Below are 56632 nucleotides of genomic sequence, written 5' to 3'. Positions count from 1 at the left end.
TGGAATACGGCGTGCGCAGCAGCACGTACTATCAGCTGCCTATCGGCCCCAACAATCCCGTGGGCGTGATGTGGATCGGGTTGAACCGTCCGGGCATAGGCATTCATGGCACCAACTCTCCGCAGAGCATCGGCCGCAGCTCCAGCCACGGCTGCATGCGCACCGCCAACTGGGATGTGGTGCGGCTGGTGAAGCTGATCACGAAGGGCATGACGGTCATCATTGAAGGCCCGCCGCCTGCGCCGCGCCCGGTAGAGGTGGCCAAGGCTTTGCCTGTGGCACCACCTCCTGCGGCACTGCCAGTGCAGGAGCAAAAGCGCGGCTTTTTCACCCGCCTGTTTGGCAGGAAGTAAGAGTGTGCCGATCAGTTTAACCGCAAAGTGATGGAGCCTGAATCCCGAACCTTGCAGCCGTGTGGGGAGCGCGTCATCAGCTCAAACTGAGTGGCCCAGTAGTGCATGGTGTTCACGGCGTGGCCGTAGGGCTGGTAGTCGCGCACATTGATGAAGGTTAGCTTGTCGCTCTCGTTGTCAGCAAACTGAAAAAAGGTGCGCCCGGAAGCGGAGTCCACCACCTTGCCCTCAATGGCTATGTTGCCTTTGGTGAAGTAGGCGGCCAGCCCGGCCACCGGGGTAACCACAAACTTCAGCATGGTAAGCGCAGCATTGCCCTTGGGGCTGGTGGGATTGAGCTCAATAACGGCTAGCCGCAGCGTGAGCGTGTCTTTGCCTGGCTGGTTCGCCAGACGGTAGTAAGGCGAAGGTGAACGGCGGAAGGCGGACACAAATTCATCCCGCAGACGCATGGCAACCTCCATTTCCTGCCGTCTGACTCCGCCCCAGGCGACCTCTCCTGAGGCAAAGGCCCGATTCACATGGCGCAGGTAGCCCAGCGTGACGGGCGCGATGTAAAGCTTGCGCTTGGCGCGGCCAGCCGCCAGCACCCGGGAATCAGGCGTGGTCCACACCTTTTGAAACCCGAGCTGCGCGCTGGCATCCTGGGCAAGAGATGGCTGCTCAAAAAACGGCGACAGAGCCACCGGCCTGGCTTTGAGCATGCGGTTTGTCGAACTGCAGGCCGGCAGCAGGACCAGCAGCAGTGCGAAGATGGAGTGCAAAAAACGCATGAAAGACGAACTCCCAGATAAAGACATAAAACCCGCCTGCCCTGCAATGCCAGAACTCTGAAGTGATGCGAAAGATTCACGGCCACGGCGGTTTTAGCTTTCACCTCAGCATGTTTCTGCTGAACATCTACACCAGCCACTGCATGCCGTCAGCCACCGTTCATCTCGTGATCCCATGCTACCAGGAAAGCGGGCGCATCGGCCCCTTTCTGGCGGAGCTGTGCGAGGTGGTGCATGATCTGGGCGGCGTGACCATCCAGGTGGTGGAGGATGGATCAGATGCAGCGGAGGCAGCGCGCATGCGCGAGATCATCGCACCACTCTGCCTCGTCCATGAGCATCTGCATCCGCCGCTTTTTCTGCCGCAGAACCTTGGCAAGGGCGGTGCAGTCTATGCCGGATGGGACCAGGCACCGGAGGTGGACTGGCTGGCTTTTGTGGATGCAGACGGTTCCTGCTCCGCCACGGAGGTGGCGCATCTTATCCGCTTGGCACGCGAGCAGCCCAGACCCGAAACGGCCCTGTTTGCCTCGCGCTGGGACCAGACTAGCCCGCGTGTGCAGCGCCAGTGGAAGCGCCGGCTGATGGGACGCATCTTTGGCACGCTGGTGGCCACACTGCTGCGCATCCCCATCCACGACAGCCAGTGCGGGCTCAAGCTCATCCCCCGCACGGCTTACCAGCGCATCTCCCCCACGCTGCATATTCATGGCTTTGCCTTTGATGTGGAGCTGCTGGCCGCGCTGCATGACAGCGGCTGTGAGTTTGAGGAGGTTTCCATCGCCTGGCATGAGACACCAGGTGGGCATGTGCATCTGATCCGTGACTCCTTCCGCATGGCGCGGGATGTGCTGGCCATCCGCAAGCGCCGCCTGAGGCACGCGCCAGCCGGAGGCGTATAAAGACTCAAAAACATTTCGGTGATTCACGAAGTCGTGCTACAGCCACGGTCCATGAAAAACCCCGTTTCATTCCTGCGCACGGTCGCCCTGCTGGAAGCTGTTTCCTATATGATCCTGCTCTTCATCGCCATGCCGCTGAAGTACGCCATGGGCATGCCGATGGCGGTCAGGATCGCGGGCTCGGTGCATGGCGGCCTGTTCGTGGTGTTCTGCTTTGCGCTCTATCGTGTGCTGATGCACACAAGCTGGCCGTTCAAGCGTGCGGTGTTTGTCTTTATCGTCTCGCTGCTGCCCTTTGTGCCTTTCTTCATCGACCGCCGCATGCGTGAATGGTCGGCGGACTCCAACCAGACCGAGGCGTGAAGAAAATCGTCATTCACTCTGACGGTGGCTGCCATGGCAACCCCGGCCCGGGAGGCTGGGCTGCGGTGCTGGTGTATGGCAAGCATGTGCGCGAACTGAAAGGCGGCGTGCCCGCCACCACCAACAACCGCATGGAGCTGCAGGCCGCCATCGAGGCGCTGCGCATCCTCAAGGAGCCGTGCGAGATCGACTTCCACACCGACTCCCAGTACGTGCGCCAGGGCATCAGCCAGTGGATCGCGGGCTGGAAGCGCAATGGCTGGCTCACCAGCACCAGGCAGCCGGTGAAAAACGCCGACCTCTGGCGTGCGCTGGACACCGCCACCGCCCGTCATACCATCCGCTGGCACTGGGTGAAAGGCCACGCCGGTCACGCCGACAACGAACGCTGCGACACCCTGGCCAACGAGGCTATAGCCGCTGTCAAAGCCGCCCATACACCGCAGCAACTGCATGCGCTGCTGGAGCAGTTTAAGGCACAGGCGGATGAGTAAGCGCTGAGTTGTTCACGGCATCAAAGCATCGCCCGAAACTCCGCCTCGTTGACGATCTTCACGCCCAGCTTGGTGGCTTTGTCGAGTTTGCTGCCTGCATCTTCACCAGCGAGGAGATAGGTCGTCTTGCCGCTGACGCTGCCGCTCACCTTGCCACCGTTGGCACGGATGGTGTCGGCGATGGTTTCACGATCCTGGCTCAAGGTGCCGGTGATGACCCAGGTGGTGCCGTTGAGTTTGTCGGAAGCGGCTTCGACGGCTTTCTGCGTGAAATTGAGCCCCCCAGCGCGCAGGCGGTCCAGCAGCGTGATGTTGTTTGCCTCACGGAACCAGGCGTGGATGCTGACAGCCACGATCTCGCCGATGTCAGGACACTGCATGAGCTCCTCGACGCTGGCCTTGGCGATGGCGTCGATGCCGCCAAAGTGCTCGATGAGCTTGCGCGCGCCACCTGCGCCAACATGCAGAATGCCGAGACCGAAGACGAGACGCCACGGATCCTGCTGTTTGCTAGAGGAGATGGCCTTGAGGTAGTTGTCGATGCTCTTGGTGCCGACGCGGTCCAGCCGTGCCAGGGACAGCTCATCCATATCATAGATATCAGCCACATCGGCCACCAGCCTCGAACCATCTGCTTTCTTAAAATCCACCAGTTGCGCGATAACAGCCTCTCCCAGCCCGCTGATGTCCATGGCGCCACGGCTGACGAAGTGCTCGATGCGGCGCTTCACCACCTCGGGGCAGTGCGGATTGGGGCAGCGGATGACCACCTGCTCTTCATCCTTGTGCACGGCAGTGCCGCACACCGGACAATGCGTGGGTGCGGCCACCGTGCTTTCATCGCCACTGCGCAGTTCCTTCTTCACGGAGACGACGGCAGGAATGATCTCGCCGGCCTTTTCAATGATGACCGTGTCGCCCACGCGGATGTCCTTGCGCTCGATCTCCTCATAGTTGTGCAGTGTGGCATTGCTGACGGTGCTGCCGCTGACCAGTACGGGCACCAGCCGCGCCACGGGTGTAAGTGCACCCGTGCGGCCCACCTGGATGTCGATGGCCAGGAGCTTGGTCTCCGCCTGCTCGGGCTGGTACTTGTAGGCGATGGCCCAGCGCGGCGCCTTGCTGGTGACGCCGAGCTCGCGCTGATCCACAAAGCTGTTCACTTTGATCACGGCACCGTCAGTTTCATAGGGGAGTGATTTGCGCTTTTCATCCAGTTCACGAATGGCCTGCAGCAGACCTTCCGCGCTGTCGGCTTGCCAGATGAGGTCGGCCTTGCGCAGCCCGGCGGCGTCCAGCAGGGCATAGACCTCGTTTTGAGACTCCACGTCGCTTGCCTCGGCCAGACCGTAGAAGACGATGTCGAGAGGGCGCTTGGCCACGATCTTGGGGTCCAGCAGCTTCAACGTTCCCGCAGTGGAGTTGCGCGGATTGGCAAAGGTGGCCTCACCTGCCTCTTCGCGCTCCTGGTTTAGCTTGGCAAAACCGGCCTTGGACATGAACACCTCGCCACGCACTTCAAAGGTCTGGGGACCATCCTTTGGGAGACGCAGCGGCAGGCGCTTGATGGTTTTGAGGTTGTTCGTCACGTCATCACCCGTCTGGCCATCGCCACGGGTGGCACCGTATTTGAGCACGCCGTTTTCATAGCGTACGGTGATGGCCACGCCGTCCACCTTGGGCTCGATCACGCATTCCACCTTCTCACGCCCCAAGCCCTTCTGCACACGTGCAAAGAACGCGCTCAACTCCTCTTCGGAGTAGGTGTTGTCCAGGCTCATCATGCGCACTGTGTGCGTGATCTGTGTGAATCCCTCCAGCGGTGCGCCGCCGACACGCAGCGTGGGTGAGTCCGGTGTCTGCAGGTCTGGAAACTTCGCCTCGATCTCCTGCAACTCCTTCAGCAGCAAATCAAACTGCTGGTCGCTGATCTCAGGGCGCGCCTCCACGTAGTAAAGGCGGTTGTGGCGGTGGAGTTCGGAGCTGAGAAAGGCGGCGCGGCTGGCGGCTTCGGCGTGGGTCATGGCGGGTGCTTTGAATAGCTGCAAAGAGGCGCGGGGAAACGAAAAAGAGTCACTCGTTCTGCGGCACCCACGGCGTGTCGCGCATGAGATACTTCAGCAGGAAGGAGAGGCCGAGCATCAACAGCGCCTCCAGCATGAGATAAAGAGGGAAATGCCCGATGTGCCACATCCAACTGGCCAGCCCGCCGATGATGCCTGCGGCCGCCATGGAGACGGCCATCATCGCACATCCGGTCGTGGAGTTTTTGACCTCTTCGGAAGGCTTTGAAAGCGGTAGCCACTGGCCAATGATCCCGGTCACGAGGGAGAAGGCGGGCAGAAAGAACACCGCTGGCAGGCTGAGCAGAAACGGCAGCCAGGAATGCTGCAGCCCGGCCAGCAGCGTGGTCTGCAGCAGCAGCACGGGAAAGCTGAGCCAGCAGAGCACGGCCTTGCGTGCGCCATGAAAGAGCGGTGTCCAGTGCCGCAGCGGTGTCACGTAAAAGAAAGCAGAGGCGCGCCAGTGCTCCGAGCAGCCCAGAAAGAGCATGGCCTGCAGGGAGATCATGCCTAGAAAGCAGGTGGCAAAGCCCTGCATCACCATCGCAGTCTCTGCTCCGCCCTTCACCCCGGAAAACAGCATCACCAGCGGCATGATGAGCATGGGTGCGATGCCGGGATAGAGCCGCAGCTTGATTTCCCGGTCGCGAAACAGGTAAGCTGTGGTGAGCTTGAACGACTCGCGCTCCACGGGATCCCTCAGCCACCAGCAGAGCGGCGGCAGTTTGACGATGGCGGCCAGCCACACGCCGCGCGGCTTGGTGCTCTCTTTGGACGAGCCTGCGGATTCATTCAGGTTCATCAGCCCCTGGCCGTAGGCACCACCCAGCTTTTCCAGCGCCAGCCAGCTGGTGAGAACCGTGACTCCCACGGCCAGACCTGCCGGAAACCACAAAGCGGACTGATCCAAGACACTGCCACCGATCAACGCATCCAGCGCGCCAAACCACACCGGAGGCAGCGCCAGCAGCCAGCCGCCTACATGATCCAGATTCTTGATCGCATCCATCTGCAGCAGGCGCGGCATGACCTGCCCGCTGAGCACCATGACCACCGTGAGCAGCGACTGCACCGAGGCCAGCAGGTTGTCCAGCCGCGAGCGGCCAAACCACCGCAGGCAGGCATTGTACACAAGCACAATGGCCGCTGCGGAGAAGACCATGAGCAGCGTCATGGAGAGCAGATGTGCAGGAATAAAGCGCCATGTGGCCCCCTTGCTGCCCAGCCCGGTAATGAGTCCGGCCAGATTCAGCGCCAGCGCGAGCAGGAGTGCAAAGCCCGCAAGCACGGCGCATTTGGCACGGAGCATCTGCTGAGGAGTTACTGGCCGATGCAACAGGATCTCCGCCTCCTCCTTCATGAAGAGCATGGTGCCTGCGCTGGAGGCCAGCGTGAGCGAGGCAAACATGAAAGTGAAGCCATGGAGCGCCGTGGCAAAGACAAAGCTGTCCGATGTCCGCGCATATAAGGCGGGTATGATGCCGACGCCTGCGTAGATCAACAGAGTGAAGCCGAGCCCGACCTGCCGCCGTGTCCTGTGCGCCCCGGCCTGCTGCGTGGTGCGGCCACGAAAGAGCAGTGTCCAGAAAAGTCTGCGCAGCACCTTGTCAGGCGCAGGCAGTGCAGGAGGAGTCTCTGCGGCGGCGCTCATGACAGCATGTTTTTGGCAAAGGACTCCGCGCGTGCCTCCAGCCCGCTGAGGCCGGTGAGCCGGGTGAAGAGCTGCTCCAGCGTGTCCGCACCATGCTGGTGCTGCAGTTCCTTCGGCGAACCCTCCACCAGCAGCCTGCCCTGCGCCATGATGGCCACGCTGTCGCACACACGCTCCACCACATCCAGCACGTGGGAGCTGTACACGATGGTCTTGCCCTCACGCGCCAGGGTTTCCAGCAGCGCTTTGAAGCCGACGGCGGCATTGGCGTCCAGCCCGTCCAGCGGCTCGTCCAGCAGCACCACCTTGGGATTGTGCAGCAGCGCGGCGGTGATGACGACCTTGCGCCGCATCCCCTTGGAATAGGCCCCGAGAAATTTGGAGGAGAGCGTCTGCTCATCGAGCTCGAAGAAATCGAGAAACTGCCGAATGCGCGGCCGGGCCTCCTCCTCGCAGATGCCGTAGAGCGCGCCGATCATGAGGAGAAACTCCAGCCCGGTGAGGGACTCATACACTGCGCCGGAGTCAGGGACGAAACCGAGCAGGCGCTTGGCCTCCATAGGGTGGGTGGCCACATTCACCCCGCAGACGAGGGCGGTGCCTTCATCTGACTGGAGCATGCCAGTGACCATTTTGAGGGTGGTGGTCTTCCCTGCCCCGTTCGGCCCCAGCAGTCCCACGATTTTCCCCGGAGGCACCTCCCATGTCAGGTGATCGACGGCAGTCTGAGCGCCAAAGCGCTTGGTGAGACCCTGAATGGAGATCATGCGCCCGATCATCCATGAGGCGGGAGGTCTTGCAAGACCCATTCAGGCGCGTCCAGAAAGCATGAATTTTAATAGATATTAACCAAATCTCTTGCCGCTAAGTCTAAATTCAATATAATGACCGTAATTTTAATAATATGTCCCACCACCCTTCTCAACTGCCAGCCAGGCTGCGCACTGCCATGCTGCTGGTGCTCCTGATCCTGGGCATGCGCCAGGCGAGCAAGGCCCAGACTCCAGGCGCCGTTCCCACCGCGCCACTGCCAGCGGCCCAGCCTGGGAACGGAGGCTACGTGCCGGTGGGAGAGGGGGCCACCATTAAGGTGAACTTCCCCAGCGCCCCCATCCAGGCCATCATCCCTTTTTATACCCAGCTCACGGGCAAAAAGCTCATCCTCGACTCCGCCCTGCAGGGGGAAATGCTGCGCATCATCTCCCCGCAGATGCTCACCAAGAAGGATGCGGTCGCCTTCATCGAAGCTACTCTGTTGCTCAACGGCTACGCCATCATCAACGTGGACGCCACCACAGCCAAGCTGATCAACCACGCCGGAGGCAAAAGCCCCACGGCCGACGGGCTCAAAGTCTATAACGTTCTGCACGACCTGCCACTGAGCGAGGAGATCTGCCACTACGTGCTGCCCCTGCAGCATCTCTCCGCTGAGGAGGCGTCCAAGGCGTTTCAGCAGGTCATCAAACTGCACTCCTATGGCGCAATGACACCGGTTTCCAACGACACCGCGCTCATCATCACGGAAAACAGCGCCACCATCCGCAGCATCTGCGACATCGCCCAGATCATCGACGTCCCCCCCACGGAAACCTCCAATGAAATGATCAAGCTAGAGCGCTCGGATGTGGAGCAGGTGGCCGAGATCGTGAACGAGATCTTTGAGCAGGAGGAGAAATCGAAGATGGCCAAGTCTGCGGCATCCAACGCCACGCCGAATGCCGCTGCAGTGCCCAATCCCACTGCACGCCCTGGCGCCCCCGCAGTGCCCGCCAGTCCGGCTGGCAGCACCGCCGCCACCAATCCGGCTGGTGCACGCGTGAAGGTCTTCCCCTACCGCCGCACCAATGAGCTGCTGGTCATCGGCCGCCCGGTGGACATCGCCTACATCAAGGGGCTGGTGCAGAAGCTCGATAAGCAGAGCGACGGCTCCAACTTCCTCAAACGCCGCCTGAAGTACCTGGACGTACTGGACTTCCTGCCCGTGGCCTACAATGCCCTGGCCAAGGACACCGACATCCAGGGCAACAACGACGGTGCTGTGGCAGGCGCCCCCGGAGGCAGTGGTGGTGGCCGCCGCCGCACCAGTGCCAGCTCAAACTCCCCCTCCACAGACGCCAACCGCAGCAGCGCCAGCAACAGCAATAACGGCAGCGGTTTCAACAGCTCAGGCTTCGGATCGGGCAACGGGCTGGGTGGCATCTTTGGAAATAGCGGTGGTCAGGGCGGGTCCAATCCCAATCGTTCCCTGCTGGACAATCCCGAGGATGTCGGTGCGCCGGAATCCATGGTGGTGGGAAAAACACTCCTAATCGCCGATCCGCAGTCCAACAGTCTCATCGTTTCCGGCTCTCCAGAGCATATCGACCGCATCGACCAGCTGCTGCAGGAAATGGATGTGCGCCCGCAGCAGATCTACATCTCCGCCATCATCGGCCAGCTGAGCCTGGGCAAGAACCTCAACTACGGCATGGATTTCCTCCAGCTGCTCAATGACTTCAGCGTCAACCGCAACGGCGCCGTGACCACCTCCACCGGCGGCACCACCACGACGACCAACAACAACATCATCCAGTTCCCTGCCAAGTTTGGTCAGCTCAACTTCTACGGCCAGCTGGGATCGCTGAGCAACTACATCAAGGTCATCAACAACAACAACAACTTCAAGGTGCTGGCCACGCCAAGCATCTATGCCAAGAACGCCGCCAAGTCCGTCATCTCCTCCGGCCAGCGCATCGCGGTGCCGGCCAATATCCTGACCAATGGAGGCTTCTCCGCCGGTGTGGCCAATACCAGCGTGAGCGTGACCTACCGCGATGTAGTGCTGAAGCTGGAAGTCATCCCGCTGATCAACTCCGACCACGAGGTGACGCTGCGAATCGCCCAGATCAATGACAACATCGTCGGCTCACAGACCATCGGCGGCAACACCGTGCCCACCATCGGCACCCAGGAGCTGGTGACGGAGGTGGCGGTAAAAAACGGCGCCACCGTCGTGCTCGGCGGCCTGATCACAGAGAAGACCACCAAGAATAAAAACGGCGTGATCGGCCTGAGCCGCATCCCCGTTCTGGGTCATCTTTTTGGCACTACGCAGGATCAGACCACGCGCGATGAGCTGCTGGTCTTCATCCAGCCCCGCATCGTGCGCTCAGACGATCCTCTCGATGCCTCCAACGAGGTCGAAAGCACCCGCAGCCGAATTTACGATGAGGCGATGCAGTTCTCCGGCCCAGATCTGCAAAACGTCCCTCGTGCGCTTCCTGCACGAGATTGATTAGGCGTATCTGCCAGGCACGTGTTCCTCTTTGCAAAAAGAGGGCCGCCTACAACAGGCATCCTACGAAACCTGTAGCAACTCAACAGCCCCAGGATTTGCTACAGACCAAACGAAAAGCGGCCCATGCTTTGAAGGCACGAGCCGCTTTGAACTGGGAGCACCAGACTCCGTTTGAGTCTGGAATCAGCAGAGAGGGCTACTTCTTGGCCGCTTCATCGCGGTTCTGAGCATAGGCGCTGCGCGCGGAGAGGTAGGGATCCACCGCATCCTTGGTGATCGTGTCATACCTGTCGATCTGTGTCGGGATGGTGCGGAGCGTGTTGGCAGACGGTGGAGCAATGGTCCAATCGTGCTTGGACCTGCTGCCATACCAGTAGAGATAGGGCCAGTTCACAGGATTGAGGGCGTAGTCTCCTGCAAGGCCGACGGCGTCTCGCACACTGCACGGCCCTAGAACAGGCAAGACGATGTAGGCACCGTGCGGGATACCCCACTTGGCCAGCGTCTGGCCGGTGTCCTCGTCAGGCAGATTGGCCAGAGAGGGGATCTTTTCTGCAGGACGGAAGATGCCCACCACACCACCCACAGTGTTGACGGCAAACTTGGCAGTCTCCTGACCGGCACGCTTAAACTTGCCCTGCAGCGTGCAGTTCACCACACGCACGGGATATTTGGCGTTCTCAAAGGCATTGTCGATCCCCTTACGCACCGGGCGGGGCAGAATGAAATTATAGCCTTTGGCGATGGGGCGCAGGACCAGGGTGTAAAGTTTGTCGTTTAGGAAGAAGAACGCACGATTGACGCCTTGGAGCGGGTCATAGATGTCCGCTTTGGTGGCATATTCGTCCACCTCCTCGTCTCCCGGTTTGGCTGGCGCTGCTTTGGCAGGAGCACCTTTGCCCTTTGGGGCTATCGTGGAGGTCTCTGCCAGAGCCATGGGCTGCGCAGCTTTCTTGTCCGCAGTCATGCTGCAATCAGTGAGCAGCGGGGAGACGGCCAGCAACAGCAGCCGGAGTGTGGATGTGTGGTATTTCATTGTGGACGGGAGACAGATTGCGAAAGTGAACTGATTACGGCGTTGGCTCCGCCTTTTTGAAACTGGGCATCAAGCTGGCTGCGATAGTTGGCGATCAGGCTGACGCCTTCGATGACCACGTCCGTGATACGCCAGCCCTGCACCTGCTCCATGCGGTACACGACGTTGTAGTGGCTGCCTTTGTAAACCATGTTGGTGGGCACATCCACACGCCCCTCTGCCGGCTGCAACGCCTGCTGATAGGTGATGTCCGGGTGCTCTCCAGGGGTGAATTTGCTGCTGTAGCTGCGGATGATGAGGGTGGAGAAGAGCTCGGTGGCCTGCTGCTGCTGGGCTGGGCTGAACTGCCGCCAGCCTGGGCCCACAGCGCGCTTGGTCATCGTCTCAAAGCTCACGTGCTTCTGCAGCACAGGACGCAGGCTGTTGGGCAGTGCGCTGCGATTGCCGGTGCGGTCGGCCACGGAAAGCACTTCCGCCACGGCAGACTTGAGCTTGGACTGCGCATCAGCCAGCTGCGCACTGGCAGTAAAGGGTGCTGCTAAAAGCAGGACTGGGAGCAGGAAACGCAGGGTCATGGAGCTGGAGGGGGAGATTCTTTGCCTTTTTCAACACTACCGAAAGCCATCTTGCCAATCAACGATTCCAAATCGACCGAGGACTCGGTCATTGTGATCCGCGAACCAGCTTTAAGATAAGTTTCGTCTGCGCCGGGCGCAAGTGCCACATATTTGTCACCGATCAGGCCGGTGGTTTTGATCGAGGCCATGGTGTCTGTGGGCAGTTTCAGGCCCGATTGCACCCGCAGGGTGACCATGGCGCTATAGTCGGCGGGATCCACTCGGATACCCTCCACCCGTCCCACCGGCACGCCCGCCACCAGCACGCTGCTGCCGGTATTGAGCCCTCCAGCATTGGAAAAGCGCGCCTCCATTACATAGGTATCTCCGCTTAGCATATGGCCCGCGCCGAGTTTGACCGTGAGGTAAACGACAGCGGCGAGCCCCAGCAGCACAAAGAGGCCTACATAGAGTTCCAGTTTGGATTGTTTCATGAGTCTTCGGGTTGGAGAGCCTCGCCACGGCGGATGGAAGCAAGTGTACGGCCAAGTGCGGCTGCGCTATCTCGAAAATCCCCCACCACAGTGGAGGTGGAGGCGGAGAATTCGTCCGGCGTACCTTCAAAGCACATCCGGCCTTTGTCCAGCAGCGCCACGCGGTCGCTGGCCAGCAGCGCCTCGGTGAGGTCGTGCGTGACAACCAGGGCGGTAAAGCCAAACTGGCGCTGGTATTTGGCGATCATGGCAAAGACGGCATTCCTCCGCAGCGGGTCCAGCCCGGCGGTGGGTTCATCAAAGAGCACCAGCTCCGGCCGGGTGACGATGGCACGTGCCAGGGCCAGGCGCTTCTGCATGCCGCCGGAGAGCTGGCTGGGGTAGTGGTCCTTGTAAGCCTCAAGCTCCAGCTGCCGCAGGGCCTCAAGGCTGCGCTCGCGAATTTCCTTGTCGGGCACAGAGGTGGTCTGCTCCAGAGGCAATTCCACGTTTTCCAGCGCGGTCAGAGAGTCAAAGAGTGCATTGCTCTGAAACAGAAAGCTGCAGCGCCTGCGGAAGTCCGCCCGGGCGGCGGCATCTCCTGTAGCGAGCGGTTTGCCGTCAAAGAAAATGCTGCCGGAATCTGGCTGCACCACATCGGCTAGGCACTTGAGCAACACCGACTTCCCTGCCCCGCTGCGGCCCAGCACCGTGACCAGACTGCCACGCGGCACGTCGAGAGATGCGCCGTCCAGCACCACATTGCCACCGAAGCCTTTTTGCAGGCCTTCGATCTTGAGCAGGAGTGGTGTGGTGTCAGCGCCCATGTGATTCAGACCAGGAAGGAAGTGATGACGTAATCCGCCGCCAGCACGATGATGCTGGATTGGACCACTGCCCTCGTGGTGGAGGCGCTGACCGCACGTGCTCCGGTGGCCGTGCTGCAGAGGTGGGCATTGAAGCCATGATACGCGCATAGCGCGATGGTCAGAAGCCCAAAGGTGGCCGCCTTGGTGAAGCATTCGCGCACATCCGGAGCCTCCACGGCGCGCTCCACGGCCGACCAATAGATGCCTGGCTCCAGCCCCAGGAGCATCGAGCCCGAAAGGCTGCCACCCCAGAGACCTATGGTGATGAAGAGAGCTGTCTGCATGGGGTAGACCACCAGCGCGGCCAGCAGGCGTGGCGTGACGAGGTAGGCATGGCTGCTGGCACCCATGGTTTCCAGTGCGGCGATCTGCTCGGTATTCCGCTGCATGCCCAGCTCTGCTGCCAGGGCGGATCCGGCCTGCCCCACCAGCATGAGAGCTGCCAGCACCGGCCCCAGCTCACGGATGAGGCTGAGAGAAACCAGCGTGCCCAGCAGGCCCTCGGAGCCAAAGCGGTTCAGCACATAATACCCCTGCAGGCCGAGCACCAGCCCGGTGAACATGCCCACGATCAGGATGACCGGCAGGCAGCGCACGCCCTGCTCAAAACCAGCACGCACCACACGCCGCCAGAGCCGCCGGGCACCAGCTGCGGCACGAAAGGACTGCCCTGTGAAGAGGGCAAAGTCTCCCAGCTCATGGAGTATGGAGAGTGTGTATCGACCTACGGCGCGCAACATTCGATGCGCGCAGATTGGCCCACGCACCGGAGTTGCGCAATGTCTCAGAACAGGCACCCGTGATTATTATTCGCGGGCTGGTGACGGATCAAAGATCCCCCACCGGCAGCCATTTGCGCTGTTCCCAGCTCTGCAGGCCCAGTTCGGCGAGCTGCACTCCCTTGGCACCCTCGCGCAGCGTCCATGGGAAGGGTGTGTCCAGCACCACGTGCTTGAGAAACTCCTCCCACTGGATCTTGAAGGCATTATCATAGGTGGTGGTGTCTGGCACCTCCTGCCAGCCATTGAAGAAATTGATCGGCTGGTCAATGTCCGGATTCCACGTCGGGCGCGGCGTGGTGCCGATGCTCTGCACCCAGCATTTGCGCAGGCCCACGATGGCGCTGCCGTGCGTGCCGTCCACCTGCATGGTCAGCAGGTCGTCTCGACGCACGCGCACCGTCCAGGAGCTGTTGAACTGGCAGATGACTCCGCCCTCGCACTCAAAGGTGGCGTAGCAGGCGTCGTCGCTGGTGCAGGCGTAGGGCTTGCCGCGCTCGTCCAGACGCTGGGGGATATGCGTTGCACCCAGGCAGCTCACGGCCTTGACCTTGCCAAAGAGATTATCCACCACATAACGCCAGTGGCAGAGCATATCGACGATGATGCCGCCGCCGTCTTCCTTGCGGTAATTCCAAGAGGGGCGCTGCACGGGCTGGTCGGCATCTTCTCCGGTGAAGACCCAGTAGCCAAACTCACCGCGCACGCTGAGGATACGGCCGAAGAAGCCCTGATCCCGCAGGGTGCGGAATTTGCGTATGCCACTGAGCCAGAGCTTGTCCTGCACCACGCCGTTTTTCACACCGGCGTCTTCGCAGAGCTTGGCCAGACGTAACGCCTCGCTCGTTTCCACGGCGGTGGGTTTTTCACAGTAGATGGCCTTGCCTGCCTTGACTGCCTTTTCCACAAAACCCGCACGCTGCAGCGTGCCGGAGGCGTCGAAGAAGATCTCATCTTCCTTGTTGGCCAGAGCGGCGTCGATGTCGGTGGTGTAGCGCGTCACGCCCGTGCGCTCCGCCAGGGCCTTGAGCTTATCATGATTGCGGCCGGTGAGGATGGGGTCGGGCATGATGACGAGGTCGTCGCTGACCTTGAGTCCGCCTTGGTCGCGAATGGCTTTGATCGAGCGGATCAGGTGCTGGTTCGTACCCATGCGTCCGGTGACGCCGTTCATGATGATGCCGATTCTGCGTGTGTTCATAGTTAGAAAGGGGGATTGGGTCAAAGAGAGGAAGCCTCTGCCGAGGCGGCTGCGGCTGGAGTTACGATCACGTTCCGAAACGCGCCGAGATCATCAAAGGAACCGAGACCGATGCGGCCTTTGCCAAAGGTCTTGTCACTGGCTTCGAGCACCAGCTTTCCATCAAACCAAACCTGGATGCTGCCAGATGCGGCATCGCGCACCAGCTTGATGGCATGCCAGTGGCCGGGCTGCCATGGCAGAGTCTCGGCGCGCTTTTTGGTGATGGCTTTGCGGTCGGCGTTGTTCACCACATGCAGCTGCAGGTGCACACCATCTGCTTTTTCGCCCAGATGCGCGTAGTAGAACTCAGAGTCGCTCACGCACCCAAAGGCGATGCAGACGTCGTTGTTGCCTTTGTTGAAGACGTCGAGCCGCGCTTCACAGGTGAGTGTAAAGGAGTACCACTCAGCACCGTCAAACCAGGCAAGATTGAAGGGCCTGCGAAACTTCGGTTTGTACTGCGAAGGCTTCTTGAGCACGAGCGCCGTCTCCGCTCCATCCCCCTCCCACCCCCATGCGGCTGGGTCTTCAAACCGCCACTGGTCACGCAGTAGGAGCGGACTCAGCGCGGTGTCTGCAGTGGTTGCGGACAGACACACCCCAAGGGCGAGCTGGATGAGCAAAAAGTGAATGCAGGCTTTCATGCGTAAAGTTGTGCATAGCTCGCAGCGATCTTCTCGAGAAACTCGCGCTGATCTCCGCTCCAGAGTCGATTGGAAAAGATCTCCACCTCGCGGTGCCCGGTGAAACCGGTGGCATCCACCCAGTCGCTGATCTCGCGGATGTTGATGCAGCCTTCGCCCATGAGACCGCGGTCATTGAGGAGATCGATGGTGGGCGTCCTCCAGTCGCAGATGTGAAAGGCATGCAGGCGGCCGGTTTTGCCAGCGTGGTCAATCTGCTCCTTCAGCTCGGGATCCCACCACACGTGGTACACATCCACCGCGATGCCGACACTTTTCGGCGAGCCCAGTGCATCGCAGATCTCATGCGCCTGACGCATGGTGTTCACCGCGCTGCGATCATCGGCATACATCGGGTGCAGAGGCTCGATGGCGAGCTTCACCCCCGCCTTCTCCGCAGCAGGCAGCACGGCAGCGATGCCATCGGTGATCTGTTTGCGCGACTCAACAAGCGGCTGGCCGGGCACCGCCCCGCATACCAGCACGATGAGTGGCGCGCCGATGGCGTGCGCCTGCTCGATGGCTTTCAGATTGTCATCAATGGCCGCCTGTCTGCCCGTCGCTGTGGCCGCCGGGAAAAAGCCGCCGCGACAGAGGCTGACGACGTCCAGCCCAGCCTCGCGCGTCTGCCGCGCCACCGCCCCCAGATCACGGCCCTCCAGCGCCTGCCGCCAGATGGTGATGCCGCTGACTCCACGCTTGGGGAATTCGACAAGGCATTCCTCAAGGCTCAGCGGCTTGGTGGTGATGGTGTGGACGCAAAGGCGGCGCATGGGCAGGATACTGCACGGCAGCGCAGCATCAGGAAAAGATTTCTTTCCGATCTTCACGATTGGAAATGCTGATGAATGAGGCTGCGCATGAATCGTGAGCGCCATGATGAAACCGAGAGCACTGCACGTGCTTGAAACAGTATAGGCGAATGCCTCATACCACGGTCCTTCATCGTACATCTTCGCAGATGACATTCGTCATTCCGGTGCTTCGTTTGGCGCGAGTTCGTCATGAACACCACCCACGTTTTGCGAATCCTCGGATCGCTGAGCCTGATCCTCTGCGCACAGCTGGCACCCTATGCCGCTGGCCAGGAGGTGCCCACATTGCAGGATGAGGCCTTCCCTTTCAAAACCCTCGTCGCCCCAACGGTGTACCTGAACCCTGCCCATGTGGGATCCACACTCCCGGCCAAAGTCATACCTGCCGAGCCGATGCCACCCGCCACGCTGCGAAAACGGGCGGAGGAAGGAGATGCCTCCGCGCAGTACGCCCTCGGCCAGGCCTATGCTGAGGGCAATGGAGTACGACGGGATCTGGCCGAGGCCGCAAGGCGGTTTCGACTGGCCGCTGATCAGGGCCTGCCTGCAGCACAGCTGGCGTTGGGTGAAGCCTGCCTGCAAGGCAAAGGGGTGGCCAAGGACCCGGCTCAGGGAATGCAGTGGCTGCGCAAAGCCGCCGACCAGGAATATGCCAGAGCACAGCATGCCATGGGTCGTGCCTACCTGCTGGGCACGGGTGTGGCACCGGATGCAGCGGAGGCTGTGCGTTGGTTTCAACTGGCCGCTGCACAAAGAAACGCGGACGCTCTCTACCAGCTGGGCAGATGCAGCGCCCGAGGCATCGGCATGCCCAAGGATGCATCAGCTGCAGTAAAGTGGTATCTCGAAGCCGCAGCCAAGGGAGACCCGCGCGCTCAGGTGGAGCTGGGACACGCCTACATGCATGGCAAAGGCGTTTCCAAGAACGTGACAGAGGCCCTGCAGTGGTACTTCACCGCTGCCGACCAGGGAGACTCAGACGCGAAAGAGGCTGTGGCGCACGCCTACCTCAAAGGCGTGGGCCTGGAGCAGAATGAATTGCAGGCTCTCTACTGGCACCGCCAGGCCATGCACCGCAGCAAGCTCATCGAGGAAGATCCGGTGGCAGCTGCAAAGTGGGATCTCAGAGCTGCCGAACGTGGCGATGTGTACGCACAGATCGAGCTTGGACGTGCCTACTTTGCCGGTGAAGGCGTGACGCGGAATGAAGAAGAAGGCATGAAGTGGTACCGCAGAGCCGCCGAGAACGGCGCCCCCAGCGCACAGGTGGCGCTGGCCTATGCCTGCATGCGTGGCCGGGGCGTGCCACTGGATCCAGTGGAGGGCGTAAGCTGGTACCGCAAGGCCGCCGCCCAGGGCAATGCCAACGCCCAGTACGCCCTGGCCATAGCCTATTATCAGGGCGAAGGCGTGCGCAGAGATCCGGTGGAGGCGCTGAAATGGTTTACCCTGTCATCAGGGAGCGGCTCGGAGAGAACACACAACGCGTCGGGCGCGCACTCCTGGCATCTGGCCACAGCGGACAAAGGACACACCGTGCGGCGGAGTCCCGCCACCATGGGGCCCCGCGCGCCGGGCGAAGACATAATCTGGCTGCGGAAGGCAGCCGAAAACGGCGATGCCGCAGCGCAGCTTGAGCTGGCCAGCAGGTACTTCCTGGGAGAAGGCGTGGCAAAAGACGAAACTGAAGCCGTGAGGTGGACCCGCAGTGCCGCAGAACTGGGCAATGCCGCAGCTCAGAATGAAATGGGCAATCTGCAGATGCAGGGGCTCGGCATGCCCAAAGATCCAACTTCTGCTGTTACATGGTATTTGAAAGCAGCGGAGCATAATGATGTGGAAGGACAGTACAATCTCGGAACCTGCCACCGCGACGGCATAGGTGCGCCAGCAAACGCCACCAAGGCTGCAGAGCTGTTTCAGAAAGCCGCTGCCCAGGATCATACCGCAGCACAATACAGCCTCGGCATGTGCTACCTGGAGGGAGCAGGTGTCATCAAAGACCCCGTGGAGGCCCTGCAGTGGCTGCAGCTGGCTGCTGGCCATGGAGACGAGAAGGCACGTGCTGAAGCGGAAAAGCTCAGCCCCGGGCTGAGCGCCAACGCACGCTCTGCTGTCGAGTTTCGAGTGAAAAAGTTCCAGGAAGCCCACCAATGACGCAAAAGAGGCTGGAGGTCTAAAGTCGCGATTTTCGGATGGCCTTCACCGCCGCTGTGTTCAACGCCACCAAGAGCGGCTGAAGCGGCACCTCACGCTCCACCGTCCTGGCATTGCGGTAGGTGGAGCCGGAACCCTCCAGCTCCACATACGTGTCCGAAGACTCCACCTCGGCCCGCCAGATGATTTTGCAGGTCTGATGGTCTGACAAAGTGTATTCAGCCTTCAGAGTGCGTTTGGTCACCTCTCTGTAGGGAAAGCTGTAGTCGCCGGTGAATCCCCGCCAGCCGCCGAAAGCATTGAACCCCGGATCACGCCGGTTGGTCATCCTTTTGCTATTGATCCCGCCACTCCACCGGCTGACGCCATGAGTGACGGAGTCCTCCCTGAGCATGATTTTGAATACGTAGTCCAGCTGATCCGAGCCCGGCCGTGAGGGGCCCGCCTCCTGCATTACGGCCCCAGCCTCGTCGATGACGCAAAAGCGAGCCCCTTTGAGACGATGCTGCAATCCTTTCTCCGCCGCAAAAAGCACCGGCCCATCCAGATACCTGCCTGGCCAGCACGCAGCTGTGATCACCATCCCCTCCACCCCGACCGTTTTTCCCTCAAGCTGCCCGGGTTTGAGTTGATTGAAGACGATCTTCACCTTGGGCCCCTGACAGCTGCTCAGCACGAGAGAGAGCAGTGCAACCGCTAGAGACAAGGATCTCATGGTCTTGGATGAATGGGTTTCCTGCGGCACCAAACAAGCCGTTTCGTGCTTGGAAACGACAGGCAATGCTCCAATCTAACCGCAGCATCATGGAATTCTACCAACTCGGCTACTTCCTCGAGATCGCACGTCAGCGGAGCTTCACGCGGGCGGCGGGCCGGTTGCACATGGCGCAGCCGGCCCTGAGCCAGCAGATGAAAAACCTGGAGGCCGAACTGGGCACGCCGCTCTTTATCCGTGGCCGCAAGGAGACCCAGTTGACGGCGGCTGGAAAGGCCTTCCTACCGCGTGCGGAGGCCCTGCTCAGCCAGGCCGAGGCGGCGAAGACCGTGGTGTCCGATGTGGCCCAGTTGCGCGGCGGAAAACTGGTGATAGCCGCCATCCCCAGCGTGTGCGCCTGCCTGCTGCCCGAGGTGATCCGCAACTTCAGCAAACGGCATGAGCGGGTGGCGCTCCAACTGATCGAGGACAGCTCCGAGCGTGTGGCCGACTGTGTTGAGTCCGGTCTTGCCGATATCGGCTTCCTGCAACTGCCTGCCAGCAAGTCCGCCTTCAGCAGCCAGACGGTGCTCAGCGAGCCCTTTGTGCTGCTGGCCGGTAAAGCGCATGCTTTGGCCAGACAGAAAGAAGCCGCGCTCAAGCAACTGGCCGCAGAATCCTTCATCTTTTACAAGGGCCGGGCACGCGACACAGCGCTGGAATCCTGCCGCAAGGCCGGTTTTGAACCCCGCATTGTATGCGAGAGCGGTGAACTCGAGACAGTCCGCGCTCTGGTCGCTTCAGGCCTTGGGCTGGCCATCGTGCCACGTCTGGCAGCGGGAAATCTGCCCTCTTCAATCCGGGCGGTCCCTTTGAGAGAACCAAGAATGCAACGTCAGATAGCAGCGATCTGGCCCAAGAACGGCCGTCTTTCTCCAGCAGCTGAAGCACTGCTCAAGCTGACGGGAGAGCAGCTATCTCAGTCGGCGAGCGTCTAAAAGGAGGCCGCAGTCTCAAGCCATGCTGCCAGCATGCAGTAACGTGGCAAAATCAGATCAGGACTTGGCAGGCGCAGCCTCGGCCGCCTGCGGATTGGTCTTGGCAGGGGCGTAGTAGTAGCTGGCGTAGTTGTAGTAAGTGTACTCCTTCAGGTTGGAGCTGGAGCGGTTGAGGATGACACCACCGATGTTCACCTGGCGTTCATAGAGCAGATCCAGCGCCTTGCCGGAGAGGCGGGCCATGGTGGAGGACATACGCACCACAAAGAGCACGGTGTCGAGCTTTGGCGCAAAGCTGGCGGTGTCGTCCGCCACGAGCACCGGGGCGCTGTCAAAGATGACGTAGTCGTATTCTTCGGACATCTCCTTGAGCATCTCCTCAGCCGTCTTGGAGAGCAGCATTTCGGAGGTCTGGTCAAAGACATCGCCACGGGCCAGCAGATCGAGATTGCGCGTGCTGGTCTCCTGCACGGCATCGCGCCAGTGCAGCTTGCCACGCAAAGCCTCACTGAGACCGGGGGTGGAGGGGAGCTTGAAGAGCTCGCTGACACCACCACGACGCAAGTCGCAGTCAGCCAGAAGCACACGGGCACCAGCCAGAGCCATGGTGACGGCCAGGTTGGAGGTCACCGTAGTCTTGCCTTCGTTAGGCACGGCACTGGTGATGAGGATGGTCTTCGGGGGCTTGCCCTGCCAGTTTTTGAAGAGGATGGACGAGCGGACATTGCGGAACGCCTCGGCATAGAGGTGGCGGTCATCATTCGGACGCAGCAGCGCCACGTCTCCACGATTCCTCTGCTCGGGCACCTGGCCGAGAACAGCCTCTCCTGGGAAGAGTGCCTGGAACTCGCTGTAGGAGTTCATTCGGTCATCCAGCCGGTCAAAGAGCAGCAGGATCACAATGCCGAGACCCACACCTCCCACGAGACCTGCCACGATGGGCATGACCCAGTCTTCCACGTTTTCAGAGGCCGGGGTGGCTCGCTCCTGGATGGCCACGTAGTCCGCCTGGGTATTGAAGATGCTCTGAATACTCTCGACTCGTTCGAAGAGCTTTTCATAGGCCAGCTTGGCTGCCTCGGCCGCTTTTTCCAGTTTGTCGTGCTCAGCAATCTTGCTGCCGAGATCGAGCGCCTCCTTCTGCTTTTCGAGGATCTGTGCGTCCAGAACCTGCACGCGACGCTGGATGTCGCCCATCTGGGTGTGCATCTCCTGCTGAATCTGCTCTGCGTAAGATGCCAGCAGCGACTTCTGAGCCACCAGTTCCTCGGAGACATCCTGCACCATCGGGTGCTGCTGCTTGAACTGGGTCAGCAGGGAATCCAGCTTGGTCTTGAGTTCGGTGATCTTGGACTTTGTGCGCAGATAGTCCTGCTCAGCCATGGTCATGCCGCGTCCTGAAGTGGTTTCAGGGGTTTTGACCGAGGAGGGAGCAGAACCGCCTTCAGAAGCCTTGGCACCACCACCGGTGGGCGAAGCACCTGCCGCACTCAGCATGCGCTCACGCGCCTCCATGGCAGCATTGACGTTTGCAATGGCGAGCTTGAGCTCTTCGAGAGTCGTGCGCTGGGCATCACGCTGGGCTTCCAGATTGGCCAGGAAGTGCGCGGCCAAATTGTTACCGTTGGTTATGGTGAGGATGTTGTTGGCAGTCTTGAACTTGGTCAGGCGCTCAAGGCTGTCTTCCATGACCTTCTGCTTGGCCACCACTTCAGAAAGGAACTGCTGCAGCACTTTTCCCTGCGCCTGCTCGCGGATGTTCTGGCGGAAGCCAATGAACTCATCCAGCAGCGCATCAAGGAAGATCCGGGTGTACTTGGGTTCTGAGCCCGTGGCCAGAATGTTAAAGATGGCGGAGCCCTTGGTCTGCGCCACGCGGATTTCCACATCGGAGTCCTTCACATCAGGATTAAGAGCGCGTACGCGATCCAGCGCACGGCGCTTCATCTCGGCGCTTTCCACCGTCTCAATGATCGTTCCGTAGAAATCCTGCTGCTGTTCACGCCAGCTGATGCTGTCATTGATCACCATCTGGCCACCTGCCACGAGCTTGGCCAGGGAACGGAACTCTGTCGGACGCCCGGTGATGCGCAGGGCCTGCACACAAACACCAATGCTGGCCGTCAGGAGCAGGAACCACCAGCGGCGGCGGAGCAGGATTTTGTAGCGCTGGAATTTTGCCGAAGCCTCGTGAATACGGCTCAGGGTGCTAGACTGCACCTGGCCTGGGAGTGTGAGGTTTTGTTCCATGATTTTCTAAATCCAAATTGGGTATGAAGACGGCAGCAGCGCTCCTGCTCCTCCCGGCACATAGCCCGGGCGTGCAGAGTCGCTCAAAATACAATTTAAGCCATTGGATTTATTCGCCCGCCCCTTTGTTCGATTTTGACTGAAATTTCACCTCACTTATCAGTGGCAGGGGCACAGACCAACCTTCGTCATCTTTAGAAGTTGATGGTCTTTTCCTCAACGATTATCACGTCATCCTTGCGGATGTAGATGTCCTTCTCGAGGTTCCCCATCTGCATGATGTCATGCACATTGACCAGGATGGTTTTATTTCCCTGCGGTGTTTTACGGATGACTTTGACCTTCTCCTTGTTGGCAAACTGGGCAAATCCACCGGCACGCAGAATGGCCTGGCTGATGGTGATGTCCTCATTGGGTGGCAGGTCGTATTTGCCCTGCTTGGCCACAATGCCAAACATGACGTAGAAGTCGATCTCCACCTCACGGATGCTCTTGGCATCGTATTCGTTGAGCTTGTCGATGGCGATGACGACTGTGGCGTGCTGGAAGAAGTTTTTCTCCAGCTCCTTTTTGACGGCAAAGGCAAGCTCCCTGCAAGTGCGCCCCCGGGCGGTGATGAGCCCGATGTAGGGGACGTTTACTTCACCTGTGACAGCCACTATCTGCTGAAGCGCGTCGCGGCGATCTTCAAGAACCCTGATGCTGATGGTGTCGCCGGCGGCGATGGTCTGGGTGTTGTCCAGAACGTCCATCGAAGAAAGCACCGCAGCCCCGGCATTCACAGGCCCACCAGCAGGCGCGGCCTGCCTGGCTGACCTGCCGGAGTCAGTAGGAATTTTAAATCCCGCATCCTGAGCCTGCAGGCACGGCAGGACGGAAGCCAGAAACAACAGTGACAGCGATAGCTTTTTCATGATGGTGAACGAACGACAGTGAAACCTTAAGACGCCCAAGCTGATTCCGGGCAGTCTTATGTCAAGGTGCATAGACCTCTCCAGGCCCGTTTCGTTAGAAATTGTAGTTCAGACCCAAAATGACACGTGTCTGCACCGAGTCAGCAGCCGTTGGGGACTGCCTGTAATTGGTGGTGAAATAACGGTAGCCGAGGTTGAGACCCGCCTTGGCAGTCAGCGCATAGTTCAGATCGAAGGAGAAGCCATTCTGGTCGGAGTCTTTTCCGGTCACACCGATGTAGTCTGCGCGACCAAAGTGATAGCCTGCGCCAGCACGGAGCTTGGAAGTCAGCTGATGCGTGTAATAGAGGTCCCAACCGAACTGGGTCAGCTTGTAGCCCGTGCCAGCAAAGGCAGGATTGGTGTGGGAAGGATTGGCGTATTCATAGTAGCCCGAGAGGGAGAAACGGCCGCCCTTCCAAGCCACCATGGAGATACCGTAGTTAATGTAGTCAGCGGTGATGAAGTTGGAGGCCAGGTTGATCGAGGACTCATGACCAACGGTCAGCGTATGGCTGAAACGGGCGTTGAGCTGGTTGGTGATGCTGAAGTTGTAGTAATAGCCGCTCAGGTTGGAGTTGTCTCCTGGACCTGCGGGCGCAAAGACCGTTGGAGCATTGAAGTCGAAGACCTGAATACCACCGGAGAGCTTGACCACCGTGGACTTGCCGAGAGGCATGCTGAGGAAGGCACCCCAGTTGAAGAGGGTGCCGCCGTTCAGAGTAGGCTGCTTGTATTTGAGGAAGGAGACGCCGCCTTCTGTGCCCAAGATCCAAGTGGCTGTAGGGCTGTAGGTGAGAGACAGGTGGAGAGAGTTCATGGAGCGGCTGAACTGGCCGTTGCCGCTGCCCAGCGCCTCGGAGATGGTATAAGTATAGTTGGCGGCGAGCGCCCATGCGGAGTTGATCTGCCAGTTGGCAGCCACACCACCGTCGTTCTGGAAGACTCCGAAGCTGCTGTTGTTGTTGGCGCCGACGAAGGCGTTGTTCAGAGCAGGACGGACGGACATGCGATCATAGATCGTGATGTTCACAGGACCGGCCTTGATATCAAAGGCCAGAGTGGTGCCGGGCAATACGTTGAGCAGGTAGTTGCCGTTGCCGTAGGTCGCGAGTTCCGGATGGTTGAAGTAGTGGTCGATACCGATACCGCCTGTGAAACTCAGAACGTTGTACTGAGAAATGCGGTAGTTGGCACTGATGTTGATCAGCGTGCTGCTGATAAAATCGGAAATCGGCACCGCAGTGCGGCGGACGTTGCTGTTGTATTCAAAGCCCTGATAGAGGCCAAGACCGAGATTCACGGGACCGAGCACTAGGTTGCGCTTGCCGCTGAGGAAGGGGTCAGAAGTGTAAGTCGGGGCAAAGTAGCTCAGAGCGCCGGAATACTGGCCGGAATAGGTGGTATAGTCACCCACGGAACGGGCGGCGAAAGCATTGCTGCCGCTTCGCACGGACGGCTGAGAGATCTGGCGGTCAGAACGCAAAAGCTTTTGCAGGTCCTGATACCCTTCCTGATCTTCCTGAGAAACATAAGCACCCTTCTCATAATCATACACCACGTCTCCAGAGCGAGTGGAGGCTTGAGCCGCTTTTTTCAGCTGGCCTGTACGGGAGCGCAGATCATTGAAGAAGTTACTTGTCTGTGACGGAGACACCCCGAATTGAGCATTGGAGCTTTGCGGCAGCAACCAGCCCACCGTGATTGTGATTGCCAGCAAAACAGCATTGCGGGAGGGGTGTCGGGGAAGTTTTGTCAACATGACGGGAGTGTGGGTCGGGAATTAACTCCGATAGAAGCAATTTTGAAAGCCTTTGTCCATACCAATTTTCTCTCGTTTTTGCCACATTTTGTCTTTCCCCTCTTCTATAGAGGAAATGCCGATATCACGCCCTCGTCACTTCCGCCACCTTTTGACCTCGTACAGCCACACGAAACAAACCTTTTTTGCCTAAGGTATTTTTGATATTTTTCTCAAAATCGAACTCAAGCTGAACTTCCCGCGATGACGCCTTTTCCCACGAGCGCCAGGGCCCGTCTCCTGAAGGCGCGACAGCAATGATGCTGCGCAGTCTGCCAAGCAGCTTCCACATAGGGCGTCTTCTGGAATTGCGTGAATTCATGGTTTGATTTAGGGACATTTAAATTGGCAGCGCCTTCATACATGTTCACAAGAACATGTTCAAATGAATTATTCAGCATCCATAAAAACACGCACGTTTTTGTGGTCGCGATTGACGCTCCACCGCTTCGCAGGTCACTTGCCTGCATGTCTAGTGAAGCCACCTCCGCACTGACCGCTGCGCGACTGACCATCCCCGAATACGCCATGGCCCTGGCCCATGTAGCCAGCCTGCGCTCAGAAGATCCTTTCCGCAAAGTAGGCGCCGTGGCGATCGACTTCGACAACCGCGTGATCGGCACCGCCTACAATGGGCTGGCTCCCGGCTACAATGCCACCCCCGATTTCTGGGCGGACCGTGATGCACGCCGTAAATACATGCTCCACGCCGAGGTGAACCTCTGCAGCCTCTTTACGCGCGGAAATGTCAAGCTCGTGGCCTGCACCACGAAGCCCTGCACCAGCTGCATGCAGATGCTCTGCGCCTACGGGGTCAAGGAGGTCTATTTCCGCGATGATTACCCGGAGTCAGAGGCAGATGCCATCGCGGCACGCTACGGAATCCCGCTGATGCAGCTGGCGGGCTACCCGCAGGTCATTCCTGCTGTGCAGTCCGCTGCGGCTTCGTGATGACAAAGCGCAGCACCGGGACATTAAATCATTCAGACTGAAGCCGTCGCATTCTTCACCGCCAGCTCATGGGCTGCCAGCTTCAGGTCGGCATCGACCATGATTTTGACCAACTCCTTGAACTTCACCTTGGGCTCCCAGCCCAGCTTTTTGCGGGCTTTGGCAGGGTCTCCGATCAGGAGGTCAACCTCCGCAGGGCGCTCGTAGCGGGCGTCGTAGCTCACGTGCTTTTCCCAGTCCAGACCGAGGATGCCAAAAGTCTCCTGCACAAACTCCTTCACGCTGTGCGTCTCGTTTGTGGCGATCACGTAGTCATCCGGCTCGTCCTGCTGGAGCATCATCCACATCATCTCCACGTAGTCTTTGGCGTAGCCCCAGTCACGCTTGGCGTCCATGTTGCCCAGGTAGAGCTTGTCCTGCAGCCCCATCTTGATGCGGGTGGCGGCGCGGGTGATTTTACGCGTCACGAAGGTCTCGCCACGGCGGGGGGACTCGTGATTGAAAAGGATGCCGCTGCTGGCGTGCAGGCCATAGCTCTCGCGGTAGTTCACGGTCAGCCAGTGGCCATAGACCTTGGCGCAGGCATAGGGGGAGCGTGGCCAGAAGGGGGTGGTCTCGATCTGCGGCACGGCCTGCACCTTGCCAAACATCTCCGAGGAGGAGGCCTGGTAGAAACGCACTTTGCCCACCAGCCCGGTCTCGCGGATGGCCTCCAGGATGCGCTGTGTGCCCAGACCCACGATGTCCCCAGTGCTCTCCGGCACGTCAAAGGACACGCGTACATGGCTCTGTGCGCCAAGGTTGTACACCTCGTCAGGCTTCAGTTCATACAGCAGCTTTACCAGGGCCACCGAGTCCATCAGGTCACCGTAATGAAGGTGCAGATTCTTGGAAGGCAGGTGGGACTCCGGCTGGAAGAGGTGCTCCAGACGCCCGGTATTGAAGCTGGAGGCCCGGCGGATGATGCCATGCACTTCGTAGCCCTTTTCGAGCAGCAATTCCGTGAGATATGAGCCGTCCTGTCCTGTGATGCCGGTGATGAGCGCTTTCTTCATGTATCTAAATCGAGGCCCCGATGAGACAGTACCGGCCCGAATTCCGCAAGGGGAAATGCTGGAACATAACAGTTGCGCCCCTGCCCTGCCCCATTATTCTTACTGCCCCCTGCATCCCAGCCCCTACTCACCACCATGAGAGCTGACCTCGTCGAACAAGCCGCACAAATCGTCAAAGATCCCCCCATCCTGATCAACATGGTCTCCAAGCGAGTCCGTCAGATCGTGTCCGGCCATGCTGTGCTCGTCGAGCGCCGCCCCGGCTTCCGCGAGGCGGATCTGGCTCTCCTTGAGATCATTCAGGGCAAGATCACCATCGACAACATCGACAAGAACTAAGGCACCCCTGCCCCACCGGCAGAACCGCCCTTCGCTTGTCCAACACCTGCGGTTCTCCCGCGCGACCCATGTCCGAGATCGCCACGAACCGCAAAGCCGCCCGAGATTATCACATCCTCGAAAAATACGAGGCTGGTCTGGAACTCCGTGGCACCGAGGTCAAATCCATCCGCCTCGGCAAACTGAACATCTCCGACGCCTTTGCCCGAGTGGACCGTGGCCAGGTCTGGCTGTACAACTGCGACATCCAGACCTACGACAAAGCCAGCCACACCACCCACGAGCCGCGCCGCACCCGCCGGCTGCTGCTTCATAAAAACGAGATCATGAAGCTGCTGGCGCAGACCCAGCAGAAGGGCCTGGCCCTCCCCGTGCTGCGGATCTACTGGAAAGGTCCGCGCATCAAAGTCGAAGTCGGCGTCGGCAAAGGCAAAACCCACGGCGACCAGCGCCAGGACCTCAAGGACAAGGCCGAAAAGCGCGAAGCCGCCCGGACCGTGGCCAATTTTAACGACAAGCACCGCAGGTAGTGGTGCGCATGCATCTCGCATGCCCGCCGAAAGCCTGAACCGCTGCCGCACAGCTCTGAAAACAGACGGCAACTTTTGAGGGGCTGCTGGTTGCCATGATTTCGCGTCTCCCCCGCTGAAATCCTTTCCTCAGCGTGCGCTTTCCCGTCATCGCATGCCACCGTCTGCGTCAGGATTCACAGGCTCTTTGTCGTGGTGACATCGCATGGTTGCCGGTTGCCCGCCCTAAGCACGGCAACCGGCAACCATGAAACTGATCAGGCGTCTCGGCTGGGGCGACAAGCACCAGGCGCTTGGCCGGGAGAGAGTAAATAGAGAAGAGAGATTATCTATCATTATCGGCCATAAGGCAGTGTTTCAGCACCTCCGCACAAGCACCTCATGAAACATCTGTGCCACACTGCTCTTGGCCTCCGGTGCCTTTACACGCACTCGGACACCCGCAAAGCTCCAGAGGACTGGAGCACTCCAAAACGCATAGCGTCAACGATGCCGCTGGTCTCACACACATCCACTTGGCGCATACACCATCAGCAGCTCTCATAGCCATGCACAGCCGTCCCAACATCAAGTCCCTGACCATGAGTTCGCCACAGACCTCTGAGTGGCAGCACACGGCGTCAGCCCGCAGGCCAGACAAAGACTTACCCTGGCCAGTCCCACATGACGCCCCGCAGCTCTCCTTCATGGCAACTTCAAAGGGGTCCATGGTTGCCTCGAGTTCCTCATGTTCTGCCCCCTCATTTTACCATGCCGTGCTATTACATACCACTCGCTGCACCCAGATTCGCCTCAAAATGAGCGTCGGCGCAGCACTGGTTGCCAGTTGCCGCGCTTAGGGCGAGCAACCGGCAACCAGCCGCTTTCGGCTTGGGGATTAGGCTTTCCAAAATCAGCAGAAAGGCTCATCCTGCGTCATTATTCATAGATCAGCCGCCCAAACACCATGAAAGCTTTTCTCTTCAGCCTCCTGCTTCTTCCTACACTCATGCATGCTGCCGACTGGAAGGCCATGGCCAAAACCTCCGCCGCCATTTCGGTCCTGAACATGCAGCCCGTGCCGCTGGCGGTCAGCACCGACAAGAATGGCTGGGCGCGCATCCCGACCGCTCTGGCGGGCCATGGCGCGACGATTTTCACCCCAACAGCCAGCACCAATGGAGTGGCCGATATCGAAGTCAAAGAAGACGGCTACCTCTTCCTGGCCTGCAACTGGGACTACCAGGGCAACAGCTCCGGAGAGTGGGAGAAAGACCGCTGGACGGAGGGCAAGTTCAAATCCAAGGGCTGGAGCCGCCTGAGCAAAAACGAGCTCGGCGGCGAGCTGGTGAAAAACGACAACCGCGCCCAGACGATCTTCTTCAAGCGGGTCAAAAAAGGCGAGAAACTGCGCCTGCGCTGCAACAAATACGACCCGCCGTTTCCGATCCTACTCATGGGTGGGCCGTAAGCAGACGCCCATGAACAGACATTCGACAGGAGCCTCTCGGGCAGCAGGAAAAGGCATGTGCCTTGTCGGTTCACGCCTCGATTTCTTGTATGGCTGCGCCCTCTCGAATCAACCGCAGACAGAATGCCTCGGCCTCTGCATCGTTTTCAATAAGCAACATGCTACCAGCGACCATCGCACAGTGAGAAACGAACGAAGCATCTTCACTGCGAACGTCGAAATGTTGAACACTTAGCAGTTGCACCAGACGATGAGCCTCTCGTCCGGACATCATGCCAAAATCGACAAATGCTGCGCGCCTCACTTCGGCAAGCAAATCAGATGGACTGCGCTGCTGAAGCTCGGGACACAAACTCCGCAGGCGCGAAATCCATGCAGTCGAAGAAAGAGACTCATCGAAGTGAACTGTGACATGCCTGATGTCATGGTGGCACCTACTTACAGTCCACTCGCTCGCTTCAGGGTATTCCATTCTGGCAGGATCTTCTTCCATGCTACTTTGGGCTTTGAGTATATCCCGGCCACCGCCATTGACGAATTCAAAGTGATGTCGTTCGTGCCGGGGGCAAGCAGCGCCGCCCGAAGCAATGCCTATTCTCATTTGCCCATCAACACTGCCGCTCTAGCATCCGCCCCATATGAATCGCAAACGCCTTGGCCGCACGGGTATCGTTGTCACTGACATCTGCATGGGAACCATGACCTTTGGTCTGCAGGCGGATGAGAAGACGTCCTTTGAGATCATGGACCGTGCGCTGGAGGCGGGGATCGATTTCTTTGACACGGCGGAGCTCTACCCTGTGCCGCCGAGTGCGGAGCTGTTTGGGGTGACGGAGCAGATCGTGGGCAAGTGGCTCAAGGGACAGAAGCGTGGGGAGATCATCATCGCTTCCAAGGTCACCGGTCCGGGACATGGGTGGTTTCGCCCGCCGGTGCGCGGCGGCTTCACGGCGCTGGACCGCCGCCAGATCTTCCAGGCCTGCGAGGACAGCCTGCGCCGGCTGCAGACGGATTACATCGACCTCTACCAGACCCACTGGCCGGACCACGGCATGCAGCAGGAGGAGACGCTCGGTGCGCTCACGGACCTCATCGACCAGGGCAAGATCCGCGCCTGGGGCAGCAGCAACGAAACCTGCTGGGGCGTGATGAAAAACCTGTGGGAGGCCGAGAAGCACGGGCTGGCCCGCATGGCCACGGTGCAGAACAATTTCTCCCTCATCAACCGCCGCTGCGAGAGCGAGCTCGCCCAGGTCTGCCGCAAGGAAGGCGTGAGCCTCCTGCCCTACTCGCCCCTGGGTGGCGGCGTGCTCTGCGGCAAATACAACGGCGGTGCACTGCCCAAAGGCGCACGCTTCACCGACTACATCCAAAACGGCGGCCCACGCCAGAAGCGCATGGCGGCACGCTTTGTGAATGAGCGCACGCTGGAGACGACCGCACGCCTGCAGGTCATCGCGGCCGATCTGGGCGTCAGCGTCACCGCGCTTGCCCTGGCCTGGAGCAAGCAGCACGACTTTGTGGCCTCCACCATCGTCGGTGCCACCACCGTGGCCCAGCTCAATGAGAGTCTGGCAGCAGCCGACCTCGTGCTCAGTGCCGAGACGCTGGCCCGCATTGATGAAATCGACGCCGAGATCCCCTGTGCGATGACGGAGGACGGACTGAGGAGGCTGTAAACTGCCCACCCAAGGTAAAGCGGTTCCCCTTTGACCCACAGCACCTGCGTTTCACCCTTGCTGTCATGAGCAAGAAATCCAACGGCAAGGACATCAAGTGGCTCTCAAAGGTGGAAGATCATGACTACCCGGCGGCGGAGTCCTATCTGCTGCTGATCTATGACAAAAAGCGGGTCAAGCAATACGCCGCCGACCTTCGGAAGGCCAAAGTAGTGCAATTCAAGGCCAAGGACATCTTCCGCGCCTCCGGCCTCTCTCTGCTGGGGGTGAGCAACTCCCACGTGGAAAAGGACCGCCGCAAGATCAAAAATGGCAAGTCCCTCTCCCCGCTGCTGCTGGTGCGGGACACGGCGAATGGGAAGGTCGTGATCGCCGATGGCTACCACCGCCTGTGTGCGATCTACGGATTTGATGAAGACGCCTGGATTCAGTGCAAGATCGTGTAACGGCGCAGCGATAACAGGCGGCGCGCCTGACAGCACACACGGTAGATGGTTGGTTCCTCGGATGCGGTCTGCGGCCGATCCCGCCGCACGCCCCTGGTGACTTCTCAGTCTTGAGAACAACTTTTTTCTTGTCGCTGGGAGGCGTGGCACCTAAAACACGCCGGTTCAAGGCTTCCCGACAACACACCCACAACACACAACCAACACGCACTCCACAAACACTCCTCTTATGAGCGAAAACAATCGAATGAGACTTCTCTGGGCCGGATTCATGGCCATTCTCGCCGCCGGCGTCGGCTTCGCCATTCGTGGCGGCATCTTTGACAACTGGGGGAAGGAATACGGCTTCACCGCTTCTCAGCTGGGTGCGATCGGTGGCGCGGGCTTCTCCGGCTTCTGCTTTGGCATCATCATCGGTGGTGTGATCGTGGACAAGATCGGCTACGGCAAGCTCGTGGCCGTGGCCTTGCTCTGCCACATCCTCTCCGCGTTTGTCACCTTTGGTGCCAGCACGCCAGAGAATGCGTACAACTTTCTCTTCTGGGGCATGTTTATCTTCGCGTATGCCAACGGCACGCTGGAAGCCGTGGCGAATCCCCTGGTAGCCACCCTCTTCCCTGAGAACCGCACGCATTACCTCAACATCCTGCACGCCTCCTGGCCTGCTGGCATGGTGCTGGGCTCTGTGGCCGGCTGGGTGCTGGATGACAACCTGCAGATCGGCTGGAAGACCCAGCTGGCGCTCTACCTGGTGCCCACCGCACTGTATGCCATCATGTTCATGGGCCAGAAGTTCCCGAAATCCGAAGCTGCTGCCAAAGGCGCCAGCTTTGTGGAAATGCTCAAGCCCGTGGGCATCCTGGGCGCGCTGGTGGCCTGCTACCTGCTGGCCCTGTTCTTTGGAGACATCAGCAAGGCCTTTGCTCCTGACAATGCCGCCACCATCGGCTACGCCATCGGCGGCGTGCTTCTCATCGCCGTGGGCTTGATCACCCGCTTCTCCCTCGGCTCCTTCCTGCTGTTTGTCCTGTTTGTGACTCACGCCCTCGTGGGAGCTGTGGAGCTCGGTACCGATGGCTGGATCCAGAACATCACCGGCAATCTGTTCACCTCCGAGCAGGGCAAGTACCTCTTCATGTGGACCTCCGCCATCATGTTTGGCCTGCGCTTCTGCGCCCACTGGATCGAGAGCACGCTCAAGCTCTCCCCCATCGGCCTGCTCGTGGTCTGCGCCGTCATTGCCTGCATCGGCCTGAATCTGGCCAGCACCATGGAAACCTTCACCATGGCCCTCGTGGCCCTGGGCGTGTATGCCATCGGCAAGACCTTCTTCTGGCCCACCATGCTGGCCGTCATCGGCGACCGCTTCCCGCAGACGGGTGCCGTGGCCATGTCCATCATGGGCGGCATCGGCATGCTCTCCGCCGGCCTCATCGGAGGCCCCGGCCTGGGCTACTGCAAAGACCGCTTTGCCGGTGAAGAGCTGAAAAAGGCAGACGCCGCCATCTACCAGGAATACCAGGCTGCCAAGCCCAGCACCTTCCTGAACATCCCCGCCACCGCAGCCCACGGCCTCGACGGCAAGAAGCTCGGCGAAGCCAAGGATGCCAAGGAAAAGACCCCGGCTCAGAAGACCGTGGTGTCCGCCGACCAGCGCGGCGACCGCGCCACACTGAAGGCCGACTCCTTCATCCCGGCTACCATGGCCGCCATCTACCTGATCCTGCTCCTCTTCTTCAAGTCCATCGGCGGCTACAAGGTCATCAAGATCGACGAAGCAGCAGCCTGAGTCTGAGAGACTGAGTTCCCTTCCGCAAGCGGCGTCCCCTACCGGGACGCCGTTTTTATTTCCTGCCTTGCAAGGAACCTGAAACATTGAACTTTAAACCTGAAACCACTCTTTCCCGATGCCCACCTACGTTTACGAAACCATCCCCCAGTTTGAAGGAGAGCCTGCCAAGCGCTTTGAAATCCGCCAGAGCATGAAGGACGCACCGCTGACCCAGCACCCGGACAGCGGCCAGCCCGTGCGCCGTGTGCCCATCGGCGGCACCGGCATCATGGGTGGCGGCAGCAGCGGTGGCAGCATGCCCTCCGGCGGCGGCTCCTGCGGCAGCGGCTGCGGGTGTCACTAAGAGGCCTGCATCGTATAGTGGTCCGCATGGTCCTCTGTGCAGGACGCAAGCTTACTGATTCAAAGGCCACCTCAGGCTGCGCAGAATCCAGCGTGTCTTGCTCGTGTGCTGCCATGCTTTCGAGCAGCAAAGCCTGGGACCACAAGAGCCTTTCCGCACACTCTGGCATGGGGGGCATTGCGCGGAGGTTGGGGTTAAAAGCCGATCTTGGGCAGCGCGAGCCGCACAGAGGACTGTGCGGACCACTACGGGCGGCCTGCGCAGATGATCTGGAAACTCGAACCGCTGATCACTCGGTGGGTTCCGTGCTTTCCGCAGGCGGTGCTTGCTCAGGACTTTTCTCGTCCTTTTTGCGCAGCAGCCTTGCAGCGTAGAAGCCATCAAAGGCACCCGTCTCCGGATTGCGGTGCAGTTCTTCCTCCAAGATCCAATCGCTGCCGTGCCTGGCCAGGAAGGCCTGCACCTGCCGCTCGTTTTCGCTGGGGAGGATGCTGCAGGTGGCATAGACCAGCCTGCCGCCGGGCACGACCATGCGGCTGTAGCTTTCGAGAATCTCGGCCTGCAGGGCGATGAGGCGCTCCACCTCGGCATCGCTGAGCTTCCACTTGGCATCGGGATTACGGCGCAGCACACCGAGGCCGGAGCAGGGCACGTCCAGCAGCACGCGGTCGGCTTTCTGCGCCAGGCGCTTCACGGTCTTGGAGCCTTCGATCTCGCGTGTCTCGATGATGTCCACCCCGGCGCGTGAGGCGCGCTTGCGCAGCTCGGCCAGCTTCCAGGCGTGCACATCCAGCGCCAGCAGCTTGCCTTTGTTGCGCATGAGTGCGGCGAGATGCAGCGCCTTGCCACCGCCACCAGCGCAGGCATCGATGACACGCATGCCGGGCTCTACCTGCAAAAACGGTGCGATGAGCTGCGAGGCCGCATCCTGCACTTCAAAGAGACCCGCTTTATACGAGGCGGTGCCAAAGAGGTTGGCGCGTTGCTTCAGGCGCAGCGCGCTGGGCACATGATCGACGGCCTCAGTTTCGTAGCCTTCCTGCCCCAGCTTTTCACGCAGGGCACGGCGGTCGTTTTTGAGCGTGTTCACCCGCATGAAGACTTCGGCAGGCTGGTTCAGCGCCTCGCGCAGTGCGGGCCATGCAGAGCCGAGCTCCTGTGCACCGCGTGTCTCTAGCCAGTCGGGGATGGCCGCGCGGATGGCAGGCGGGGCACCTTCCTTGGCGCGTTTCAGGACATCGCCCGGCTTTACCTCAGGAGCGGTGTCGTCCTTGGGCAGCTCGCGGCCGTTGGTGATCCAGTAGGCGGCCCACACGCGCCACAGGCGCTCCGGGGTGATGGCCTCCGGCTGCGTGTGCTCCTCGTCCGGCAGTCCGGCCAGATGCCAGAACCAGCGCCACCAGCGCACGCATTCATAGATGGACTCCGCAAAGATGCGGCGATCCCGGCTGCCCCACTTGCGATGACGCTTGAAAGTGTACTCGATGACCTTGTCCGCGTAGCGCCTGCCCACAAAGATCTCCCCCAGTGAAAGGATGATTTCGTCGAGCAGGTGGGGCGGGAGCTTCATCCTTCGTCGATAGAGCGCAGGCACCCGGCTTGCAAGCCGCCATTCATCTGGCGGCCAGCATGACGCAGATGAGAGAACTTTCACTATTCACCCGGTTTAAAACTGTCAGCTTCGACTCGTCCCAACCAACCCGCCCCCTTTCTGTATGCAGGCATCTGTCTGGCAGCGCACCCGGCTGCATGATTACTACACTCATTCAGCAGCTCTGCATCCTCAGCGCCCCGCCGTGATCGTCGGAGAGCGCACGATCAGCTACGCGGAGCTGGAGGCACTCTCAGACAGCATCGCGGCCCGCCTGCAAAAGCAGGGCGTACTGCGTGGCGACCGCGTGGGCATGTGGCTGCCGCGCTCGCTGGAGGCCTACGCTGCGCTGCTGGGCATCCTGAAAGCCGGTGCCGCGTATGTGCCCATGGACGCCGCCTACCCGCCCGAGCGCGTGCAGTTCATCAGCACGGATGCGGAGGTCAGGCTGCTCATCACCCTACCGGAGCTGGCTGCGACACTCGATGAAGGAAGCCACAGCCTCATGGTGTTGGATGCCGGGTGGGAAACCCTTTCCACAGAGCCATTCACGCCAGCCGATGTCTCCACAGACGATCTGGCCTACATCATCTACACCTCCGGCTCCACGGGAAAGCCCAAGGGCGTGCCCATCCCGCATGCCTGCGCCTGCCACTTTGTGAATGCCGAGGCGCAGGTGCTGCCCGTGACTGCCGAGGACCGCGTGTTTCAGGGCTTCTCGCTGGCCTTTGACGCGTCGGTGGAAGAGCTCTGGCTGGCTTGGGGAAATGGAGCCGCGCTCGTCTGCGGCAGTGCGGATCTCATGCGGGACACCACCGCGCTGGCGGGACGTCTCTCGCAGCTGGGCATCACCGTGCTCTCCTGTGTGCCTACGCTGCTGGCCATGCTGGAGCACGACATGCCCTGCCTGCGGCTGCTCATCGTGGGCGGCGAGGCCTGTCCGCAGGATCTGGTGCGGCGCTGGACGCGTGGCGGCCGCCGCATGGTGAACACCTACGGCCCCACCGAGGCCACCGTGGTGGCCACCTGGCATGACCTTCATGCCGACGAGCCTGTGAAGATCGGCAAGCCCCTGCCCGGCTACCACACATGCGTGGTGGATGACCAGATACAGAGGCTGCCATCTGGCAAACCGGGCGAGCTTCTCATCGGTGGCCCATGCCTGACTCCGGGCTACCTCAACCGCCCCGAACTGAACCAGGAGAAATTCATCTCTCCGCCGTGGGCGGAAGGTGCGCGCTGGTACCGCACCGGAGATCTGGTACGTCTGGATGCACACGATGCGCTCGAATTCCTTGGCCGTATCGATGATCAGGTAAAGCTGCGCGGATTCCGCATCGAGCTGGGAGAAATCGAGAGCGTCATCATGAGCTGCACCGGCGTGGCCGCAGCTGCCGTGGCAGTGAAGCAGGATGCTGGCGGCACCGAATTTCTGGCGGCTTATGTGACGCTGAAACACTCCGCCGTGTGGGATGAAAAAGCAGCACGCCACATCATCGGTGAGCGCCTGCCTCCTTACATGATGCCGGCGGTCTTCACCGTGCTCGAGCAACTGCCCACGCTGCCCAGCGGCAAGATCAACCGCAAGGCGCTGCCAGACATCTCGCTGCCGCTGCGCACCGCTTCGTCAGCACCACCGGCCGAGTTCACACCAGCGCAGCAGACTGTGTACCTGCAATGGCAGGCCTGCTTTCCCGGCACCACGCCAAGGCTCACGGATGACTTCTTTGATCTCGGCGGCCACTCGCTGCTGGCCACGCGCATTGTCTCAGAGCTGCGCACGCAGTCGCGCTGGGCCAATGTCTCGGTGATGGATGTGTACCGCCAGCGCACGCTCGCGGCCTTTGCGCAAAAGCTGGATGAACTGGAAGCCGCCTGGCGAGCCACACATCCCGCAGCCACCGCAGAGCACAGCGATGAAGCAGCCCACGTGCCCGCAGCCCCCGGCACCCCTCCAGGCCCTGCGCTGTTGGTGCGTCATTTCTGCTGTGGCATGCTGCAGTTCCTCGCGCTTTACCCGCTCTTTGCCCTGGCCTCTCCGGTGTGGCTGGCCAGCTTCTTTGTGTGGGACGAGATGGTGGCGCAGGACATGCAGTACCAGCTCTTTGTGGCCATCATCGTGGCCGTCTCTCTGCTGTTCAATCTGCAGGTCGTTCAGGCCGTCATCTGCATTGCCGCCAAGTGGCTCATCATCGGCCGCATCCGCCCCGGGCGCTACCCGCTCTGGGGATGGTATTACTTCCGCTTCTGGCTGGTGCAGCGTGTGCACTCCATCTTCAGCCTGGGACACTTCAAGTCCACGCCGATGATCAATCTCTACTTCCGCCTCATGGGCGCAAAGATCGGCAGGCAGGTGCATCTTGGCACAGCCAGTCTTGCGGCCTTTGATGTGGTCAGCATCGGGGACCGCACCAGCATCGGGCATGATGCCGTGCTCAATGGCTACACTTTGGAAAAAGGCTGGCTCATCATCGGCCCCATCACGATCGGTGCAGACTGCTTCATCGGGTCCAAGGCGCTCGTGAATCGTGATGCCCGTATGGAACCGGACTCATCTTTGGATCACGGCTCCATGCTGCCGCCCGGCGGCGTCATTCCCGCAGGCGAATACTGGCACGGCGCACCCGCACGCGCCTCCAGCAGGCCGGAGCGCTGGCACCCGAAACAAGCGGAGCGGCGAAACAGCCTGGGCATCATGACGCTGGCCTACATGGCGGGCCTGATGTTTATCTCTGTCATCCCCACCGTGGCGCTGCTGCCGGGCGCCTTTTTTATCGGCTGGATCGAGGAGGGCGTGAACCTGCATGGCGACTCGCTGCAGCACATCTTCTCCTACGAGTCCGGCTTCTGGAAGATCGTCATGGCCGCACCGTTCGCAGGAGCATCCTATGTGGTGGTGCTGTGCCTCATCATCGCGCTGGCCAAGAAGATCCTGCTCGGGCGTGTGCAGCCCGGCATCTACCCGCTGCACAGCCTGTGGTATGTGCGGCAGTGGTTCATCGGCTGCCTGTTGAACATGAGCCTGGAGCTGCTTTTCCCGCTCTATGCCAGCATCTACCTGCCACCGTGGCTGCGCATGCTGGGCGCGAAACTGGGAAAAAACGTGGAGGTCTCCACGGCGGAGAATTTCAATCCGGACCTGCTGGATCTCTCCGAAGGCGTCTTTGTGGCGGACGCCGTCTGTCTCGGTGCCTCAGAGATCCGTGAAGGCTGGGTGCGCCTGCAGATGGTGACGGTGGGAAAAAACAGCTTTCTGGGAAACAGCGCCGTCGTGCCCGGCGGCACCACGCTGGCCTCGGATTCGCTCGTGGGCGTGCTGTCCATGCCGCCGCAAAACCCCGCCGATGCACTGCAGCAGGACAGCTCCTGGCTGGGCATTCCCTCCTTTGCGCTGCCACACCGGGAGAAGAACACCTCCTTTGGCCAGGAGCGCACTTACAAGCCCACAATGAAGCTGCGCCTGCTGCGCGCCACCATCGAGCTCATCCGCGTGGTGCTGCCCACCAGCGTCTCCATCATCGGCGCTTTTATCATGTTCCTGCTGCTCTCCGACCAGCTATACTACCATCACCTGGAATTCTGGGGCACCATCCTGCTTTTCCCGGTGTTTCTCTTCATGTTTGGCCTCTTCTGCATGGGCTGCACCATCGTTTTAAAATGGCTCGTCATCGGCCGTTACCGGCCCGCAGAGCATCCGCTCTGGAGCCACTTCGTCTGGCGCACGGAGCTCATGGCAGCGGTGCACGAGCACCTGGCCATGCCAGCGCTGGGAGGCCTGCTCATCGGCACGCCGTTTCTGCCGTGGTACTTCCGCCTGCTGGGGGCGCGCATCGGCAGGCGCTGCTGCCTGGAGACGCCCTACCTCACGGAATTTGATCTCGTGCATCTGGGGGACGATGTCTGTCTGGGGCATCAGGCCGACCCGCAGACGCATCTGTTTGAAGACCGCGTCATGAAGATGTCCACCGTCACCATCGGAGACAACTGCTCCGTGGGCCCGCTGGCGGTGGTGCTCTATGATGCCGAGATGAAACCCGGCTCGCGCCTGGACGGCCACTCGCTGCTGATGAAAGGCGAGACCCTGCCGCCTTACACACGCTGGCATGGCTCACCAGCCCAGCGTATTGATGCCGCGATATGAATCCCGCCCCGCAAGTGCAGACTTTGCAGCTTGATGCCTCAATGCCTGACGGCATGCAGTGCCTGCTGCTGACGCAAGATGCGCCGCGCCCCGAGCTGCGTCCACACGTGCACCGCACACTCCTGGAGATGCTGGCAGGCCATCTGGGAGCGCCTGCCTCGGAGCTGGAGCTGCTCTTCACCGAAAGCGGAAAGCCACGCTGCCCGCAAGCGGAGGCAGCAGGCCTCAGCTTCAGCTTTTCCTATGCGCCGCCTCATGTCTGCATTGTCACCGGCCCGGCAAGCAGCATCGGCGTGGACATCGAACGCGTGATCGCGGAAGAGCCCGCGTGGAATCTGCTGGAGCACGTGTTTACCGAACAGGAGCTGCAGCAGTGGCTGCGTCTGCCTGCTGGCGAGGTCCGCCGCCGCGCCTTCACCACCGCCTGGACGGTCAAAGAAGCCACACTCAAAGCACGCGGCACCGGCCTGGCGGACTCTCCACAGAGCGTGGGGGTGATTTTTACCGCAGACGGCCTGGCAGCCCCGGCAGACGCCGGTCTGGGCGGCTGGCAGGGACTCAATAGTATTCCTGGGGTGGTCGGCACGCTGATTTTCAATGTCTGAAACCGGCACCCGGAGTCTCCGGGACACCAAGAAAGTGCTGGCCCCGACGTCCAAGCGCATTAATCTGATCGATCCCCCAAGACATGCCCACCGAGTTCGATATTCAATACGCTCTGGAGAACACTCACGTGCTTCACGAGCCGGACCGCCGCATCGACACCTTTGGCAGCACCCATTTTGAGTTCCAGATCGTGACGGAGCTCATGGACACCGTGGGAGCCGTGCGTGTGCGCGAAGGCCGGATCGAGGCTGAAAAACCGCTGATCCTGCGCCCGGAAATGCCCGGCCAGTTTGACTTTGAAGGCTTCGGCCCCGAGGTGGCTGGCTTTGGCGAGTTTCTCCGGGAAAACCTGCACAAGCTGGCCATCCTCAAATACGGCTTCAAATTCCGCAAAGGTGACATCAGCGAGCAGGTCATCCATGAATCCATGGACGAAGTCACCGGCAAGCTGCTGGACAACATCCGCGCCTCCGGCAACCCGATGCGCGCCGTCATCCAAGGTGTGGACGACACCTGGGAGATCTGCCTCCTCAAGTTTACCGTGGAGATGATCGAGAAGTCCCAGAACATCAACCTCTTCGATTTCAAACGCCGCGGCCTGCTGGGCTAAGGTGAAGTTTGTTGGTTCCCGCAATGGCCAAGACCCAGATCAAACTGCTGATTTTCCTCATCACCGTGGGCCTGGTGGCTGGCACGCTGGCCATGGGGTACTGGGTTTACATGAACATCCTGCTCAAGGAGAGCCAGGTGGAGCATGACATCGCCTCCATGAAGGCCAAGGACCGCCCGCGCATCGACCCAGGCGTGCGCCGCTTTGAGGCCGCCGTGGAGCTGATCAAGGATGGCAAGATCGACGAAGGCCGCGATGCCCTCTACAAGCTGCGTCAGCAGTTCCCCGACTCCAAGACCTGCACAGAGGCCATGCGCATCATCGGAGAGATCAACATGGACCAGCTCTTCTCGGCGAACTCCAGTTCCGGCAAGAAGGACTACATTGTGCAGCCGGGGGATTCGCTAAACCTCATCGCCACTAAGCAGAGCACCACCATCGACTCCATCATCCGCGCCAGCGGCCTGATGAGCTTCAACCTCCAGCCCGGCGACCATCTGACGATCATCCCGATGGATTTTCATCTTGGTGTCAGTGTGGCCAAGAAGCAGGTGATGCTGCTGCGCAAAGTCGGGGACAAGGAATACCTCTTCAAAGTCTACGAAGCCAAGGACATCCGCCTGCCGCCCGGCACCCGCCTGCCGGTGGAGATGTCCATCCTGGCCAAGAACTCGGTCTATGACGGCAAGCAGGTGAACTCCACCGATGCCAATTACGCCGAGTCTGAGAAGTGGATCGCAGGCACCAAGGCGGGCGTGAGCATCCGCACGCCTCCGGTGGCAAAAGCCATGCCGGTGGAGGAACCCCAGCCTGTCGCCCCTGCGGCCAAAGGTAAAAAATCAGGCTCCCACAGCACCGCTTCACCGGCCGCCATGCCCGTTCCGGCCCCCTCACCTTCCGCCGAAACTGGCATCTTCCTCTCCCGCGAAGACATCGAAGAACTCTTTGCGCTCGTGCGCAAAGGGTCAAAGTTGAGCCTCGTGAGGTAGCCCGCCATCCCTCCCACCCCTTTCCCTATCCGACCGTCATGAAACAAGTTTTGGAATTCGAAAAGCCCATCGTCAAAATCCGCGAAGAAATCGAGGAGGCCAAAAAGAAGCTGGCCGCCAAGCCCAGCGACAAGCTGGCCCAGCAGGTGGCCGACCTCGAAGCCAAGGCCGACGCCCTGCAGCGCGACATCCACGCAAATCTCTCCCCCTGGCAGCGTGTGCAGATCTCCCGCCACATCGCCCGCCCCTTCATGCTCGACTACGTGAAGCACATCTGCGACGAGTTCGTGGAACTGCACGGCGACCGCCACATCGGCGACGACAACGCCATGCCTGCCGGCTTTGCCACCATCGGTGGTCAGCGCGTGGCCATACTGGGCCACCAGAAAGGACGTGACACCAAAGAGAACCTGCTGCGCAACTTTGGCAGCGCCCATCCTGAAGGCTATCGCAAGGCTCTGCGCCTCATGCGCATGGCGGAAAAATTCAGCCTGCCCATCGTGGCCCTGATCGACACCCCCGGAGCCTTCCCCGGCATCGGAGCTGAGGAGCGCAACATCGCCGAGGCCATCGCCTTCAACCTGCGCGAAATGATGACCCTTCGCACGCCGGTCATCGCCGTCGTCATCGGCGAAGGCGGCAGCGGTGGTGCCTTGGGCATTGGCATCGCCGACAAAGTGCTCATGATGGAGAACGCCTACTACTCCGTCATCAGTCCCGAAGGCTGCGCCGCCATTCTCTGGAAGCACCGCGAGCACGCCCCGGAGGCCGCCTCGGCTCTCAAGCTGAGCGCGCAGGATCTCTCCAAGCTGGGCATCATCGACGGCATCGTCCCAGAGCCCCTCGGTGGTGCGCACAATGACCATGCCGCCGCCGCCGGCTCTCTGAAAGACGCCGTGCTGGCCACGATCAAGGAGCTCAGCAGCCTCCCGACCTCAGAGCTTCTGGAGAAGCGTTACCAGAAGTTCCGCTCTCTGGGCCAGTTCACTGAAGGCTGAGCCTTGTAGATCTCAAGGCGGAGGCATGGTGCCTTCGCCTTAGACCTGCCATAACCTCTGCACTTTGCTCTTTGAGGCTTTACAGAGCGCCCGCGCCGGAAACAATGGCGGTCTATGAAATGGATCATCCGCATCGTCATTGTTCTCGTTGTTTTGATTGCAGCAGGTTTGTGGTTCGGCTGGTCGCAGCTCGGTAACATCGTTAAATTTGGCATTGAGCAGGGCACCCCGCCGGTGGTGCAGACAGCGGTGACGGTGGATCAAGTGAATCTCTCCCCCTTCTCCGGCACGGGTGCCATTGAAGGCTTCCAGATCGGCAATCCCAAAGGATTCACCGGCCCGTATGCCGTGCGCATCGCCCGTGCGGAGGTGGCGCTGGACACCAACAGCGTCAGCAAGGACAAGATTGTCATCAAGCACATCTACATCACCAACCCCGAGATCAATCTAGAAGCCGGGCTGCACGGCACCAATCTGAAGCACATCTCCGACAACGCGAAAAACTTCGTCTCGCAGCAGACCTCCAAGGCGGCAGGCACGGGTGGTGAAAGCAAGGCTGCACCCGCCGAAGACGGCAAACCGCAGAAGTCCGTCAAACTCCAGGTCAATGAACTCCTCATCACCGGTGCCAAGCTGAGCGCCAGTGTGGCCGGTGTGGTGCCAGGAGCTGATGCCAAGGCCACCCTGCCGGACATCAAACTGACCAATCTAGGCGAAGGCGCCTCGGGCATCTCCGCAGCAGAACTGACCTCCTTGGTGCTGAACAAAATCAGCACCGAAGCGGCCAAAGCCAGTGCCAGCGGTTCCCTCAAAAATCTGCTCCAAGGCGGAGGATCTCAACTCAACACTGGTGGTCTGAAAGGGCTGCTCGGCAAATAAGCCACAGGGACAGTCAGCAAACAGGCAGCACGGCATTCCTCACAAGAATGCTGTCTACCTGTGCAAATTGATGACAAAACAGGCTCAAAACCGCCTCTTCATGTGCAACTTATGGACTATTTTTGTCCATTTCCCTCTTTCTTGGCATCCACTTGAGTGACTTAGGACGCCCCGATGCTTGATTGGCATTTCGCCTATCAAAACCATGCATCGATTCTCACTGCCACTCTTGCTCGCGTTGACTGCCGTCAACTTTGCCGCTGAAACAGAAGAAAATAAGAAGAAAAAAGCCAGCCAGACCGCTGACATGCCTGAAGTGGTGATCACCGCCACACGCAGTGCCACACCGCTAACCCAGGTGCCGGCCGCCGTAAAGACCCTAGGCAAAAAGCAGATGGAAGAACGACTGACACGTACCTTCCCTGAGGCTCTGAGAGAAACAGCCGGCGTGGCCATTCAGAAGACCTCCAACGGTCAGGGCTCTCCCTTCATTCGTGGCTTCACCGGCTTCCGAAACCTGATGATGGTGGACGGCATTCGCTTCAACAACTCCACCTTTCGTGACGGCCCCAACCAGTATTGGAACACGATCGACCAGTACGGGCTCGACAAGGTGGAGGTACTGCCCTCCCAAGGATCTGTCCTCTACGGAAGCGACGCCATCGGCGGCACAGTGAACGCTTTCACCAAAGGATCGGGCTATCTGAGTGAAGCTGAAGGTGGCTTCTTCTCTCACGGTCGTGCTGATTACCGCTACTCCACAGCGGAGCACAGCAATGTGGAGCACCTGGAAACCAGCATCGGCGAAGGACAGAAATGGGGACTGCATGCCGGAGTGACGCTGAGCCAGTTTGGCAATGTGACGGACGGCAGCGGGCGGCGTCAGCAGCACACTGGGTACGATCAGTGGGCCTTTGATGTGAGGCTGGACGTAGCGCTGGATGATGCCTGGACATTCACCGCTGTGCATCAGCAGGTGCGCCAGAACGACGTGTGGCGCACCCATTCCACCATCTACGGCGTCTCGTTTGAAGGCACCACCGTAGGGACGGATCGCGTACGTCTCTTTGATCAGGAGCGCAGCCTTTCCTATGTGCGTCTGGCCGGAAAGGATCTGAACAGCTACATCGACAACGCCAGCCTTACCATTTCTTTGCAGACGGCAGGAGAAACCCAGTACCGCGTTACTGGAGGCGGCACCCGCTCCTACAACAATGTGGACCTCAACACCCTGGGTGCCGATCTGGAGTTCACCAGCGACTCTCCCATTGGCACCCTCGTCTATGGCGTGGACTTCTATGAGGACTTTGTGCAGTCCCACGCCTCGGACAATCCCTACCAGGGAGCCGTGGCGGATAACTCCACTTACAGCCTGCTCGGCGCCCACATTCAGGACGCCATCGAGATCGGAGATCGTGTGCACATCTTCATCGGCGAGCGTTTCACCCATGCCACTGCAAGGCTCGGCAGCTTTCAGAATCCCTTCACTCTGGCGCAGCAGTCCTTCTCCAACAGCTGGAACAACTTTTCCGGCAGCGTGCGCTTTGTCGTCGATCTGGATGAGCAGGACCGTTACTCGCTCTATGGTGGTGTGTCGCAGGCCTTCCGCGCACCGAATCTTTCCGACCTCTCCCGCTTTGACGTGGCGCTCTCCGGCCGCAAAGAGACTCCGGCCACGGACCTCTCTCCAGAAAAATACCTGACCTATGAGATCGGCCTGAAGGCGCACACGGAAAGCCTGACTGCCACCATGGCCTACTTTTACACCAAGCTGGACAACCTGATCATCCGCCGCTCCACCAGCGTGCCACTTCAGGATACCAAGGCCAACGGTGGCAACGGCTACATGCAGGGCATTGAGTTTTCCACCCGCTGGCAGATCGACAAGCACTGGAGCGTCTTCGGCCATGTGGCCTGGGTGGAGGGTGAGGCTGATCAGTTTCTCGGTACGACCACGCAAAAGCGCCGCGAGCCGCTGGGAAAAATTTCTCCGCTCGTCGGCTATGCAGGCGTGCGCTGGCAGACCACTGATAATCGTTTCTGGTCTGAGTTTGTCTGCCTGACCTATGGCGAGGCCGGACGCATGAACACCTCCGACCAGCTCGACACGCAGAGAATCCCGCCGAACGGCACCTCTTCCTTCTGCGTGCTGACACTGCGCGGTGGCTATGCTGTGAATGACAACCTCATCCTGACCGCGGCACTCGACAACCTGCTGAACGAAACCTATCGCTATCATGGCTCAGGTTCCAATGAGCCCGGGTTTGGTGCGAATCTGGGCGTGACCGTGAAGTTCTAATCCGCAACTCGTGCCTGTCATGCATCCACCACCCGCAGAGAAGCCGCTGCGCTGGGGTCATGCATGACGAGGCTGGTAAGCCCGGCGATGCTGGATTTGCCAGCGTAGGGCAGCTGAGCCGTGGTGTCCCGCGCAGCCATGTCCCACTCCAGGCGCAGATATTCGGCGATGACATTGGTGAGACTGAGCTGAAAAAAATGCCCCACCGCAGCCCAGACGGTCGTGATGTGGCTATCACATCTGCCCTGATCCACCGCCTCCCGAAGCCGACCCAGCACGCCCTGATAGCGCGCATGCTTGGTGGATTTCAGTAGCACCGCCCCGGCCTGCAGGCTGCGCTGACGCGCCTCCGGCGGAAGCTGGGTGGAGAGCTGCGCCGCCGCGCCGATGAGCCCTTCGAGATCATTGCCACGCGCGCAGTGCCAGGCGGTTTTGAGCGCAGGGCCAATGGCCTCGCGCAGGAGATTTTGGGCAAAGTCATCCCACTCCGCCGGCTCCTCCACGAGCAGCACCTCCACACGGGCGCGCACGCTGCCCAGCAGCCATTTGACCCAGTCGAGTCCGCGGGCCCAGTCTTCGATGATCTGCTCGTCGTCCGCTTTGTCATGAGGAGCGGGCAGCAGGGTGATGGGAGGCAGCAGGTGCAGTTTCATCGCAGCAGCCACTCGCGCCGCAGTCTGGCGCGGCGATGTTCAAACCTTCGTTGCATGTACCCGTTCATCGCATGAATTATGCCCTTCTGCGCAGCATTGCGCGAACAGAATACTTTTCATGCCCTCATCCTCTCCACTTGACACCTCCGCCCCCTGGTATGCCTGCCTGCGCTGCGGCAACTGCTGCCGATGGCCGGGCGATGTGCGCGTCACGGACGAAGAGATCACCCGCATCGCCGAGTTTCTGAAAATGCCACGAGATGCGTTCATTGAGCAATGCACCCGGCTCAACGCCAACCGCACTGGTCTGAGCATTATCGACAAGCCCAATGGCGAATGCCTTTTCCTGGAAGGCGTGAATGTCTGCCGCATCCAGCCGGTGAAGCCGGAACAATGCGAGGGGTTTCCCAATGTCTGGAACTTCCCCGGCTGGCGGGAGAAATGCGAGGCCATCGAGGTGCCAAGGCCTGCCTCTGTTTAACGCAGGCTAAGCTGTATCTGCTGGCGTGGCCTTGTCCCAGAGAATCGTCTTGGTGTAGGCGTAAGGTTTGCAGAGCACCACCTTGTCCACCTCCGTGCGGATGACGGAAAATTTGTGATAGTCCTCCGTCTCGCAGTATTTGCGGTAGTAGGCCTTGGACTTGCCCGGCATCTGGTCCCAGTAGCGCTTGGCCACGTCCCCTTCGAGCAGGCGTGTGTGACCGGAAAGGTACACGATCGTCTCCATGGAGGGAGAGGCAAACATCCACTCAGCCTGCGGATTGGCGCGCAGGATGGCTGCCTTTTGGGAGGTGGGGGCGGTGATGGAGATGATCTCCTCCAAGTCGGTGGTCACCTGCGTGGTCATCCAGGCGGAATGGGGGTGCCCTTCTGAGTCCGAGGTGGCCAGCACGGCATTTCGGCGTTTGGCGACCAGGTCGGCTACGTTGCGCTGCACTTCATTGGCTATTTTCATGCTGTAACAAACGCCATGCCGCGCCGCGCATCTCCGCATGGTTTGCCTCTCAGTGCGCCTTTTTTGAAGATCCCCGCTTTACTGCATCGGTGCCCCGTGCATGACATGCGGCTACCCTAGTATGAAGCAGCAGACCATCGTCACCCTCGACCTTGAAGGCGTTCTCGTCCCTGAAATCTGGATCGCCTTTGCCGAGAAAACCGGCATTCCCGAACTGCGCCGCACCACGCGCGAGGAGCCCGACTATGACGTGCTTATGAAGGGCCGTCTCAAGATCCTGGACGAACATGGCCTGAAGCTGCCGGACATCCAGCAGGTCATCGGCACGCTGGCTCCGCTGGAGGGGGCCAAAGCCTTCCTCGACGAGCTCCGCGCCACCACACAGGTGATCATCCTGAGCGACACCTTTGCCGAATTTGCCCAGCCGCTGATGCGCCAGCTCGGTTGGCCCACGATCTTCTGCCACCAGCTGGAAGTCGCCCCAGACGGTCGCATCGTTGACTACAAACTGCGCCAGTCGAATCAGAAGCAGAAAGCCGTGGCCTCCTTCAAGGCGCTGAACTACCGTGTCATCGCCGCCGGAGATTCCTTCAATGACACCACCATGCTCGGCGAGGCAGATGTGGGTTTCTTCTTCCACGCACCGGCCAGCATTCAGGCGCAGTTCCCGCAGTTCCGGGCCTTTGACGACTACGGCGAGCTGCTGACGGCGATGCGCGGGGCGCTTTGAAGCGCCATTGCCACGAGGCAAATCCGCGTCCAGAATGCAGGCTCGTTTTACCGCCCGCATGCCCCAGCTCCATCTTCAGCCCGATTTCGCCACTTTCACAACGCTCGCAAAGCAGGGCAATCTCGTGCCGGTGATGGCAGAGCTGGCCGCTGACTACGAGACACCGCTCTCCGCTTTCCAGAAGATCCACGATGGCCGCTGCGCCTTCCTGCTGGAATCCGCAGAACTCACACAGCACTCCGGACGCTACTCACTGCTGGGCAGCTCGCCGCGCATCATCTTCACCGCTCGCGGTCGGGAGATCGAAATCGAGGAGCGCGGCAAGAAGCGCAGCTTCACCACCGCAGGAGATCCGCTGACGGAGCTGCAGGAACTGATGAAGCCCTTCACACCGTTGGAGGCGCAGCCGCTGCCGGTTTTTCATGGCGGCGCTGTGGGTTACCTTGCCTATGACATGGTGCGCTTCTTTGAGCCCACGCTTCCGCCCGCCAAAAAGGACGAACTGGGCCTGCCGGACATGGTCTTCATGGTTACGGACACGGTGCTGGTGTTTGACCACCGCACGCGCCGGCTCTCCATCGTGGCCAATGTCCACACTGACGAGCACGCCACCCTGGAAGCTGCCTACGACTGGGCGCGGCAGCAGATTGCGGACGTCATCACCAAGCTGGAGAAGCCCCTGGCTGCCAAACCGCTGCAGACCTTTGCCCCCATCAGCAACGACCAGCTGCCGCCTCCAGTGAGCAACACCACCCGCGAAGAATACGAGGGCATGGTGATGAAGATGAAGGAGTACATCGGTGCTGGAGACATCTTCCAGGGCGTGCCCTCCCAGCGCTTCGAGACGGAATACACCGGCAGTACACTGGATCTCTTCCGTGCCCTGCGTCACGTGAACCCCAGCCCCTACATGTTCTGCATGGACTTCCCCCAGGGCTTTGCGCTGGTGGGCAGCTCGCCGGAAGTGCATGTGAAATGCCTCAATGGGCGCATCGACATCCGTCCCATCGCCGGCACGCGCTGGAGGGGCAAAACTCCCGCAGAGGACGAGGCCCTGGCTCAGGAACTGCTCAATGACCCCAAAGAACGCGCCGAGCACATCATGCTCGTGGATCTGGCGCGCAATGACGTCGGACGTGTGGCCGACTACGGCAGTGTGCGCGTCAGCGACCTGATGATCATCGAACGCTACTCGCATGTGATGCACATCGTCTCCAATGTGGACGGCCACCTGCGTGAAGACAAAAGCGCCTACGATGTGATGCGCGCCACCTTCCCTGCCGGAACCGTGAGCGGCTCTCCCAAAGTGCGCGCCATGGAGATCATCAATGAGTGTGAGAAGAGCAAGCGCTGTGCCTACGCCGGTGCGGTGGGCTACTTCGGCTTTGATGGCAACCTCGACTCCTGCATCGCGCTGCGCACCTGTGTGGTGAAAGACGGCAAAGCCTACGTGCAGGCAGGTGCTGGTGTGGTGGCGGACTCCGTGCCTGCAGCCGAGTATCAGGAGACCGTGAACAAAGCGGCTGGCATGCTGCGCGCCATTCAGTGGGCTCGTCAGCTCAGCGCTTCATGAGATCCAAAGCAGTTGCTCACATATTGATCACACACTGATCACAGGTTGATCACACAGTTGCTCACAATGAATGTTCGGAAGTCATCTCCCAGAAACAGAGAACCCTCCGGCATGCGGAGCCGGAGGGTTCCATTGGCGATCCAGCAACCAACAACGATGGAGGACCGATTGGCACGAAATGCTCGGCTGAGGAAGCTCTGCAATTGTGGCCCGCGAGTTGCCTCACAGACGCCCGCATGTTAAAAAGTTTTGCCCCTCCCGTCAACCGGCCCACCCTTCTTTTCCAAAAAGAAACCTCTGCGTCGCAAATATGAGAGCCTCAAATCCCTGTTTGTGCTCAAAAATTTAGCAAATCGTTCCTTGACATCCATTTAGAAACCACTCGAACGAACACAACTCATTAGAACACCTTAATCATGTCCTCCTCCCAAGATCTCGGCCAGCTTCTCCTGATGGGCGTGCCCGGCACCGAACTGACTCCAGAAACCGCCGCACGCCTCAAAAAACTACAACCTGGCGGCTTCATTCTATTCGGTCGCAACATCCAGTCCCCGCAGCAGCTGCGCAAACTGATCGATGATCTGCGGGACCTTTCCGATGTCGAACCCTTCATCACAATCGACCAAGAAGGGGGACGTGTCTCCCGCCTTCGCCTCATCGGTGAAGAGCCACCCAACGCCCAGTCTCTGCGCGACAAAGGCGATCCCGCGCTGATCAAACGCCATGGCAAGCTCACGGGTCAGATCCTGCGCCTCTTCGGCTTCAATCTGGACCTCTGCCCCGTTCTGGACATCTCCTATGATGACGCAGCGGACAATTCCCTCAAAGGCCGCACCTATGGCCGCGACCCGCAGCAGGTGATCGACAATGCAGGCATCTTCAACCGCTCCATGCGTGCGGAGGGCATCCTGAGCTGCGGCAAGCACTTCCCGGGCTACGGCCCCGCCGAGTGCGATCCACATGAATTTCTCCCCGTCATCACCAAAAGCCACGAGGAAATGGAGCGCAGCGAGCTTCTGCCCTACTCGGCCCTGCTGCCGGAACTGGACTCCGTGATGACCTGCCACAGCAACTACACCGCCTACGATCCCGACCGCGGCCGCTGGCCTGCCAGCCTGAGCTATAACATCGTGACCAAGCTGCTGCGCCATCAGTACTCCTTTGACGGTCTGGCCATGACGGACGACCTGGACATGGGCGCGATCCTCAATGAGGTAACCTTTGAGCAGGCTATCCAGGAAGCGGTGCGTGCTGGGAATGACCTGGTGATGATCTGCCACCGCGTGGAGATGGTGGAACTGGCCCGTCAGCACCTGGAAGGCGTGGAGGCCCCCGCCCTGCACGATGCGCTGATGCGTGTGGAAAAAACCAAGAAGCGCCTGGTCAAGCCGGACGCCTTCAACCTCGACCGCTTTGCCGCCATCAATCGCGACATCCTGCAGCTACGCATCGACACGCTCGGAGAGGAAGCCGCCAAGGTACTCAGCGTGGAAGACGGCAAACGCTCGCCTGTGGAGTTGTACTAGGGTAAAGTAAAACGGCTACAGGCAGGGGCAGGACTGGCGTCTTGCTCCTCCAAGCTGTTGCTTTTTACAAGCTCTTGTCGATCAAAAGCGATGCCGAGCGGCGTGGATTGGGGTGATACCCGTTCATGGCGGCGCGGATGCGCTTGGCGCGATCCACACAGGCCTCGGCCTTCTGGAAATCACCTGCCGCTTTGTAGACCGCACCCAGATTGATGAAGGTTTGGGAGAGGTCTGCTGGGTCCATCTGGCCTTCGTGCAGGTTCTGGCGGATGGCCAGCGCCCGCTCGTGCATGACCTGCGCGCGATCCACATCCATGTGGCTGTAGTAGAGCACGCCGAGATTGTTGTACACCGAGGCCACACGCGCGCTCTGCTCTCCATCCAGGCGCTGAAAGGTCTCCAGAGCCTCGCAGTAGTAACCCTCCGCACGCTCAAACTTGCGGAGCTGCTTAAAGATCATGGCCAGATTGTTTTTGATCGTGGCCACCTTGTCGCTCTCTTCCAGGCCATTCTCGGCGCTGATCTTGAGTGCGAGTTCGTAAAACTCCGCCGCTTTGTCCATGCGCCCCCAGCGGTCGTAAAGATGCGCCAGCAGGGAGTAGATGCCTGTCAGCAGATCAGGATCCTGTTTGCGCAGCTCCTGTGCACGGAAGAGAGCCTCGCGGTAAAGGGACTCAGCCTTGCGGAAATCCCCTTCCTTCTGACGCAGATCTGCCAGCACACTGATCTGCTCCACCAACGCTCCTACGCGAATAGGATCGTGGTATGCAAGCCTCCGCGCCTCCTCGACGCTGCGGGAGGCGGAGGCGATTTGGCGCTCCAAGGCAGTATCCACGTTGGGTTAGAAAGGCTGGGGTCACATGCCCGCGCAATGCGCGGAAGTCCGGCTAGCTGGCGTCGCGGTAGGACTGGGCGAGATTGACGATGGTGTTACGGGCGTGCGCCATCATGTCGCGGGAAACACCGTTGTTCTCGTACCAATGCGTATAGGCGTGGTTGTCGAACATGATGTCAAAGTTGTTGATGAGTCGCTCAAACACGGCGGCGATGCCAGTGTGGTTCACCAAGGCCAGACCGCTGGAGGCAAAACCTTCCGGTGCGGTTTCGGCCACGCCCAGCTTCACACCGGTAGGCACATAGCTGGCGAAGTTGAGGCTCTTGCGGATGGCGGCCATGTTTTCCTCGACCTCCTTGGCCTTCACATCCCCACGGAAGAGGGCGCAGGCGGAGAGGTAGACACCGTTGGTCCAGTCGATGGCGGCGGTGAAGTTGTCCTGTGCGAAGGTCTCGCGGGCGATGTCAGGGAAGTTGATGCGGACCTGGCCTTCCTGGCCAGGAGCGCGCATCGGCGCGAAGGAAGCTGTGAGGAAGTGATTGCCAGGGAATGGCACCAGATTCGTCACGTATTCACCGAGGTCCGTGTTAAGCTTGCCAGGGAAGCGCAGGGAGGCTGTCACCGAGCTCATGATGAGCGCGATGATGTGGTTCAGGTCCATGTAGTTCGGGCTACGGTGCAGCTTGGACTTGGCGATGCGGAAGAGTGCTTCGTTGTCCAGCAGCACGGCAGCATCTGCATTGTCGAGGATGCGCTGGAGCGTGAGGATGGCGTTGTAAGGCTCAACGGCAGAGTCAGAGATCAGGGGAGATGGCGCGACGGAGAAGGTGAAGATGCGCTTCTTCGGGTAGGCCTGACGCAGACGCTCAAGGATGAGGGAGCCAAGGCCGGAGCCAGAACCACCGCCGATGGAGTGAGTGAGCAGGAAGCCCTGCAGGGACTTGGTCTTTTCCACCGCCGCGTCGATCACGTTCATGATCTGGTCAATGATGCGCTCCCCTTCCACATTGTAGCCACGCGCCCAGTTGTTGGCGGCACCAGGGATCTTGCGGATGATGCAGCTTTCGTCAAAGAGCTGGGCCATGTCTCCGCCTTCGATACGGGCGATCACACCGGGCTCCAGGTCAACCAGGATGGCGCGGGGGATGTACTTTCCGTCACGCACCTTGTGGAAGAAGACTTCCATGTTGGCATTGGCGGCAACATTGGTGCCCTCTTTCGGGGTGCCGGCCTCGGTCAGGCCATGCTCACGCAGCACCAGCCGCCAAAAGCGGTCGGCGATTTGGTTGCCACACTGTCCGACATGAATGCTCAGAATCTCTCTCACGGGTGTTCCTCCAAAAAAACGATGTTTGTCTGTCTGTTTCTGAATTGCTGTAATTAGGCGCGGCGGCGGTCCACGAGATCGCGCAGGCTCATGCCACTACGGCTGTCATCGGAGCTGGCGCTGCTGCGCGGATAGTCTGCTGAGCTGTCCTGTACTTTGGCCTTGGCACCGCTCTCCTCGGCCACCTGGTAGCTCTGGATGAGCTCCTGGGCGGAGGCGCGCAGGGCGTTGATCTGTTCTTCGGACATGCCCTCGTTGAGGTACCAGTTGGCGAAAGCCTTGCGCTGCCAGAGCTTGTCAAAGTTGTGGCAGATCCGGTCCAGCACACGGGCGATTTCCGTGTTGTTGGCCAGGAGCACCATGCTCTTGCGGTGAGAGATGCCCGCCTGCTCCACGTATCCAATCTTGAACGCCGTTGGGATCCAGTAGGTAAGCGGCAGTTGCTCGCGCATGGCGGCCAAGGCGGAGTCCGCCAGGGGCTTGTCCTCCATGATACCGCGGTAGAGCACTGCGGTGCTGAGAAAGCGGCCTTCCATCGGCGAGCAGGCGGCGAAGACTGAGCCATTGTCAAACAGGCTGCGAATCATTTCCTCGACGCCCATTTCTTCAAACTTGCTGCGGTCCGGAGGCGTCAGAGGCGCAAAGGAGCACATGAGGAAGTGCAGCGATGGCTGAGGCACCAGATTCGTGAGGAGCTCGCGCAGACTGATTTCTACCGTGAGGAAACCGCTGAAGCGCATGGATGCAGTCAGTCCGGCCAGAGCCTCTGTGATGAGCAGATTCAGGTCGTCCACCGTCGGGCTTTCGATGTTCCACTTGCGGTGGGCCAGTTCGAAGAGCGCCTCGTTGTCAAAGATGAGGCAGGCATCCGCAGCGCGGCGCAGGGTGTTGAGGGTGAAGACCGTGTTGTAAGGCTCCGTGACCACGGATGAGACCTGTGGAGAGGGAAGAACGGCGCAGCTCAGTACCGGGAACTCAGGATATTTCTCCTTGATGGACTCGATAAGAAGGGCACCGAAGCCGGAGCCGGAGCCACCACCCGTGGCGTGCAGCACAATAATGCCGCCCACGTTGTCACACTTGTCGATCTCGGAGTCCAGACGGCTCATCACTTCAGGCAGCACCTCACGGCCAGCGCCCAGGTAGCCGACAGCAAAGTTGCCGCCAGCACCTTCGGTACGGCTGATCAGATTGCCCGGATTAAAGAGAGAACCTGAGGTGGCTTTGATATTGTCAATGACGCTGGGCTCCAAGTCCACCATGACCGCACGAGGCACATAACTGCCGGAGGTGGACTCACCGAGTTTGGTGAAGAAGGCGCTCCAGTTTCCACGCGGGGCTTGTCCCTGAGCGGTCTGGCCTGTCATGGGATCGATGCCGTGCTCCTGACAGATGGTTTTCCAAAAAGAGGCGGCAATCTGATTGCCGGCCTGACCGATTGAAATGACGATTGTGTTGTTGACCTTCATCAGTCTCTCCTAGTTTTTCGCGGTTTCTATTATGATGTGTACTGCCTGCCAGTGACTTTATGGTGGGGATATGGAGCCGGTTTTGCCATGCCAGAGATCATCACCCGGCATTCCCGGACTGGTACAATCAAAGCGGCATCGTTTGCGGCGCACATCTCAACTAAGGCTACTTTTACCTGTGAGTTAATCCAGAGTCCAAGCAAATTCCGCCCTTTCGTGAGGAATCGCATTATGTAGCGAGCGAGGGGAAAAAAAGCACCTGGGGAGTATGACATCACGATGATTTCTTAGCGTTTGGACGGCATTGGTGATGCGGTGGACATGGCTGGCATCTGCCCCGTGCGGTGCTCCACATGCCCCTGCTTCATCCGGTCAATCTCTTCCTTGGATGGAAGGATGGCGCGTCGGATGGTCACCGGGTCTTTTTCTGGCGGCTTGCTGGCAGCAGGAGGTGCAGGTTGTGGATGAGTGGGCTGAGCTGTCACGGTGCTCACTGCGGCAGTGGTGGCTGCTACAGATGGTTTTTCAGCCTCGGGCTTAGTCACCATAGCTGGCACCTTTTCCAGAGCGGAGGCAGCGTCCAGCTTGGCTGGCGCTGGTGCCGCTCCAGCCACGGTGGCAGTGGAGGTAATGGTAGATTTTGGCGCAGCCTCCGCCATAGCCGGAACGGTATTTGCAGGTTTGCTGGATGCAGCCGCCACAGGTCCAGGCGCTTTTTCAGGCGCGGGCTTCGGTTTTGGCACCTCAGCAACTTTTGCGCTAGGTGGCCTGCTCGTCGGCGCAGCGGTCACAGCAGGGCCTTCAGGTTCGGCGGAAGATGCCGCTGATTGCGCCACTTGAGCAGGCTCGTTTTTGCCCCCCATGAGCATCCATGCACAGATGCCAATCACAACAGCGGCGGCTGCCGCCAAAGCACCTACGGGCAGGCTGCGTTTCTGCTGCATCAGAGGGTTGAAATCATGCGTCTTGATTCCGCGCTTGATGGGCGAGATCACCTCGTCCCCATCCATGGCGGAGTCGGCATCATTCGCATTCCAGTCATCGTCAAAATCCGAGACTGCACCGGCGCTTTCCATTTCCTCCAGCGCCACATTGCTTCCGCGCAGGCGGGTGGCCAGATCCACCGTGGGAGCAGAAAGAAGGCTTTCAAATTTATCGATGAAATCGCCTGGACTTGGCGTCTTGCCGGCGCGGCGTGTCATCTCCAGACAGTCGCGCACATACGTGGCTGCTGCATCCGGCACGGACTCGGGAAATTGGGGCACTCCGCCGCTCTGTCTTTCGCCGGTAAGGAGGTAGCCGGCCAGCGCCACAAAGGAGCGGTGGCGGAAGTCGCGGTTGAGCAGATGCTCCTCCTGGTGCTGCTGGTTTTCAGCCAGGTCCATGTCCACCAGCAGCGGCTCGTAGAGGCTGCGCATGGTCATGTGCGGACGCAGCTTGACCACAAAATTGGGCCAGGCATCCAGGCGCTTCTGCATCAGGCGCTCCAGTTCACGGGCCAGCAGAGGGCCATTTTTCCCTACTCTCAACAGAATATTGGAGGGGTGCAGGTCCACACGCTGGACGCCACACTCCACGGCCTGATCCAGACCAGCCCGGATCTGGCGCATGAGAACGATCACTTCTGCGGGATTTAGCGTGATACGCTCCGCCATGAGGCGGCTGAGCGCAAAGCCGGGCTC

52 protein-coding genes (2 of these 52 only partly in view) are annotated in these 56632 nt (G+C 60.0%); 26 read left to right on the top strand and 26 right to left on the bottom strand.

Annotated features, from left to right (window positions below; translation table 11 throughout):
- A protein-coding gene (locus HNQ65_RS15785) for a L,D-transpeptidase family protein (protein WP_184340595.1) crosses the window boundary here: on the top strand, positions 1-353 show its 3' portion. It extends 736 nt beyond the left edge of the window; only the last 353 of its 1089 coding nucleotides appear in the window; its start codon lies beyond the left edge, outside the window; it ends in the stop codon at positions 351-353.
- Between the two features lie 11 nt (positions 354-364).
- On the opposite strand, the gene HNQ65_RS15780 is transcribed toward HNQ65_RS15785, so the two are convergent.
- Entirely contained in the window at positions 365-1126 is a 762-nt protein-coding gene (locus HNQ65_RS15780) for a DUF3313 family protein (RefSeq protein WP_184340593.1), read from the bottom strand.
- Positions 1127-1191: 65 nt separating this feature from the next.
- On the opposite strand from HNQ65_RS15780, the gene HNQ65_RS15775 reads away from it, so the two are divergent.
- From HNQ65_RS15775 to rnhA, 3 genes are read left to right on the top strand one after another with little or no spacing between them, the layout of a single operon-like run.
- A complete protein-coding gene (locus tag HNQ65_RS15775; protein WP_184340591.1) occupies positions 1192-2028 on the top strand; it encodes a glycosyltransferase in 837 nt (278 codons plus the stop codon).
- Between the two features lie 51 nt (positions 2029-2079).
- Complete coding sequence (locus HNQ65_RS15770; protein ID WP_184340589.1) at positions 2080-2391, top strand: DUF3817 domain-containing protein; 312 nt, start codon at positions 2080-2082, stop codon at positions 2389-2391.
- Entirely contained in the window at positions 2388-2885 is a 498-nt protein-coding gene (gene rnhA, locus HNQ65_RS15765; RefSeq protein WP_343076565.1) for a ribonuclease HI, read from the top strand. Before HNQ65_RS15770 ends, rnhA begins: the two co-directional genes overlap by 4 nt.
- A 20-nt stretch (positions 2886-2905) precedes the next feature.
- On the opposite strand, the gene ligA is transcribed toward rnhA, so the two are convergent.
- Genes ligA through HNQ65_RS15750 form a run of 3 tightly spaced genes read right to left on the bottom strand, consistent with a single transcriptional unit; the run spans position 2906 to position 7366 of the window.
- On the bottom strand, positions 2906-4909 hold the full coding sequence (ligA, locus tag HNQ65_RS15760; RefSeq protein ID WP_184340585.1) for an NAD-dependent DNA ligase LigA: 2004 nt from the start codon (positions 4907-4909) through the stop codon (positions 2906-2908).
- Positions 4910-4958: 49 nt separating this feature from the next.
- The gene (locus tag HNQ65_RS15755; protein WP_184340583.1) at positions 4959-6599 is read right to left on the bottom strand and encodes a hypothetical protein; all 1641 of its coding nucleotides are present in this window, start codon (positions 6597-6599) and stop codon (positions 4959-4961) included.
- Positions 6596-7366 (bottom strand): ABC transporter ATP-binding protein, encoded by a 771-nt coding sequence (locus HNQ65_RS15750; RefSeq protein ID WP_184340581.1) that lies wholly within the window; start codon positions 7364-7366, stop codon positions 6596-6598. Before HNQ65_RS15750 ends, HNQ65_RS15755 begins: the two co-directional genes overlap by 4 nt.
- A gap of 137 nt (positions 7367-7503) precedes the next feature.
- Between HNQ65_RS15750 and HNQ65_RS15745 the strand changes: the two genes are divergently transcribed.
- A complete protein-coding gene (locus tag HNQ65_RS15745) occupies positions 7504-9873 on the top strand; it encodes a secretin N-terminal domain-containing protein (RefSeq protein WP_184340579.1) in 2370 nt (789 codons plus the stop codon).
- Between the two features lie 199 nt (positions 9874-10072).
- Here HNQ65_RS15745 and HNQ65_RS15740 read toward each other — a convergent pair whose 3' ends face one another.
- The 8 genes from HNQ65_RS15740 to HNQ65_RS15705 all read right to left on the bottom strand — a co-directional run bounded on the left by HNQ65_RS15740 (position 10073) and on the right by HNQ65_RS15705 (position 16289).
- A complete protein-coding gene (locus tag HNQ65_RS15740) occupies positions 10073-10912 on the bottom strand; it encodes an MlaA family lipoprotein (RefSeq protein ID WP_184340577.1) in 840 nt (279 codons plus the stop codon).
- A complete protein-coding gene (locus tag HNQ65_RS15735; protein WP_184340575.1) occupies positions 10909-11487 on the bottom strand; it encodes a Tgt2/MlaC family protein in 579 nt (192 codons plus the stop codon). Before HNQ65_RS15735 ends, HNQ65_RS15740 begins: the two co-directional genes overlap by 4 nt.
- Entirely contained in the window at positions 11484-11963 is a 480-nt protein-coding gene (mlaD, locus tag HNQ65_RS15730; protein WP_184340573.1) for an outer membrane lipid asymmetry maintenance protein MlaD, read from the bottom strand. The genes HNQ65_RS15735 and mlaD overlap by 4 nt, the downstream gene beginning before the upstream one ends.
- Positions 11960-12769 carry an ABC transporter ATP-binding protein gene (locus HNQ65_RS15725; RefSeq protein WP_184340571.1) on the bottom strand — a complete coding sequence of 270 codons (810 nt, stop codon included), beginning with the start codon at positions 12767-12769 and terminating at the stop codon, positions 11960-11962. Before HNQ65_RS15725 ends, mlaD begins: the two co-directional genes overlap by 4 nt.
- 5 nt (positions 12770-12774) lie before the next feature.
- Entirely contained in the window at positions 12775-13551 is a 777-nt protein-coding gene (locus tag HNQ65_RS15720) for an MlaE family ABC transporter permease (protein ID WP_184340569.1), read from the bottom strand.
- A gap of 88 nt (positions 13552-13639) precedes the next feature.
- Positions 13640-14791, bottom strand: coding sequence for a Gfo/Idh/MocA family protein (locus HNQ65_RS15715; protein ID WP_184340567.1), 1152 nt, complete (start codon positions 14789-14791; stop codon positions 13640-13642).
- Positions 14792-14811: 20 nt separating this feature from the next.
- Positions 14812-15477, bottom strand: coding sequence for a LamG domain-containing protein (locus tag HNQ65_RS15710; protein WP_184340565.1), 666 nt, complete (start codon positions 15475-15477; stop codon positions 14812-14814).
- The gene (locus HNQ65_RS15705) at positions 15474-16289 is read right to left on the bottom strand and encodes a sugar phosphate isomerase/epimerase family protein (RefSeq protein WP_184340563.1); all 816 of its coding nucleotides are present in this window, start codon (positions 16287-16289) and stop codon (positions 15474-15476) included. Before HNQ65_RS15705 ends, HNQ65_RS15710 begins: the two co-directional genes overlap by 4 nt.
- Positions 16290-16520: 231 nt before the next feature.
- On the opposite strand from HNQ65_RS15705, the gene HNQ65_RS15700 reads away from it, so the two are divergent.
- Entirely contained in the window at positions 16521-18488 is a 1968-nt protein-coding gene (locus HNQ65_RS15700) for a tetratricopeptide repeat protein (RefSeq protein WP_184340561.1), read from the top strand.
- A 19-nt stretch (positions 18489-18507) separates the two neighbouring features.
- Here HNQ65_RS15700 and HNQ65_RS15695 read toward each other — a convergent pair whose 3' ends face one another.
- Positions 18508-19203, bottom strand: coding sequence for a hypothetical protein (locus HNQ65_RS15695; RefSeq protein WP_184340559.1), 696 nt, complete (start codon positions 19201-19203; stop codon positions 18508-18510).
- Positions 19204-19292: 89 nt separating this feature from the next.
- On the opposite strand from HNQ65_RS15695, the gene HNQ65_RS15690 reads away from it, so the two are divergent.
- On the top strand, positions 19293-20180 hold the full coding sequence (locus tag HNQ65_RS15690; protein WP_184340557.1) for a LysR family transcriptional regulator: 888 nt from the start codon (positions 19293-19295) through the stop codon (positions 20178-20180).
- Positions 20181-20237: 57 nt separating this feature from the next.
- Here HNQ65_RS15690 and HNQ65_RS15685 read toward each other — a convergent pair whose 3' ends face one another.
- From HNQ65_RS15685 to HNQ65_RS15670, 4 genes are all read right to left on the bottom strand, one after another.
- Entirely contained in the window at positions 20238-22430 is a 2193-nt protein-coding gene (locus HNQ65_RS15685; RefSeq protein ID WP_184340555.1) for a polysaccharide biosynthesis tyrosine autokinase, read from the bottom strand.
- Between the two features lie 194 nt (positions 22431-22624).
- A complete protein-coding gene (locus HNQ65_RS15680; RefSeq protein WP_184340553.1) occupies positions 22625-23344 on the bottom strand; it encodes a polysaccharide biosynthesis/export family protein in 720 nt (239 codons plus the stop codon).
- A gap of 94 nt (positions 23345-23438) precedes the next feature.
- A complete protein-coding gene (locus tag HNQ65_RS15675) occupies positions 23439-25145 on the bottom strand; it encodes a hypothetical protein (RefSeq protein WP_184340551.1) in 1707 nt (568 codons plus the stop codon).
- A gap of 124 nt (positions 25146-25269) precedes the next feature.
- Entirely contained in the window at positions 25270-25506 is a 237-nt protein-coding gene (locus tag HNQ65_RS15670) for a hypothetical protein (RefSeq protein ID WP_184340549.1), read from the bottom strand.
- Between the two features lie 146 nt (positions 25507-25652).
- Here HNQ65_RS15670 and HNQ65_RS15665 point away from each other — a divergent pair, with 146 nt between their 5' ends.
- Positions 25653-26135 (top strand): deoxycytidylate deaminase, encoded by a 483-nt coding sequence (locus tag HNQ65_RS15665; RefSeq protein WP_221306182.1) that lies wholly within the window; start codon positions 25653-25655, stop codon positions 26133-26135.
- 32 nt (positions 26136-26167) lie between these two features.
- Here the strand turns inward: HNQ65_RS15665 and gmd are convergent, their stop codons facing one another.
- Entirely contained in the window at positions 26168-27190 is a 1023-nt protein-coding gene (gene gmd, locus HNQ65_RS15660; protein WP_184340548.1) for a GDP-mannose 4,6-dehydratase, read from the bottom strand.
- A 135-nt stretch (positions 27191-27325) separates the two neighbouring features.
- Between gmd and HNQ65_RS15655 the strand changes: the two genes are divergently transcribed.
- The 3 genes from HNQ65_RS15655 (at position 27326) to HNQ65_RS15645 (ending at position 29509) form a co-directional block, all read left to right on the top strand.
- Positions 27326-27529 carry a DNA-directed RNA polymerase subunit omega gene (locus HNQ65_RS15655; RefSeq protein WP_184340546.1) on the top strand — a complete coding sequence of 68 codons (204 nt, stop codon included), beginning with the start codon at positions 27326-27328 and terminating at the stop codon, positions 27527-27529.
- A gap of 68 nt (positions 27530-27597) precedes the next feature.
- Positions 27598-28059 (top strand): SsrA-binding protein SmpB, encoded by a 462-nt coding sequence (gene smpB / locus HNQ65_RS15650; RefSeq protein WP_184340544.1) that lies wholly within the window; start codon positions 27598-27600, stop codon positions 28057-28059.
- A 946-nt stretch (positions 28060-29005) separates the two neighbouring features.
- A complete protein-coding gene (locus HNQ65_RS15645) occupies positions 29006-29509 on the top strand; it encodes a hypothetical protein (protein WP_184340542.1) in 504 nt (167 codons plus the stop codon).
- A 70-nt stretch (positions 29510-29579) separates the two neighbouring features.
- Here the strand turns inward: HNQ65_RS15645 and HNQ65_RS15640 are convergent, their stop codons facing one another.
- Complete coding sequence (locus HNQ65_RS15640; protein WP_184340540.1) at positions 29580-30002, bottom strand: hypothetical protein; 423 nt, start codon at positions 30000-30002, stop codon at positions 29580-29582.
- A gap of 145 nt (positions 30003-30147) precedes the next feature.
- Between HNQ65_RS15640 and HNQ65_RS15635 the strand changes: the two genes are divergently transcribed.
- The 4 genes from HNQ65_RS15635 (at position 30148) to HNQ65_RS15620 (ending at position 33769) form a co-directional block, all read left to right on the top strand.
- Entirely contained in the window at positions 30148-31188 is a 1041-nt protein-coding gene (locus HNQ65_RS15635) for an aldo/keto reductase (protein WP_184340538.1), read from the top strand.
- Positions 31189-31253: 65 nt separating this feature from the next.
- Positions 31254-31634 (top strand): hypothetical protein, encoded by a 381-nt coding sequence (locus HNQ65_RS15630; protein ID WP_184340536.1) that lies wholly within the window; start codon positions 31254-31256, stop codon positions 31632-31634.
- Positions 31635-31881: 247 nt separating this feature from the next.
- On the top strand, positions 31882-33423 hold the full coding sequence (locus tag HNQ65_RS15625) for an MFS transporter (protein WP_246438315.1): 1542 nt from the start codon (positions 31882-31884) through the stop codon (positions 33421-33423).
- A 118-nt stretch (positions 33424-33541) separates the two neighbouring features.
- Entirely contained in the window at positions 33542-33769 is a 228-nt protein-coding gene (locus HNQ65_RS15620; protein ID WP_184340534.1) for an FmdB family zinc ribbon protein, read from the top strand.
- Positions 33770-34058: 289 nt separating this feature from the next.
- On the opposite strand, the gene HNQ65_RS15615 is transcribed toward HNQ65_RS15620, so the two are convergent.
- Positions 34059-35339 (bottom strand): RsmB/NOP family class I SAM-dependent RNA methyltransferase, encoded by a 1281-nt coding sequence (locus HNQ65_RS15615; RefSeq protein WP_184340532.1) that lies wholly within the window; start codon positions 35337-35339, stop codon positions 34059-34061.
- Positions 35340-35484: 145 nt separating this feature from the next.
- Here HNQ65_RS15615 and HNQ65_RS15610 point away from each other — a divergent pair, with 145 nt between their 5' ends.
- From HNQ65_RS15610 to HNQ65_RS15580, 7 genes are all read left to right on the top strand, one after another.
- On the top strand, positions 35485-39501 hold the full coding sequence (locus HNQ65_RS15610) for a Pls/PosA family non-ribosomal peptide synthetase (protein ID WP_184340530.1): 4017 nt from the start codon (positions 35485-35487) through the stop codon (positions 39499-39501).
- The gene (locus tag HNQ65_RS15605) at positions 39498-40106 is read left to right on the top strand and encodes a 4'-phosphopantetheinyl transferase family protein (protein ID WP_184340528.1); all 609 of its coding nucleotides are present in this window, start codon (positions 39498-39500) and stop codon (positions 40104-40106) included. Before HNQ65_RS15610 ends, HNQ65_RS15605 begins: the two co-directional genes overlap by 4 nt.
- An 83-nt stretch (positions 40107-40189) precedes the next feature.
- The gene (locus tag HNQ65_RS15600; RefSeq protein WP_184340526.1) at positions 40190-40717 is read left to right on the top strand and encodes a hypothetical protein; all 528 of its coding nucleotides are present in this window, start codon (positions 40190-40192) and stop codon (positions 40715-40717) included.
- Positions 40718-40740: 23 nt separating this feature from the next.
- Positions 40741-41706, top strand: coding sequence for a LysM peptidoglycan-binding domain-containing protein (locus HNQ65_RS15595; protein WP_184340524.1), 966 nt, complete (start codon positions 40741-40743; stop codon positions 41704-41706).
- A 38-nt stretch (positions 41707-41744) separates the two neighbouring features.
- Complete coding sequence (locus HNQ65_RS15590; RefSeq protein WP_184340522.1) at positions 41745-42704, top strand: acetyl-CoA carboxylase carboxyltransferase subunit alpha; 960 nt, start codon at positions 41745-41747, stop codon at positions 42702-42704.
- Between the two features lie 114 nt (positions 42705-42818).
- The gene (locus HNQ65_RS15585; protein WP_184340520.1) at positions 42819-43583 is read left to right on the top strand and encodes a hypothetical protein; all 765 of its coding nucleotides are present in this window, start codon (positions 42819-42821) and stop codon (positions 43581-43583) included.
- 229 nt (positions 43584-43812) lie between these two features.
- Positions 43813-45882: a TonB-dependent receptor plug domain-containing protein gene (locus HNQ65_RS15580; protein ID WP_221306181.1), complete on the top strand. Its 2070-nt coding sequence runs from the start codon at positions 43813-43815 to the stop codon at positions 45880-45882.
- A 17-nt stretch (positions 45883-45899) separates the two neighbouring features.
- Here the strand turns inward: HNQ65_RS15580 and HNQ65_RS15575 are convergent, their stop codons facing one another.
- The gene (locus HNQ65_RS15575; protein WP_184340516.1) at positions 45900-46535 is read right to left on the bottom strand and encodes an urease accessory UreF family protein; all 636 of its coding nucleotides are present in this window, start codon (positions 46533-46535) and stop codon (positions 45900-45902) included.
- Positions 46536-46653: 118 nt separating this feature from the next.
- Here HNQ65_RS15575 and HNQ65_RS15570 point away from each other — a divergent pair, with 118 nt between their 5' ends.
- The gene (locus HNQ65_RS15570; protein ID WP_184340514.1) at positions 46654-47016 is read left to right on the top strand and encodes a YkgJ family cysteine cluster protein; all 363 of its coding nucleotides are present in this window, start codon (positions 46654-46656) and stop codon (positions 47014-47016) included.
- 6 nt (positions 47017-47022) lie between these two features.
- On the opposite strand, the gene HNQ65_RS15565 is transcribed toward HNQ65_RS15570, so the two are convergent.
- Positions 47023-47490, bottom strand: a complete 468-nt coding sequence (locus HNQ65_RS15565) for a pyridoxamine 5'-phosphate oxidase family protein (protein ID WP_184340512.1) — start codon at positions 47488-47490, stop codon at positions 47023-47025.
- Between the two features lie 121 nt (positions 47491-47611).
- On the opposite strand from HNQ65_RS15565, the gene thrH reads away from it, so the two are divergent.
- The 3 genes from thrH to HNQ65_RS15550 all read left to right on the top strand — a co-directional run bounded on the left by thrH (position 47612) and on the right by HNQ65_RS15550 (position 51319).
- Positions 47612-48220 carry a bifunctional phosphoserine phosphatase/homoserine phosphotransferase ThrH gene (gene thrH / locus HNQ65_RS15560; protein WP_184340510.1) on the top strand — a complete coding sequence of 203 codons (609 nt, stop codon included), beginning with the start codon at positions 47612-47614 and terminating at the stop codon, positions 48218-48220.
- Positions 48221-48278: 58 nt separating this feature from the next.
- Positions 48279-49793: an anthranilate synthase component I gene (gene trpE, locus HNQ65_RS15555; RefSeq protein ID WP_184340508.1), complete on the top strand. Its 1515-nt coding sequence runs from the start codon at positions 48279-48281 to the stop codon at positions 49791-49793.
- Positions 49794-50209: 416 nt separating this feature from the next.
- A complete protein-coding gene (locus tag HNQ65_RS15550; RefSeq protein WP_184340506.1) occupies positions 50210-51319 on the top strand; it encodes a glycoside hydrolase family 3 protein in 1110 nt (369 codons plus the stop codon).
- 64 nt (positions 51320-51383) lie between these two features.
- Here the strand turns inward: HNQ65_RS15550 and HNQ65_RS15545 are convergent, their stop codons facing one another.
- From HNQ65_RS15545 to HNQ65_RS15530, 4 genes are all read right to left on the bottom strand, one after another.
- A complete protein-coding gene (locus tag HNQ65_RS15545) occupies positions 51384-52142 on the bottom strand; it encodes a tetratricopeptide repeat protein (RefSeq protein WP_184340504.1) in 759 nt (252 codons plus the stop codon).
- Between the two features lie 64 nt (positions 52143-52206).
- Positions 52207-53481, bottom strand: a complete 1275-nt coding sequence (locus HNQ65_RS15540; RefSeq protein ID WP_184340503.1) for a tubulin beta chain — start codon at positions 53479-53481, stop codon at positions 52207-52209.
- Between the two features lie 53 nt (positions 53482-53534).
- Complete coding sequence (locus HNQ65_RS15535) at positions 53535-54950, bottom strand: tubulin beta chain (protein ID WP_184340501.1); 1416 nt, start codon at positions 54948-54950, stop codon at positions 53535-53537.
- Positions 54951-55237: 287 nt separating this feature from the next.
- Positions 55238-56632: the 3' portion of a hypothetical protein gene (locus tag HNQ65_RS15530; RefSeq protein ID WP_184340499.1), read on the bottom strand. It continues 1110 nt past the right edge of the window; only the last 1395 of its 2505 coding nucleotides appear in the window; the start codon falls outside the window, past its right edge; the stop codon is at positions 55238-55240.

Origin of the sequence: Prosthecobacter vanneervenii, assembly GCF_014203095.1 — a bacterium.
Classification (GTDB): Bacteria; Verrucomicrobiota; Verrucomicrobiia; order Verrucomicrobiales; family Verrucomicrobiaceae; genus Prosthecobacter; species Prosthecobacter vanneervenii.
This window is presented reverse-complemented; position numbering and strand designations above follow the sequence as displayed.

Bases quoted from the DNA above. Each gene is read 5' to 3' on its own strand.
- HNQ65_RS15780 (WP_184340593.1), bottom strand. From the start codon at position 1,126: ATGCGTTTTTTGCACTCCATCTTCGCACTGCTGCTGGTCCTGCTGCCG.
- HNQ65_RS15775 (WP_184340591.1), top strand. From the start codon at position 1,192: ATGCGAAAGATTCACGGCCACGGCGGTTTTAGCTTTCACCTCAGCATG.
- HNQ65_RS15770 (WP_184340589.1), top strand. From the start codon at position 2,080: ATGAAAAACCCCGTTTCATTCCTGCGCACGGTCGCCCTGCTGGAAGCT.
- ligA (WP_184340585.1), bottom strand. From the start codon at position 4,909: ATGACCCACGCCGAAGCCGCCAGCCGCGCCGCCTTTCTCAGCTCCGAA.
- HNQ65_RS15755 (WP_184340583.1), bottom strand. From the start codon at position 6,599: ATGAGCGCCGCCGCAGAGACTCCTCCTGCACTGCCTGCGCCTGACAAG.
- HNQ65_RS15750 (WP_184340581.1), bottom strand. From the start codon at position 7,366: ATGATCTCCATTCAGGGTCTCACCAAGCGCTTTGGCGCTCAGACTGCC.
- HNQ65_RS15745 (WP_184340579.1), top strand. From the start codon at position 7,504: ATGTCCCACCACCCTTCTCAACTGCCAGCCAGGCTGCGCACTGCCATG.
- HNQ65_RS15740 (WP_184340577.1), bottom strand. From the start codon at position 10,912: ATGAAATACCACACATCCACACTCCGGCTGCTGTTGCTGGCCGTCTCC.
- HNQ65_RS15735 (WP_184340575.1), bottom strand. From the start codon at position 11,487: ATGACCCTGCGTTTCCTGCTCCCAGTCCTGCTTTTAGCAGCACCCTTT.
- mlaD (WP_184340573.1), bottom strand. From the start codon at position 11,963: ATGAAACAATCCAAACTGGAACTCTATGTAGGCCTCTTTGTGCTGCTG.
- HNQ65_RS15725 (WP_184340571.1), bottom strand. From the start codon at position 12,769: ATGGGCGCTGACACCACACCACTCCTGCTCAAGATCGAAGGCCTGCAA.
- HNQ65_RS15720 (WP_184340569.1), bottom strand. From the start codon at position 13,551: ATGTTGCGCGCCGTAGGTCGATACACACTCTCCATACTCCATGAGCTG.
- HNQ65_RS15715 (WP_184340567.1), bottom strand. From the start codon at position 14,791: ATGAACACACGCAGAATCGGCATCATCATGAACGGCGTCACCGGACGC.
- HNQ65_RS15710 (WP_184340565.1), bottom strand. From the start codon at position 15,477: ATGAAAGCCTGCATTCACTTTTTGCTCATCCAGCTCGCCCTTGGGGTG.
- HNQ65_RS15705 (WP_184340563.1), bottom strand. From the start codon at position 16,289: ATGCGCCGCCTTTGCGTCCACACCATCACCACCAAGCCGCTGAGCCTT.
- HNQ65_RS15700 (WP_184340561.1), top strand. From the start codon at position 16,521: ATGAACACCACCCACGTTTTGCGAATCCTCGGATCGCTGAGCCTGATC.
- HNQ65_RS15695 (WP_184340559.1), bottom strand. From the start codon at position 19,203: ATGAGATCCTTGTCTCTAGCGGTTGCACTGCTCTCTCTCGTGCTGAGC.
- HNQ65_RS15690 (WP_184340557.1), top strand. From the start codon at position 19,293: ATGGAATTCTACCAACTCGGCTACTTCCTCGAGATCGCACGTCAGCGG.
- HNQ65_RS15685 (WP_184340555.1), bottom strand. From the start codon at position 22,430: ATGGAACAAAACCTCACACTCCCAGGCCAGGTGCAGTCTAGCACCCTG.
- HNQ65_RS15680 (WP_184340553.1), bottom strand. From the start codon at position 23,344: ATGAAAAAGCTATCGCTGTCACTGTTGTTTCTGGCTTCCGTCCTGCCG.
- HNQ65_RS15675 (WP_184340551.1), bottom strand. From the start codon at position 25,145: ATGTTGACAAAACTTCCCCGACACCCCTCCCGCAATGCTGTTTTGCTG.
- HNQ65_RS15670 (WP_184340549.1), bottom strand. From the start codon at position 25,506: ATGAATTCACGCAATTCCAGAAGACGCCCTATGTGGAAGCTGCTTGGC.
- HNQ65_RS15665 (WP_221306182.1), top strand. From the start codon at position 25,653: ATGTCTAGTGAAGCCACCTCCGCACTGACCGCTGCGCGACTGACCATC.
- gmd (WP_184340548.1), bottom strand. From the start codon at position 27,190: ATGAAGAAAGCGCTCATCACCGGCATCACAGGACAGGACGGCTCATAT.
- HNQ65_RS15655 (WP_184340546.1), top strand. From the start codon at position 27,326: ATGAGAGCTGACCTCGTCGAACAAGCCGCACAAATCGTCAAAGATCCC.
- smpB (WP_184340544.1), top strand. From the start codon at position 27,598: ATGTCCGAGATCGCCACGAACCGCAAAGCCGCCCGAGATTATCACATC.
- HNQ65_RS15645 (WP_184340542.1), top strand. From the start codon at position 29,006: ATGAAAGCTTTTCTCTTCAGCCTCCTGCTTCTTCCTACACTCATGCAT.
- HNQ65_RS15640 (WP_184340540.1), bottom strand. From the start codon at position 30,002: ATGGAAGAAGATCCTGCCAGAATGGAATACCCTGAAGCGAGCGAGTGG.
- HNQ65_RS15635 (WP_184340538.1), top strand. From the start codon at position 30,148: ATGAATCGCAAACGCCTTGGCCGCACGGGTATCGTTGTCACTGACATC.
- HNQ65_RS15630 (WP_184340536.1), top strand. From the start codon at position 31,254: ATGAGCAAGAAATCCAACGGCAAGGACATCAAGTGGCTCTCAAAGGTG.
- HNQ65_RS15625 (WP_246438315.1), top strand. From the start codon at position 31,882: ATGAGACTTCTCTGGGCCGGATTCATGGCCATTCTCGCCGCCGGCGTC.
- HNQ65_RS15620 (WP_184340534.1), top strand. From the start codon at position 33,542: ATGCCCACCTACGTTTACGAAACCATCCCCCAGTTTGAAGGAGAGCCT.
- HNQ65_RS15615 (WP_184340532.1), bottom strand. From the start codon at position 35,339: ATGAAGCTCCCGCCCCACCTGCTCGACGAAATCATCCTTTCACTGGGG.
- HNQ65_RS15610 (WP_184340530.1), top strand. From the start codon at position 35,485: ATGCAGGCATCTGTCTGGCAGCGCACCCGGCTGCATGATTACTACACT.
- HNQ65_RS15605 (WP_184340528.1), top strand. From the start codon at position 39,498: ATGAATCCCGCCCCGCAAGTGCAGACTTTGCAGCTTGATGCCTCAATG.
- HNQ65_RS15600 (WP_184340526.1), top strand. From the start codon at position 40,190: ATGCCCACCGAGTTCGATATTCAATACGCTCTGGAGAACACTCACGTG.
- HNQ65_RS15595 (WP_184340524.1), top strand. From the start codon at position 40,741: ATGGCCAAGACCCAGATCAAACTGCTGATTTTCCTCATCACCGTGGGC.
- HNQ65_RS15590 (WP_184340522.1), top strand. From the start codon at position 41,745: ATGAAACAAGTTTTGGAATTCGAAAAGCCCATCGTCAAAATCCGCGAA.
- HNQ65_RS15585 (WP_184340520.1), top strand. From the start codon at position 42,819: ATGAAATGGATCATCCGCATCGTCATTGTTCTCGTTGTTTTGATTGCA.
- HNQ65_RS15575 (WP_184340516.1), bottom strand. From the start codon at position 46,535: ATGAAACTGCACCTGCTGCCTCCCATCACCCTGCTGCCCGCTCCTCAT.
- HNQ65_RS15570 (WP_184340514.1), top strand. From the start codon at position 46,654: ATGCCCTCATCCTCTCCACTTGACACCTCCGCCCCCTGGTATGCCTGC.
- HNQ65_RS15565 (WP_184340512.1), bottom strand. From the start codon at position 47,490: ATGAAAATAGCCAATGAAGTGCAGCGCAACGTAGCCGACCTGGTCGCC.
- thrH (WP_184340510.1), top strand. From the start codon at position 47,612: ATGAAGCAGCAGACCATCGTCACCCTCGACCTTGAAGGCGTTCTCGTC.
- trpE (WP_184340508.1), top strand. From the start codon at position 48,279: ATGCCCCAGCTCCATCTTCAGCCCGATTTCGCCACTTTCACAACGCTC.
- HNQ65_RS15550 (WP_184340506.1), top strand. From the start codon at position 50,210: ATGTCCTCCTCCCAAGATCTCGGCCAGCTTCTCCTGATGGGCGTGCCC.
- HNQ65_RS15535 (WP_184340501.1), bottom strand. From the start codon at position 54,950: ATGAAGGTCAACAACACAATCGTCATTTCAATCGGTCAGGCCGGCAAT.